The sequence below is a fragment of the Thermogemmatispora aurantia genome, from assembly GCF_008974285.1.
Lineage (GTDB): Bacteria > Chloroflexota > Ktedonobacteria > Ktedonobacterales > Ktedonobacteraceae > Thermogemmatispora > Thermogemmatispora aurantia.
The window spans coordinates 173,015-230,685 of sequence record NZ_BKZV01000002.1 but is presented as its reverse complement, the minus strand read 5'-3'; the positions used below and the strand labels follow the sequence as shown (position 1 = coordinate 230,685).

The following is a 57,671-nucleotide window of genomic DNA, read 5'->3' as shown; positions in this document are numbered from 1 at the left end:
ACATCGATACTCACTCTCTGCGTGAGCTGCTCGTTACCAGCGATGTGCGTCTGGTAGTGTTGGCAGCCTGCGAAACGGCGCGTTTGGAACGCGAGCACTCCCGTCAGCGGCAGGTGGCCCTGGACAGCTCGCTGGCCACGGCCCTTGTGACGGCCCAGATCCCGGCGGTCGTGGCCATGCCCTTCTCGCTCCAGGACAACCTCAGCCCGGTCTTTATCTACCATTTCTACGAGGCCCTGGCCAGTGGGCGCACCCTTGAGGAAGCCCTTTCCCGCGCCCGCCATGCGTTGCTCTCTCCCCACCACAATGGCTGGTTTATCCCCGTCCTCTATCGGCATGCCAGCCCTGGCTGTGAGGAGCCAGTCCCTCTGCTGGCGCAGGAGGAAGAGACTGAAGAGCATGAGCTAGCCCTGACCAACTTCCCCATCCCGACCTGCTTTGTAGGACGCGAGCGCGAGATTAAAGAGCTGACGCAGCTTATTACCGCAGCTGTCCAGGCCGAAGAGGAACTTCCCAGTCTGCGCAGGCAGCAGCCGCGTTCGAATCTGCGTCAGATTGTGCTGACTGGCCCAGTCGGCATCGGCAAAAGTGCCCTGGCCTTTGAGGTGGCGCGGCGTAACCGCGACAAATTCCCGGGCACGGGGGGCCTTATTGGCATTACACTGCAGGGAGGAAAGACCTTCGCTGAGGCCGTCGTCGAGATGGCTCATGCCTTCCCCGGTCTGGCCAATCGCTTAATGTTGACCCCAGATCTGCGTCAGCGAGCGCGCCATCTGCTCAATGCCTTACATGCGCGCACCGATCGTGAACTGCCCTGCCTGCTGCTCATCGATGGCTTTGAGGAAGTGACCGATCCGACTGAGTCAAAGCTCTGGCTGCGCTTCCTTGGTGAGCTGCCTGAGCGGGTTGTGGTGCTTTTGACCTCGCGCTCTCATCCGGCCACGCTTGGTCTGCAGGAAGGAGCGGCCTGGCGCTGGTATGAGTATCCTATTGGCAAGATGACCGACCAGGACCTGCTCTGCCTCTTTAGTGAGCTGGCGGCCCAGAGCGGTTTAGACAAGCGCATTCACCTGGACGATCCAGTCCAACAAGAGATTCTGCGCGACATCTGTACGCTCCTGGATGGCTATCCTCTGGGGGCGGAGCTGATCTTCGGCGCTGCCCGCTCCATCGGCGGCAAAGTCTTTACGCCTGAAGCTGCCACCCGCTCGCTCGAAGAGATCCGTGATGAGCTGCGTGAGACACCGCTGGCGGGGATCTGGGCCGCCCTGGAGGTCGCCTATCTGCGTCTCTCGCCTGCGGCGCGGCTGCTCCTCTCGTATCTCTCGGCCTTTCGCCTTCCCTTCAGCACCAATCAGATCATGATGCTTGTGGCCCCCCATAGCTCGGAGAGAGCGGAGTTCAATCCCTCCTTGGCCCTCCAGGTCCCGCCTGCCGAGTCGTTAGAAGAGCAGGGGAGGGGTGTGGCCGAAGGAGAGTCTGGCAGCCCGGGCACTATTGTTCCCAGGGAGCTAGCCGCCAACTGGCGATCGGCTCGCGATGAGTTGGTGCGCGCCTCATTTATGGGTTTCGATGGACGTGTTTACAGCATTCACCCGCAGGTACGCAACTTTGCCCTCTCCTACCTGCCAGCCGAGGAACGCCGCCGCGTGCATCGGGTAGTGGCAGCCTATTACCTGGGGTTGCCCCATCTCAGTCCCGAGGAGTGGTTTGCCGCCTTTGAGCACCTGGTAGGGGCTGAGGAGCTGGGGGAAGCGGTGCGCACAGCTGTGCGGGCCTCCTGGGCCTTGTGTGGACGTGGCTACGCTTTCCAGTTGCTGGCTATCCTGCGTCGCGCGGGCTCCTATGCCGTGCGCCTCGAAGATAAAACGGGCGAGGGCCAGATTCAGTGTTGCCTGGGGGCTATTCTCCGTCAGCTCGGCAACTATACTGAAGCCGTGGCCTGTCTGAAGCGCAGCCTGCAGCTGTATCAGGAGCAAAATCAGCAGGAAGAGGCCGCCTGGTCCTTCTACGAGCTGGCCATGCTGGCCTGCGACGAAGGCAACCTTAGCCAGGCAGCCGATTATGCGGAGCAAGCGCTGGCGAGCTTCGAGCAAGGAGGCAATTCTAGAGGGCGGGCCTGGGCCGCCCTGGTTCAAAGTGTAATCCTACGCCGCTCCGGTCGCTACCGGGAAGCTCTTTCTCGCTCTCGCCTGGCCCTGACAGAGCTGAGAATCAATGGCGACCAGGAGGGAGTCGCCTGGGCCTCGCTAGAGTGCAGTCGCATCTGGCAGGCCCTCGCCAACTATGGCGAGGCTCTGACTGCCTGTGAGGAAGCCCAACGCCTCTTCACCTCTCTGGGACTGCGGACAGGGAACGCCTGGACGCTGGTGCAGCAGGCCCAGCTCGCTCTGGAGCATGCGCGTCTCGATGAAGCCGAGCAGGCCAGCGCACTGGCCCTGGAGATCTTCCAGGAGCAAAGTATGCGTCCTGGGGAAGGATTGGTCCTCTGCGTCCGGGGGGAAGTACGCCGCGCTCTCGGCGATTGGGGAGCGGCTCGCAGCTGCTACGAGAAAGCGCTGACCATCTTCACCAGCCTGGGCAATCGTGTCGACCAGGCGCAGGTTCTCACCGCTCTGGGTAGCCTGGTTCTTGCCGAGGGTGCTCTTCACGAAGCCGGCGAATATTTCGAGCAAGCCCTCTCCCTGGCTCAGGAACAAGAGGCGCGTCCGCTGACGGCCCAGGCGTTGCGCGGCCTGGGTGATACGGCGCGCCTGCTAAGGGCTTTCAGCGAGGCCCGAGCCCGCTACGAGGAGGCGCTGGCACTGGCGACCGAGCTAGGAACCCCGCTGGAAATCAGCGCTATTCACGTGGGACTGGGTGAGCTGGCCTGGGCCCAGGATCAGCGCGCCCAGGCGCAGAAGCACTGGGCTCAGGCGCTGCTGCTGGATCAACGCCTTGAGCATCCGGCCCGGCGTGCCCTTCAGCAGCGCCTTGAAAGCCTCCTCTCTGAGGACAGCGATCAGACAAAAGCGCTGACTGGTACAGCAACAGCAACCTTGATCACCCTCGAGGAGCGAACTGACGCCGCCTCGGAGGCCTCCTGAGCGAAAGAAGTCGGAACCAGCACATCAAGGGGCGCTCGAACAGCCCATCGCCGAGATCCAGCAGGAACCTGGACGCCGTACCGTACCTCGGCGATGGGTAGAGCCAGCCTGAATGAGCACGGCAGAACCAGACTGCTTCAGTCTGGTTCTGCTAGAGCTGTTGCTGCGAGGGATGACTAGAGCGTGCTCCGCGATGCAAGAAACGCTGTAGCCAGCTCAAGGGAGAGTGCGAGCGTCCCTGTGTTCTCGCAGCCTGGCTGCTCCCTGTTGATGTCGGTTCCCGCTCTCCCATGCCTGTCGTCGCGGCTAAGTGTCGTGCATCTGGAGCGCTGTGGCCATTGTGGATGGCTTCCAGGCGAGTGTCGCGCGGGAGTGCTTCTGGCGGCAGCCTGTCACTACCCGAGGTCGACTGGCGCTCTGCGGTCTCCTCAACGGTCTTAGTCACTGGCAAAGGCCAGGACTCCTGCACTGCCTCCGCCTCCGTCCCGCTCACCGGCTCGTGTGGATTGGGGACATCCGCCGGGCCAAGGTTCCCCGTAATCAGCGGTGGCTCCTGATGTCTGAGCAGATCCTCCCGCTTAATCGGCTGCGTCTCCTGCTTCTCCAGGGCCAGGCGACTATCCAGCTCCTCCAGCAGGCGAGCAATAGCCGGGCGCAAAGCCCGGTTGCCAGCTGGAATCCTGGTCCATTGTGCCAGGGCCGCTGGATAATAGCCGGCGCGGTAGCAATAGAGACCAAGCATAGCCCGAGCATCGAAGATGGTCATTCGTTGCCAGAGTGCCAACTCCTCAGCCGGTGTCTCGATGACATCCTCACTGGCCTCGATCACCTCCACCAGGTGATAGAGCGGAATACCCATAATGCGATAGGGGAAGCCATAGTAGAGCGCCAGACGTCGACGGCGCGAACGCTCGGGGGGGTGCTTCCCAACAAAGTAGCGCCGAGTCCAGGAGCCGCTGGACCAGACGATCCAGGCCAGGAGCAGAACCAGAATACGGCCCAGATAGCGCTGCCAGGTTTCAGGTGCTAGACCAACCATCACCCCGAGGACCGCAAAGCAAGCGCCCAAGGCCCAGGCGCCATAGACCAGGCGGCGCCGATCCCAGCCCAGCAGATCAAAATGGTGGTGCAGCGGCGTCGCCAGGAAAGGCCGGGGGAATTCTGTATGGGGAATGAACTCGCGTGTACTTGCGAAGCGCAGGATATGCAACTGTCGGCGGTAAAAGCGCGTAATCAGGCGTGCCGAAAGAGCTGACAGGCCCTCCAGAACGAAAGCGGCGCCTACCAGGAAGAGCAGCGTCTCCTGGCGATCGAAAATGGCGATCATCGCCAGTAAGCCGCCCAGAGCCAGCGCTCCGCTATCGCCCATATAGATCTGAGCCAGACGTTTAGCGCTGCTACGCCGTCCGCGCGCGGCCCAGGCTGATGGCCAGTTCCAGGGGAGATAGCCGAGCGTACTGCCGGCGCAGAGCAGCGAAAGCACCTCGACCACCTGGCCCTCGGGACGGTCAATAATACCGGTGGTCACAATGCCAAAAGCCAGCGCCGCGCTAAAGACCAGGCCGCCGGCCAGCCCATCGAGTCCATCGCTAAAATCCACGGCCAGCGAAGTCACACTGCCAGTCACGCCCGTCATTAGCACCAGAAACACCAGCCAGGCATAGTAAGCCAGCTCGCCCGGATGCAGAGGGCAGGCGCTCATCTCGGGGCTGGCGTTTGGACAGATCAAATGGCCGATGATAGGGAGTCCAATATACGGACTGTAGGACTCAGGCCCCTTCGGCGTCAGGAAGAAATAGCAAGCTCCTGCGGCCACCGACAGCACAAACAAGCTACTGAACTTCGCGCGTTCCGACAGACCCTCCTTGCTATAGACCTTGTGCCAGTCATCGACCAGGCCGATCAGCATAAAACCGAGCGTTGCGCCCAGGCCGATCAGCAGGAGCGTCCATTGCTCGCCAGTATGGAAGAGCAGGTAGCCAGCAACCAGCCCCGTGATCAACATGGCCAGCGTAAACGAAGGCCCGCCGACCAGGGGCAGCTCAATCGTTTTAATCTCGCGTCCGCTGGCGGGCAGGTCCGAGCGCAGATCGGAACGGTGGTGGCCAGGTTTATGCTCGCCGCTGCGGAACTTTGGAAAGAGCAGTCTGGCGATACCGCAGAAAATCAGGCTGAGCAGTGCCGAGACCACGAACGTCAAAATCAGAATAACCGGCACCAGATAGGCATCAGGAATAGCTGGTAGTCCCATACGATTTACTCCCCCGGGGCGAAAAGAGGCCCGGACACCATGCTGGCTAGTCTTGGCTCAAGCGAGGCCTGCTGATCTCTCTCCACCCGCATGATTTTTCTGCAGTAATTAGCTCTCTCTACCTGATAAAAGAAGTAGAAAGCAAAAACATACCATATTCACTGGACTAGCGCATTGATAGCAGACACAAATGCTCTTCGCGGCTGGAAAATGCGAAAAGCCGCTAGAGAGTCGAGGTACTGCTGTCATAGCCAAGCCGTTGCAGCTCTTCGAGAGCCACCTGGCGTTCATTCCAGGGCAACTTCTCGCGGCCAACGATAATGCTCTGTTCATGGCCCTTACCGGCCAGCAGTACCGTATCGCCGGGGCGAGCGGCGGCCAGCGCTGTGGCGATCGCCGTGCGGCGGTCGGCGATGCACAGAAAATCGCGGCCCTCCTGCTTTCCCGCCGCTATTGCTCCTTTGGCGATCTCTCGCAGGATTTTCAGGCGATCTTCTTCCCGTGGATCTTCATCAGTAATAACGAAGAAATCTGTCATTTGGGCGGCCACGGCGCCCATCGTTGGGCGCTTTTGGACATCGCGCTCGCCGGCGGAGCCGAAGACCAGCAGCAAGCGGCCTGGAGTCAGGGGGCGGAGCGTTGTCAGGACCTTCTGCAGGCTATCGGGCGTATGGGCGTAGTCCACGATCACAGAGAAGGGCTGGCCAGCGATTACATGCTCCATGCGCCCGTTCACGCTACGAGCGCGGGCCAGGCCCTCGGCGATCTGCGTCGGGCTCAGCCCCAGATGGTAGGCCACCGTGATAGCGGCCAGGCAATTGCTCACATTAAAGCGGCCCACCAGGCGCGTTGCCATAGGAACGGGCTGGGACTCGTGTGGAAAGCGCACAGCAAAGCGTGTACCGGCAGCCCCCAGCTCCAGCTCCGTCACCTGGAAACTAGCGGGCGTATCGATGCCGTAGTCCAGGATTGGGGCGCGGCAGAAGGACCGCAAGAAAGCAAAGCTACTATCATCGCGGTTGAGCACTGCTGCCGGGCGGGTTGGCAGCGCCTTCCGGCGATCTGGATCGAGCATCTCGAAGAGGCGCGCCTTGGCCCGGCGATAGTTCTCGACGGTGCCGTGGAAATCCAAATGCTCCGAAGTAATATTGGTCACCACACCCACATCGAACTCGCAGCCGCGTACGCGAGCCAGCTCCAGCCCATGAGAAGTTGCCTCGATCACGGCGTGGGTGACACCGGCATCGAGCATGCGTCGGAGCAGAGCCTGAATCTCCAGGGCCTCCAGCGTACTCTGGCGAGTGGTATTCTCCCACTCTTCTCCCTTGATTTTAAAATTGGCCGTTGTCATCAGGCCGGTGGCCAGGCCGGCGGTCTCCAGAATTGTACAGATGAGATTACAGGTTGTTGTTTTGCCATCGGTGCCAGTGACGCCGATTGTCCAGAGCTGGCGAGCCGGATAACCATAGAAGGCGGCGGCCAAATCGGCGAGAGCGCTGCGCACCTCGGCGACCTCGATATAGGGCAAGGGCAGGGGAGAGGAAGCGAAGCCCTCCAGGGACTCGCCGAGAGCGGCCACAGCACCGCGAGCGGCGGCCTCGGTCAGAAAGCGGCGGCCATCGGTATGCACACCGGGCACAGCGATAAAGAGCATGCCTGGCTCAACGCGGCGCGAGTCATAGGCCAGCTGAGAGATCGTGAGTTGCTCCACGGCAGCTGTCTCAGTTAGAGAGCCACCGGGGTAGATAGCCCGCGGTGGCGATGGCAGGGCGGCCAACAGCGTCTTCAGAATCATCTTACTCCAGGGATAAACAGACTCTATGCAGACCTGTAATTAACGGTTCTTCTAGTAATAGATAGTACGAGTCCGGTGATAAGGTCGCATATCGGGTATGCGCTGACTGAGCAGCCAGAGCTGCTGATCGATCTCGATCGCCTTCATGGGCAGACCGCGGGCGGCCAACGCCCGGCGAAGCAGCTCGCAGGCCCAGACCGTGGCTGCCCGGATTTCGATCTCTTCCTCGCTACCGGCAGGGAGAGGCTCCTGCTGGTCGATCCGATTGGCCAGGGTGGGATGATACTCCAGCACCCCGAAATGGCGCAGCACCTGGGGTAGCTTGTAGTCAGCGAAGATCGTCAGCTGGTCGAGATCGTAGAAGGCGCCCCAGCTCTGGCCGCGGAAGAGCGCATGAAGATCGGCAACACAGATCTGGGCACGCTTAAAGAAGCGCACCTCGCGCTGACGATAGCGGGCTACATCGCGGAAGGATGGGAAAGCCTCGACGAGCAGCTGCACCAGACGCACAGCACTGCCCGCAGCCTGAGCAACAGCCTGAGAGAATTGCCCATCGAAGCGCTCCAAAAGAACGCGCCCGACTTCGTGAACGTGGGTCAGGCGCTCCTCAAAAAGTGGGATCTGCTGCTCCTGCTCGCTGCGAAAGATCAGAGCCAGCTCCTCGCGGCTCATATCACGTAAGTAAGCGGCATCCCATATGGGGCGACCCTCTTCTATCGCGCGTGTCAGGGCGGCGGCCTCTGCCCAGTAGCCGCTGAGAAACTCCCCCTGGTAGGTGATACCCCAGCGCGGCTGACCTTTCTCGGGCCAGAAGCAGAAGTTGAGCGCATCAAGCAAGAGAATCCAGTTAACGCTGCGCTCACTACCGTCGAAGAAATGGTAGCGGTCATAGCCGGCTGCTAGCCCGGAGGCGTTGACTCCTGCCGGGCCGATCAGCGCCGACCAGCGCTCGCTCAGAGCCTGGATCTGCTCGCTGTTCATCCAGACGTGCTCACCTTCCTCTACCACGCCGCGGGTGCTGCTGAGCACCCCTAGTGAGTCCGCCTCGACAGCCGGGAGCATTTCCTCTTGGTCCCTGCTTTGGTTCCAACTGTGCATCTTCTTTCGGTTCGGGTTGTGGTGCCCTCGCTCAAGCGTCAGATTCTGGGTGCGATCTCTTCCCGATTCTAGCGGCAAGGCCCCCGTTCGTCAATTGCGTTGGGACCTTATACTGCCGCTTCGCGCCTGCCCTCCCTCCTCGCCCAGTTAATAGATACATCTAAATATATATATTCTATGCTCTTGCATTTCTTTTAGATATGTGGTATGCTCTCACCCAGAGCATGCAAAGGCATGCTCTCATGGGAAGTCTCTCTAAAGTGAAGAGAGGGAAGGAGTGTACTGTGGAAGAACAGCAGCTATGTAAGCTCGTCCATCGCCTCTATCACGACGAAAGTTTCCGCCAGGCGTGTTTCAACGATCTGGAGAGCGTAGCCGCCTCCGAGCGTATGGAGCCTCTGGTGCTTGATGTGCTCAAGAAGCTGATTCCGCATCTTGCTCTTGGTACGTCGCTGGGTCCTCCCATGTGGTGGTGGCATCCGTGATGGGTGAGCGAGTGACGGGAGGAGGATGTGGAGGGAGGCGGACAGAGCTGTGAGGGAGCGAGGTGAGTCGGGCAGCATGAGCGAAGACGGGGAGGCGAGGGCCAGGGAAGAGGTCTTTGGAGAGGCGCTGGCTTCCCTCTGTGAGCGGCTGGAGCGTCTGCTGGCTGAGGTACCTGCGCCGTTGCGCGAGGATGTAGCTCTGGCTTTGCGTCAGGAGGGTAAGCTGCTCGCCTGGCGGGCGGTGTCAAGGGCTGAAGCTCAGGTGGGGAGACTGAGCGAGCCGCAGGCGGGAAGGTGGCCCTTACTGACTTTCTTGATTGCGCGTTCTCTGAGTCCTGCCGTGGCCCTGGATTATGCCGCCGGGGCAGCTTTGGCGGTGGAGTGTTTGGTCTGCGCCATTGATATCTTGGACGATCTGGTCGATGATGATCAGACACCGTTGCTGCAGGCTGTGGGCGAGGCACGTGCCATCAATGCAGCTGCCGCCTTGTTGGCTCTGGCTCAGCAAGCCATTCTGACGGTCGCTCCTGGGGCTAGGGCACCTGCCGCCGAGCCGCTGGCGCTCTTGGGAGAGCTGCAGGCGGCGAGCCTGGCCTGCCTTGCTGGTCAGCAGAGCGACCTGCTCGCTGAGGCGCAGCCGCTCAGTGCCTATGGTCGTGAGGACTGTCTGGCGCTGGCCGCGGCGAAGGCCGGCTCTCTCATGCGCCTGGCCTGCCGTCTCGGGGCCCTGGTCGCTGGCGCCTCTCCTCCCCTCTGCGAACTGTTCTCCCGTCTGGGAGAGCTGCTGGGGATCGCCGGCCAGCTCGACAACGATTGCCACGATCTGCATGCCTCGCTGGCTCCCCCCCCGGCGCTCTCCCAGCCAAAATCCGATCTCCGTCGCGGGAAAAAGACGCTCCCGCTGGTGCTTGCTGCCTCCACTGGCTGCTCTCCCGAAGAGCTGTTCGCCCTGCAGCACGGTGCTCCTGTAAGTAGCGCTCTCTCCGCTCGCCTCGCTGAGGCGATCACCGCCGCCTGGAGCATCTGCCTGCTCTATCGCGAACGCGCTCGCCTCTGCCTGCAGGCTATTGAGGCGTGCCAGCCTCTTCCGCCCGAATTGCATCAGCTACTCGGATTATGATTGAGAGGATCTCAGGTGTTCAAGAGGGAGTGTATGACGAGGACGACGCGCTCGTTTCCGAGGGTCGGGCGTCTGTTGGCGATTCTGGTGCTGGCTCTAGCCTATGTTGTGCTCCTGGGGGGTGACGCCTGGATCTTTTTCCCGCACAGTGTCTATCTACCTTACGCTTTGCTTCAGTTCGGTGTCTCAGCTCTCGCTGCCCTCCTCTTTCTAGCGGTTGGGACCCTGGTCTGGCTCTATGCTTATCGCCGTGGGGTGGCGCTGCTCTTGCTCTGCTTCTGCGCCTGCATGATGGTGACTTTCCTGGTGCAGACCGGCGCTGCCGTGGGTGATCTACTGCTCTCGGTCATGGGAGGGGTCAGCAGCGCCCTCTCGCTACTCCTCTTCACTACTCTGCTTCTCCTCTTCCCGCAGAATATGCTGGCTCCTCCGCCTTTGGCGGCCTCCTCTGTCCAGGCCTGTCGCTCCTTCGGGCGTCTGTTACGTTTGCTTCTGCTCTCGTTGCTGGCCCCTGCCTACCTTGGTCTGGTGGTCCTCTTGAGCTTGCTCGTCACCTGTCATCTGGCTTTCTATGATTGGGGGACCAGTCCACGCCTGGCCTGGCTCAATTTTGTTGACTACACTTACTACCTCTTGACCCTGACTGGCATTCTGACCTCGATCGCCAATCTCTATCGGCGCACGGCCACCCTGCGTGAGCAGCAGCAGCGCCGTCTCTTTATGGGGGCTGTGATCCTTGCTTTTGCTCCTTTTCTGCTCCTGAATGTTCTGCCCTGGTGGTTGCATATCCCCCTCCGTGTCGATCCTCGCTTTAGCACCCTCCCCCTGGCTCTCCTGCCGCCGCTACTGGGCTATTCGATCTTACGCTATCAGATCCTGGTGCTGGATCGCTATATTCGCCGCGTCGTGGCCTGGATTGTGGGCCTGGTCTGCCTGGTGATGCTGGCCTATGCGGTGGCGGTTTTGGCTTTGATTCTCCCCCTGCCGGATCTGCCTGCGCGCACGCTGTTGACGGTGGCACTGATGGCCGTCCTGGCACCGCTCGTCTGGTGGCTGGCCCGTATCCTGACGGAGCGGCTCTTCTTTAGCGAGTTGTGCCACTATCGACGCTTGCTGGAGACCCCTCACCCTTTGGAGAGCGAAGGTGCGACCCTCGATGAGGTGGCGCAGTTAATGAGCGCGGCGGTGGTCAATGTCTTTGAGACCCGTGAGGTCTGTCTCTTTGTGCTCGACGATGAGAGCGGCTATTATCGCCTCTGCCCTGCCCTTTCCTACGCCGAGCCGGGCGATGAGGCGCGCCTGCGCCTGCTCCGCTGGCTGTTGCCAATGGAGCCGGAGGAGGCCCTCGGCGATGATGGCTGGCTGACCCTGACTCCGCCGCTGGTCGGGCGCTTGACTCAAGCTCGCTTCCCGCTGCGCCTCAGCGAGCTGCAGCAGTCCTTTGGACGTAGTCCTATTGGTCTGGCCCGCTACCTTCAAGTCACTGTTGCTGGTCAGGAGCTGGACCCCTTGCTGGTTCCTGTGCGGGCCCAGGGGCGCCTGATCGGTGTCCTGGTGCTGGGCGAGCGTGGCGATCATCAGCCCTATGCCGGTCCCGATTTCGAAGCCATTGAGCTGATGCTGGCTCGCTTTACGCCACTGTTGGAGACAGCCCGCCTCTCGGCACGCGCCAGCCGCCATGCGGCTATGCTCAATGCGCTCTATAGTGTCAATGCCTTGCCAGTGAGCGCCATCGAGACGATCGAGGATGTGGCAGTCAACTATGCAGAAGTGGCCGCGCGCGCTGGCTCGGCGGGAGCTGAGGTCTGGCTCTACGATGAGCAGGGGGCCTGTCTGCGCCGTGTCGCCTACCTGCCCGGGGGGCCACCGCTCTCAGCCGCCCAGCAGCTTAGCTCACTTCAAGAGGATGACTGGCGCCCCTGGTTCTATGAGGGGAGCGATATGGGACCAGGGCCAGCCCGCGACCACGCGCTCTCTCCTCATATTCCTCCCTGCCTGCCTCAAACGCCCTCCTTCCCTTTCGCCTGGCTCCCTCTCAGACGCGCTCATCACCGTCTCGGTGTTCTGGTACTGACCTATGCCCGCGCTCATGTCTTCTCCTGCGAGGAGAAACATATGCTGGAGATGTTCTCTTCGCAATGCGCGACAATGCTGGAAAATGCCAAGATCACTTTGGAGCTGCGCGCCGCTTATGAGCAGCAGAAGGAACTCGATCGCCTCAAGGACCAGTTCATTATGACGGCCTCCCATGAGCTGCGCACTCCTCTGACGGCTGTGCTCGGTTATATCGAATTGCTGAAAGAGTATCATATGCATCTTTCACCCGAGGTGCGAGAGGACTTCATCGCCCGTGCTCATCGTGGCTGTGATGAACTGGTGCTGTTGGTCAGCAACATTATGGATGCGAGCCGCGTGCATATGGATGCGGAGCGCCTGAAGCTAGAGGCCGTCGAGCTGCGCAAATCTGTCCAGCATGTCGTTGATATTCTGGATGCCCTCAGCACGCGTGAGCGGCATTCCTTGCGTGTCCATGTGCCAGTAGGGGTCTATGTGCTGGCCGATGAGCTGCGGCTGCGCCAGGTTCTCCTCAATCTACTCAGTAATGCCCTCAAGTATTCTCCGCCCGGCACAGCTGTCGATATCTTTTGTCGGATCGAAGAGCGCTGGGTAACTATTTCGGTGCGCGACTATGGGCTGGGGGTACCGCGCGAGGCGCAAAAGCATCTTTTTGAGCGCTTTGTGCGCCTTGATCGCGATATGAACAGTCCCGTGCGTGGCGCCGGGCTGGGACTCTACATCAGCGAACAGCTTGTGCAGGCGATGGGCGGGCGGATTTGGGTGGAGAGTAGCGGTGTGCCTGGCGAGGGGAGTACCTTTTCTTTCACTCTGCAGCATGTCACTGCGCCACGGCCCAGGCGTGAGGCACCGCGCAGCGTACGTCGCGAGATGGCCTGTTGAGCTACCACGCTGCACTGAGCGAAGGAAAAGCAGGCTCGGGTCAAGAGGCCAGCAGCCAGAGAACAGCAGAGCAGGCGGCAGCGGGGGCAGTGACTGGATTGAGGGGGAGAGAGGGGCAGCGTGCTAACTAAAAGCTGTACCTGAATAGCTCCGCCGCCGCGTCTCTTATGAGGAAAGAGCTTGTGGGTATTCCCCACTCGCCTGTTGCCCTAACGTGGAGTCTTACTTCTACTCGTAGAGGGAGCGCTATCCTCATGAACGCACTACGGCGAGCAGCTGCTAGCACCATCACCGCGCGTCAGCGAGAGGTGCTGACCTATCTGGCTCAGCGGGATCACTGGTCAGTAGGAGAGGTAGCTGCCCTACTGGGGGTCAGTTCGGCAGCGGCCACCAAAGTCCTGGCCCGTCTGGAGCGCAAGGGCCTGATCAAGCGCAGCTTGAATGCTCTCGACCGGCGCTGCGCAGACATCACGGTTACTCGCGCGGCGCTCGCGCTATTGCAGGCGAAGGCTACGGATGAGAATCCGTAGCCTGGTCTGCTTGGGCTGACTCTGGACTTGACTGAGGAGCTGACGCTGGGTCGGACGCTGCCGCTGCGGCGTCCGTAGCGTTGGGCGTCCTGGCCGCTTTGAGATAGCCGCGCTCCTGGGCATAGCGCCAGAGCGATTTCTGCAGCTGGCGACGTGCCCGTGAGATGCGGCTCATTACCGTACCGATAGGGATCTGCAGCGCCTCGGCGATCTCCTTGTAGGAGAGTCCCTCGATGTCTGCCAGAATGACCGGCATGCGGAAATTCGGTGGCAGCTCCATCAGAGCATTGTAGACGTCCTCATCAAGATAGCGCTGAAGTACCTCCTCCTCAGCCCCGGCAGTGACTTCGTTGCCGGCCAGATCCTTGATACGGTTGTACAGGTAAAACTCTTCTCCCTCGGGCAGCGAGGTGGTCGCCGGATGGGTTGACTGGCGGCGGTAGTGGTTGATGGCCGTGGTGTTCAAAATGCGAAACAGCCAGGCCCGCAGGTTGGTGCCGGGATGGTAGGTGTGAGCAAAGCGGAAAGCTTTAAGCATGGTCTCCTGTACCAGATCCTCGGCCTCCTGGGGATTGTTGGTCATCCGTAGCGCCGTGCGATAGAGGCTGTCAAGCTGGGCCAGGACCCCTGCCGTGAAGTCCTCTCGCGGGAGGGCTGGCCTCTTCCCAGCTGCATCGCTTCCGGTAGTCACTGGAGTATTGACAGAAGTGATAGGCTGTTCAGACATGCAAATCTCCCTCTATCCTCTCTCAACCGGACGACCACTGTTGCGTTGTCTCGCGGCTGCGATGGAGTCTGCAATAGGAACAGGAGCAAGATCAGTCCGTACCAGCCGGGCCGATCGCTGCTGTGGCTGTCTCCTGCGAGTCTAGGAGGCTGCTCCGTGCAGCGGTAGGGCGTATCATCGGTGACTGTATTCATTGTGGTCTCAGCTCTGCAGAGGCTCTTTTCCGAGCAGAACCTGCCTTTCGCTCACATTCTCCTGCACGGAACCGCAGTATGCGGTACCTCACTAGACAATAGGCTGTTTCTAGTATAGCTGATAGATCGCTGCTCAAACTAGTCCCTTCTGATGGCGCAAGATGGTGGGAGCGAGTCGGCTCATGGCTGACTGCGGGCTACCGATTTTTCTTTACTCGAGACACAGCTCAGGTCCTCTTTTTCGTTCTCTGACCCGCTTGGCCTGGCTCTTCCTTGTTCAGCGGCTGGACGCTACGATAGCAGCCAGCTCCCTGTCCTCAACCCAGCATTTTTCTCGGCTTCCTGGGAACAACATACCAGAAAAGAAAAGGCTGGTCAACCAGGTAGCTGCTGGTTGCAAGGTGGAACAGTCTGATACACTGAGCGAGCCTGTGCTCAAGTGGGACCTGCTGGGGGAAAAGCGAGGGCACACTTCCCCGGGGAATGAAAATCACCTCGCCCTCTGTTAAAATGAACAGATAAGAAAACCAGCCTCGATACTTGAGGAGAGAGAGCGAGTGAACAACCATGAATTGCGTTGAAGCGATAGCTCGTCTCCATCTGTATATCGACCGGGAACTCAGCGCCGAGGAAGTTATCACGGTCCAGCAGCATCTGGCTCGCTGCTCGCAGTGTGAGAGCCGTTTTCGCTTTGATGAGCGTCTTAGAAGGCTGATTCATGAACGCTGTACGATTGAGCGCGCCCCTGCTCATCTACGCGAGGCAGTGATGCGCATTGCTCAGACGCCCCCCGGTGAGCCACTGGAGCTTGATCCCGAGCTTGAGATGGAGCTGAGAGCGGATATCGCTTTGGAAGAGTTTGTCGAGTGAGCTGGCTGGCTGGTTGATTCGGTTCACTGGCGCACTGGCGAGCCAGACCATGATCCTCACAGACAGTGGCAGTGTCCTATTCCCTTGTCTTTCCTGCTGACTCTGGTCTGCCTGCCTGCCTGTCAGTGTTTCGATCTTAGGTGTTCTCCTCGTGTGTGACCAGCGTTCGCAGTAAGGGGCCTGGCCCTGACGCAGGAAAGCAAGCCGGCGCGGAGACATCCCCGGTCTCTGTTTCTGTCCCGAGTGCCCAGAAGGAGGCAGTTGTCTCCTCACCGGCTTCGTTTCTTCCTCAGCAAGGAATGTGGAGCGAGCCGAGCAGCTCCTGTGAGCCTTGATGGGAATGACCTTGCTGTTCCCAGATGCGATTGGCGTTCTCCCACTCAGGCATGGCTCAGAGGCTTAGGCCCCAATTGAAATAGTGGTTGAGCGCAGGCAGCAAGTTGAAAAAGATCGCCAACCCGGCCAGGGCCATAACAATTCCTGTGGCCACCTCGATCTTCCCCAGGTGTGGCTTGAGGAGTTTGAGGGCTGCACTGACCTGGTTGAGGCCCAAGCCGAGCAGGAGGAAGGGTAGGCCCAGGCCCAGCGAGTAGCTGAGCAACAACAGAACGCCTTCGCGCAGCGTGGCGGCGTTGGCAGCCAGGCCGAGAATGCTGCCGAGAATCAGCCCGACGCAGGGAGTCCAGCCGATAGCGAAGACCAGCCCAATCACGAACGAGGCCAGCGGGCCAGGGCGAGCTGGGCGGAACTCAAAGCGTTTCTGGCGCGAGAGCAGCGGAATCTGAAGCAGACCCGTAAGATGAAGACCGATGATAACGAGTAGAACGCCGCCGATCTCGCGCAGCAGGAGCTGATTGGCTCGCAAGAAGGAGCCGAGCGCGCTGGCCGTGGCTCCAAGAGCGACAAAGGCACAGGTGAAGCCCAGCACGAAGAGTGCGGCATGCAGGAAGGTCGTCAAACGTGCTGTTAGGCTACCACCTCCGCGGGTCGATTGATAGACACTCTCGCCCACCAACTGCGCCAGGTAGATTGGAACCAGGGGCAGGACGCAAGGCGAGAGAAAGGATGCAAGCCCCGCCAGAAAAGCGATGCCCACGCTCACTTGCGATCCCATACCCATAGATGCGTCTTCTCCTCAAGCAACAAAGCGCTGGATTCGGACAGGGTCCGGTGGGTGATCGTTTAACGATCGCTCGTAGTATAGCGAAGATTGGCCAACCCTGCAAGATGACCTCTGCCTGGTGGCGGGAAGGCAAGCCTGCTGGTGCAGGCAGCCCATCTAGCCGCTGTGGGCATAGCCATCGCCGGAGGGCATAGCCGGACCTGGCTCCTGATCTCCTTTGCCTGAGCGCCCGAGCAAACGCTGAAGGTGCTGCCAGAGACCGGCCTTTTCTGACGGATCGTCTGGGGGTACCAACTCCGTCTCACTCGCTCCTCTGCCTGGTGCAGGTCCCTGCTGGGGGGGCTGTTCCAACAGAGAGGCATAGCCAGGACTACTATGCCATTCTCCCAGCCCGGCTGGCTCCGCCGAACCTGGCCGACCATGAGGAGGCTCGGGCGGAAACTGCGTTGCTGAGCGCTGGGCCCGCCACTCGGCGAACGAGGGTCGCTGCTCGGCCAGGCGCGGTCGACGCGGCGGCTGCACGGCGAAGGCCCGTGGATTGGTCGGAGGTAAAGGGGAGAGTGGTCCCCCGCTTGTGGGCGCACGAGGCTCCTCGACTCTCAGATTCAGGGCGCGCAGCTCCTCGGCCATCTGCCGTGCCTGCTCGTAGCGCAGCGTCCGATCGCGGGCCAGCGCCTTCAGAATAATCTGCTCCAGGCCCGGGGCCAGCTGAGGATTCAGCCAGGACGGCGGACGCAGCTGGCCGCTTGTGATGGCCTGAGTCACCTCTGGCAGGGTGCGCCCGTTGAACGGACGTTGCCCGGTCACCATCTCGTAGAGAACCACGCCGAGGGCATAAATATCGCTGCGGTTGTCGAGCGGCTGGCCCCAGATCTGCTCTGGGGAGGCGTAGTAGATGCTGCCGACCAGCGTCCGGGCCACCGTAATGCGTTGCAGCCCCGGCGCGCGCGCCAGCCCGAAATCCATCACCTTGATCTTCCCCCAGCGGTCCAGCATCAAGTTTTCTGGCTTGATGTCGCGATGGATCACATTGCGCTCGCTGTAGGCGCAATCGAGCGCGTCGGCAATCTGGGCCGCGTACTCGGCGGCCAGATGCTGGGGGATTTGACCATCCAGGCGCAGCAGGCTACCCAGCGTCGGCCCCTGGACATACTCCATCACAAAGTAGAGCACGCCTTTTTGCTCACCGGCATCGTAGATCTGAACGATGTTGGGGTGGTTCAGCCCGGCAATGATGCGGGCCTCGCGGATAAAGCGCGCAACGTAAGATGTGTCTTTGGCCAGGGCATGAGGCAGAATCTTAATGGCGACATCACGGCCAAGCGCGAATTGTTTGCCGCGGTACACCATCCCCATCGAACCACGCCCTATTTCTTCTTCCAACAGGTAGCCACCCAGACTCTGTCCTGCCAATTCATTCATGTGCGTGAACGCACTGGCTCCCCCCTTGTGCGACGCCGTGCAAAGTAGGGAGCCCAGTGCCCCCTCCATTTCTGCGTTCCTGCAATGGCCCGTCATCCTCTCGCTGATTGCCTGCCTGGTGACCCCAGCTTGCAAGGACTGATCTGGCCTGCTGCCAGGCTGCCAGGTGCTCTGTCACGAGAGAAAGGGCCTGTCTCATCAGCCCAGCGAGAGAAAAGCGCTCGTCAGCTAGCTGACCTGACCAGCTGGGCGCTCTCCCCTGCTTTCTCCATAATAACATGGCAGCGGTACCGACGTAATTATTTACGTTCTTCGACGGGGAGCATCTACAGAGAGGCGGGGATGTGCCCCAAAAGTCATGTCCTCACTGTTTGGTTGTGTAACATAAGAATTGTTTCTATTCACCTATCTTTCTTCTTGTCTCAGGGGAGGCTTGGCGACGAGGATGCGAGAGCGCAGTGGGGAAGGCGCGGAGGCAGGACAGGCAGCCATCGTACTCATGCAGTAGGGGCGGTTGACCCCCTCCTGTCCTGCCCTGGCCTGTTCTGCTCGCGGTTCGCTTCGCGGGGAGAAGGGGGCGAGGCTGGCCGCTGGCGGTCGGCGAGGAGCCGATCTGTCTGTCGGAGACTGGCCTCGCTGCGAACCTTGTCCTGACCTGGGGCCTGTGGCGATCCAGCCAGCGCCGTCGCGTTCAGTCAAGGTAGTCCTTCAAGTAACGACTGGCCTGGGGGTGGCGCAGCTTGCGGATCGCTCGCTCCTCAATCTGGCGCACGCGCTCGCGAGTGACTTTCAGCTTGCGACCCACCTCTTCAAGCGTGTGGTCGTGGTCGTCAATGAGGCCAAAGCGGAGCTCGATCACCTGGCGCTCGCGGGTCGTGAGCTGGTTCAGCACCTTCCGAATCTCTTCACGCAGCAGCTGCTGGTTGGTGACCTCCATAGGCCCTCGCTCGCGAGCATCCTCGATGATATCGCCCAGCGTGTTCTCCTCCTCGTCGGAGAGAGGCGCATCCAGCGAGAAGACCTTTTCTGCCCAGATCAGAAGCTCGTTGACGCGCTCTGGACTCATGCCGAGCCGCTCCCCGATACTCTCGGGTGAAGGCTCCCTTCCCATCTCCTGGTAGAGCTGGCGCATGATGCGCTTGACGCGCATGACCTCCTCCATGATGTAGACTGGAAGGCGAACCACGCGCGTCCCCTCCAGAATCGCTCGCGTAATCGCCTGCTTAATCCACCAGGTAGCGTACGTTGAAAAGCGGAAGCCCTTCTTGTAGTCGAACTTGGTGACAGCGCGAATAAGGCCGATATTGCCCTCGCCGATCAGGTCCTCCAGGGAGAGCCCCTGGCCTACGTACTTCTTAGCGATGCTGACCACCAGGCGGAGGTTGGCCATGATGAGCTGGTTGCGCGCATCGCTATCTCCCTGTTCAGCCCGCTCGGCCAGTTCGGCCTCGCGCGCTGGGGTCAGCAGGGGGATGCGAGAGATCTCACGGAGGTAGAGGCGCAGGCTATCGCTCTGCGCTAGCGAGGTCAGGTCCGCATCCTCATCCTGCTCTGGCTCCGGCTCCGGTTCCGGCTCCGGCTCTGGTATGAGTTCGCGTTCTGGCTCGGTCGGCTTATCGGCGTCGAACATCACTTTTCGTTCCAAGTACCTGCTCTTGTCTCCCCACCCGGGGCAGGGAGCAATATAATCCTCTCTTGTGGTCGGCCTGCTGGATCGCCGCAAGAGTGACAGACAGTCCCTTCCTCCAGGAAAGGAAGTAAACGTGCTGCAACTCTATCTACTCTGTTCTTATTGTACGAACCCTCACCGCATCTGGTGAACCGTCTGCCTGCTCCGTCTTCTTTCCCAGGCTACCGCCTTGCTCACTCGCTCCTGGAGCCACGTGCCGGCTCTCTTGCCCCCTCAGCCCGGCCCCGGAGCAGGCTCCCTTTCTTGCCAGATCGGTTGAGCATGGCCTCATTGTACCATACTGGCACACGATTGCAAGCCGGACCCTTGCTTGCGATCTCTGTCTATTTATAACATCGCTCCATGGAGCGTTATTCTCTCCAGTATAGCACGAGGGCCACGCAGATGAAATGCCCTTGAGGAGATAATGAACAGGGGAGAACTTTGACCGCTGTTCTGTGGAGGGGGAGGAAGGCCCGAGGACGGTGGAGGAACCTCGCCGTCCCGGCATTCCTTCCTGCTTATCTCTACGGGTGGGTGGCCCTTGCTCTGCGGCTGCTGGTGTACAATAAGATGGGGAATCTGAAGTTACTAGCTAGCCGGTGCGGCTCGTTCCGAGCTGCTACCGGCGCTGGGTGGGGCAGCACACAACGGAATGGAACGGGAAGCTGGCCCGCTGCCAGAGCTGATCCTGTCAAACATCTGCTGCCGAGTGTTGCCCGGGAGAAGGACTACGAGATGACTTTCCCCCTGCCTTTGAAATCTGGGACGGTCGTCGGAGGCCACTATATTATCGACGGTCTCATCAACCGCGGCGGCTTTGGCTCGGTCTACCGCGGCATTGATACCAGCGAGGGCGATCGTCCTTGTGCTATCAAGGAGACCTACGATGTAACCCCGGCAGCGCGACGCCAGGCGCTGATGGAGGCGGGCATTCTTTTTACGATTAAGAGCAAACATCTCCCGCAGGTCTACGATGCCTTCGAGGAGGGTGGCCGCTTCTACCTGGTGATGCAGCTGATCGAGGGCCAGAACCTGCTCCAGCTGATGCAGGCGCGCGGGGCCCCGTGCTCTGAGCCGGAGGTGCTGGCCTGGTTTCTGCCCATTATGCAAGTACTGCAGGAGCTGCATAGTCGCACACCGGCGGTGGTCCATCGTGATATCAAGCCAGCTAATATTATTCTGACGCTCCAGGGCTATGCTGTTCTGGTCGATTTCGGCGTAACCAAGCTCTATGATCCTGCCAGCGCCAGCCAGACCATGATCAAAGCGGTGACGGAGGGTTTCAGTCCGCTAGAGCAGTATACGGGTACGACGACGCCCCAGTCGGATATCTATGCCCTGGCGGCGACGATGTATTATCTGCTGACGGCAACGAAGCCTCCTTCGGCTATCAGTCGCAGTTTGCGAGAAACGCTGCAGCCGCCGCGCCTACTGAATCCGCAGATCTCGCCTCATGTTGAGCAGGCGTTGTTGAAGGGTCTGGCTCTCAATCCAGAGGGACGTTTTCATTCTATGCGCGAGTTCGCCGAAGCTCTTCAAGGAAGAAACGTCTTTCTGGGCCATGCTGACCCAACGGTGCGCGTGCTCGGTGGGCCGCTGGCCGGGTCTGGGCGGGGAGCGCGATCGGGAGCAGGCCCGGCAGTGGTGGTCAAGGGAGCACCTGTACCGCGATCCTCGTCTTATCCTCTCTCGCCGGCTTCTCCAGCTGGACCGGGACGGCAGTCGGTGCCTGGGCCTGCTGGCCAGGGGAGACAGGCGGTCATGGTGGCCCCGCAGCCGCTGCGCCCATTGCCCAGTCCATTAGGGCAGGGCTGCCTCTGGGGACTGTTGCAGGGCATTGGTTCGGCGCTTCTGGTGCTGCTGCTGCGTACGCAAGAGGCCCTCTTCTTGTCACTGGTTCTGGGCTGGTTGTGCTATCTACTGGCTGGCTTTATGAGCACTCGTCGCGGCGGCAGTTCACTGCGCGGGGCCCGGGCCGGCTTCTGGGCGGGAATCTGCAGTACGGTAATGTTCTGGCTCGTCTTCAGCTGTGGGCTGCTGGTCATCGTTACTCAGCGCCTCCGGGGAGAGCTGCAGCTGCAGCACGCTAATCAGACGGGGCTTCCTCTTCAGATTGGGCGCGAGCTGACGCGCATTATCCACCAGGTAGCGCCCTGGCTCTTCTCGCTCCCTTCGGCGGGGACCAGCTCTAATGTTCCTGCCCCTCTTCTCTATCTTGGTGGCGGTCTGCTGCTGGCGATGACGCTCGGCTGGCTGGGTGGTCTGCTCGGGAGACGCGCTTTCCTCAGTCGTCGCTGGGCAAGCGGAGGTGTGTAATGACTGCCAGGCCAGATACCAGCAGCCTCTAGGGAACCGGACAAAGGGCCTGGAAAGGCTGGCCTGGTGCGGTGGCTATGGTATCATAGGCGCGGGTTGCTCCTGCCCGAGCTGGCCAACCCATCCTGATTAGACCAACACGAGCACAGACAGAAGGTGGCACGTATTCTGGTGAATGTGAATGATGCAACAAGCATGACACAGAGCACAGCCGAGGAGATCCTCCCCGTTTCCGAGTTAGCGCGCCTGCTGAGCAGCGAGCTGCAGCTGTCCAGTGAGCAGGTTGCGCGCACTCTCACCTTGCTGGATGAAGGCAACACCATCCCTTTTATTGCCCGCTATCGCAAAGAGGTGACGGGCAGCCTCGATGAGGTTCAGATTCAGGCCATTGCCGACCGTGCCGCGGCCCTACGCGCCCTTTTTGAGCGCAAGGCTGATGTGCGCCGTTTGATCGCCGCCCAGGGTAAGCTCACGCCAGAGCTGGAAGCGGCCATCATGGCGGCCCGCACCCTGCAGGAGGTCGAGGATCTCTATCTTCCCTACCGGCCTAAGCGCAAAACCCGGGCCAGTGTGGCGCGCGAGAAGGGGCTGCTCCCGCTAGCGGAGCTGATTCTACAGCAACCCGAGCTACCGGGTGATCCGGCTACGGTGCTAGAGGAGCAGGCGCGCCCCGTGCTTGATCCCGAGAAGGGCGTCGAGACGGCCCTGGAGGCCTATGCGGGAGCGCGCGATATTGTCGCCGAGATCGTCGCCGAAGATGCCAGTGTGCGCGGTGCTGTGCGCGCTCTCTTCTTCCAGCAGGCCACGGTCAGCGCCCGTCCCGTCGATCCCGAAGCCCTGGCTGAGAAAGATCCCAAAGGTACTTACCGTATCTACTATGACTTTCACGAGAGCGTCGAACGTATGGTCCCCCATCGCGTTCTTGCTCTCAACCGCGCCGAGCGCGAAGAGGTGCTGCGCGTCAGCGTGACGCTCGACTACGAGCAGGCGCGGCCTGCTATCACGGCCCACTACCCCATCAAGGAGACCTCGCCTTTTGCCGCTCAGCTCGCCCAGGCCATTGAAGACGGTTACAAGCGTCTACTGGCCCCGGCGATGGAGCGCGAGGTGCGTGTTGAGCTGACACGCAAAGCTGAAGAGCACGCCATCGGGATCTTCGCGGCCAACCTGCGCCATCTGCTGCTACAGCCGCCACTGCGCGGCTACAAGGTGCTGGGTATCGACCCTGGCTATCGCACTGGCTGCAAGCTGGCCGTCGTCGACGAGACCGGCAAATACCTGACCTCGGATACCATCTACCTCCATCAGGAGGAGAAAGCCAGGCAGACGCTGCGCCGCCTGATTGGCGAGTACGACCTGAAGGTTATCGCCATAGGCAATGGCACAGCCTCGCGTGAGACGGAGCAGCTGGTGGCGGCATTGATACGCGAGCTGGAGGAAGAGACAGGTCGCCGCGGCGAGATCGGCTATGTGATCGTCAATGAGGCTGGAGCCTCGGTCTATTCGGCCTCGGAGATTGCCCGCCAGGAATTCCCAACGCTGGACGCCACGCAACGCGGTACCATTTCGATCGCTCGTCGCCTCCAGGACCCTCTGGCGGAGCTGGTCAAGATCGATCCACGCGCGCTGGGCGTTGGTCTCTATCAACACGATGTTGACCAAAAAGCCCTGGCCGAGATGCTGGAGCGGGTGGTTGTCTCCTGCGTCAACTTTGCGGGCGTCGAGCTGAATTCGGCTTCGGCTGCTCTGCTCAGACATGTTGCTGGCATTAACAGCCGTGTCGCCACTGCGATTGTCAAATACCGCGAGGAGCACGGCCCATTCCGCTCGCGTGAGGAGTTACTGAAGGTTCCTGGCCTGGGACCGGCTACCTTTACCCAGGCCGCCGGTTTCCTGAAGATCGCTAATGGCGTCGAGATGCTTGACAATACCTTTATCCATCCCGAGAGCTATGCGGCGGCCCGCGCTTTGCTGGCGATGCTCCCCGACGGCGCCGATGGGGCACTCAAGCCGGCGGAGCGCGTTGCCCAATTCCGGCGCCTGGTCAAGCTACAAAGCACGCTGGGCCGCGGGCGGCGTCGGCAGAGTCTGGATGGCGCCGCAATCGATGGCGAGCAAGCCGCCTGGGCCGACATTGCGCGCAAAATCGGCGTAGGGCTGCCGACGCTGCTTGATATCTTGGAGAATCTAGAGAAACCGGGCCTTGATCCGCGCGATGAGCTACCCCCGCCTATTCTGCGCCATGATGTCCTGAAGCTAGAGGACCTCAAGCCTGGCATGGTGCTCCAGGGGACAGTGCGCAATGTGGTCGACTTCGGCGCCTTTGTGGATATCGGGGTCAAGCGCGATGGGCTGGTCCATATTTCGGAGCTGGCCGACCACTATGTGCGCGATCCCCTGGCCGTGGTGGCTGTCGGGCAGGTGGTCCAGGTGCGTGTCCTGGCCGTCGACCTGCAGCGCGAGCAGATCCAGCTCAGCATGCGCGGCCTGCGTGCGACTGCGCGCTAGCTGGCCCTCTGGCGAGCCACTGCTGCTGCCGATCAGCGGCAGCTAGCCTGGCTACGGGAGAGTGCTCTTCCGCGCTATGGCCCAGCTTCACCGAAGGGCCTGTGGAGCGGGCGGAGCTGATCGGCGGGGCGGTGAAATTACGCGCTCTTTCCGCGTTCGTGAGTGGCATTTCTGCTGCAGACTGTACCTGCATCGCCTATAGTAGAACCTGGAGTCGGCTGCTGAGGAGCGCAACCCTTCGTCGGCACCAGCGAGGGCCATGCTCCTTAGCAGCCGACTGCGTTTTTGGTCTCTGTCCAGGTCTCGTCTGACTTTAGTCGCCCTGTTGGAGCGGGCGCGTTGGTCTGGTGGCCAGCCGTGGTTCGTCGCCAGTGAGGCGTTGGAGAAGAGTCAGGCCCTTCTGGTGAAGGAAGCTGGCTCCGAGGCGATCAGCCTCGCGAATGGCGCGTAGGGCATAGAGATGGGCCAGCTCCCAGGCTCCTTGCCGCCAGGCAAAGTCAGCCTCGTCGAGGACCAGCGCCGGAACGAAGTAAGGATCAAGATAGTCGCTGGCCAGAGCGATCAGCTGCTCAAGCGTGGCCCGCGCCTCAACCTGATCGTCGCGCGTGTGGCAGAGCAACAGCTGAATCTCCAGGCGCAGCGCTCGGTCGTAGGGGAGGGTAAGCTGCCGCTCCTGGGAGATCAGGAGATGCTCGGCGTGGCGCAGAGCCTGCCTGGCCTCTTCCTGACGGTACTGGCGATAAGCGTAGCGTCCCTGTAGCTTCAGAGCTTCGATGGTGCCGCGCACATCGCCACACTCCTGGCAGATGCGGAGAAAAATATTGATATAGCGCTGCGCCAGCGCCAGATCGCCTTGGCTGCTGGCCAGCGCGGCCTGATAAAATCGGGAGCGTGCGAGATAGCTGCGGGGATGGCTGCCCTGATTGAGTGCGGGTAGTGGCTGCCCCGGCTGCAGCGCTTGCTGGGCCGCCTGGAGGCTCTCCTCGAAGCGCTGATGGGCCTGCTGGAAATGGCCGTGGTAGAAGTAGAGCGCGCCAAGACGTTGGAGAAAGCAGGCGAGGAAGAACGGGGCTCCTGTGCGCTGGCTCACCTCAAGACCACGCAGCAAGAGTGGCTCACTCTCGCTGAAGGGCAGATGAGCTAACAGTCCGAGCAGGGACTGCAGAAGCTGGAGAAAAACTGCGTCCTGACCGCTCTGGTAAGCCTGAGCAAGGGTGAGCAATAGCTCTGCCTGGCGGCTCTTCAGGGCCGGAATGTCGTGTTGCTGCTCGGTGGCGAAGGCCAGCAGGGCGGCCTGCCGACGCTGCCATTCCTCCTGGACGTAGGCGCGCAGCAGTGGATGAACCTGATAGCGTCGTTCTTGGGCGCTGCCACCGCCACCTGCCGCGCCATCCATCTCTGGATGGAGATCCAGCAGGGAGCTGCGTACCAGGCGCGCCAGGTGGGCGGCGGTGCTGGCCAGCGTGCGTTGTGGGGAACTGGAAGACTCGGCGATGAATGCCTGGCCAGACTGAGGTCCAGCAGGGCCTATGCCAGTGCAACGCTGTTGCCAGTCAGCCGCCTCAGCCAGGCTAAAGGGCCTGGCCATCAGGGGGGCGAGCTGCAGCAGTAGCTCTCTCGTCTCCGGGGGAAGCGTGGTCAGCGCCTCGGCGAGCAGGCGGCGTAGCTCGCCCTCACTATCCAGCAAGGCATCGAGTGGATGGAGCGAGAGGCGCTCCGCCAGCAGCTCGCAGGAGATACCGGCGCCGACCGCCGTAGCGGCCAGCTCGATGGCTCGCGGGAGGCCGCCGACGGCGCTGCAAATACGCTCTGCTGCCTGCAGCTCACTGGCGCTCAAGGTTGGGGCGCTACGACCCAGGAGGGTCAGGAAGAGCGCGAGAGCGTCCGCAGGAGCCAGCGGCTCTAGATGATAGTGATGGGTGGGCAGGGCAGTAGCGGATGGCACGATACGACTGATCACCAGCATACTGCTACCGGTAAGATACTCGCAGCTCTCACTCAGGCGCTCCCCCTGGTGGCTGCCGCAGGTCAGCAGGACCTCGGCGGCCTGGCGCAATGGGAAAGGTGATTCCAGATCGTCCAACAGCAGCAAAGCGCGTTTCCCAGCGAGCCGTGTGCGCACCTGGTCGAGCAAGGTGGTCATCTCGGCCTCAGAACAGCTGGTCTGGCCTGACACCAGCATCGGGGAGAGCATAAGTGTCCCCTTGGTCTGCTCAGACTGATGCTGACCCACGCTGAGTAGAGCAAGCAAGCGCTGAAGCAGGGTGCAAAGACCAGGCAGCCCCTGACAGCCTCGCGCGCTGAGGGCCACGATGCCGTCGGGGAAACAGCGCCGGTAACGGTTGCCATCGGTGGCCAATAAATGGACCAGCTCGGCGGCGAGGGCGCTTTTCCCAACGCCGGGCATGCCGCTGATAATATAGATGCCTGGACCCTCTTCGCGCAGGGCATGGAGAAGGTGCTGAAGCTCGCGATTGCGACCGATCAGATGGGTGGGGCGGGGAGGGAGCAAAACAGGACTTGGTGAGGAAGGTCCTCCCAGCTGCTCGGTGAGGGTGGCGAGCAGCTCCGTTTCCTGGGGACTGAGATCGTGCAGGCCGGCGGCCCGCTGATAGAGCTGCACATCGCGCGGCGTGCGGCAGAGCAGGGCAGCCAGAGCGAGAACGCGCTGCCGGGTTTTCCCGCGGAAAGGGTAGTGCAGATGGCCGGCTTCCAGCCGCGCCAGGAAGTCTTCAGAGATACCGAGGGCGCGCAGCGCCGGGTCCTTGCGGATTGTCTCGATCAGAGCCCGCTGGCTGTGCCAGCCGTAAATGCGCCGTCGTTTGCTGAACCATTGGCCGAACTGGAAGGCGTCCATCCTCTAGACCTCTGTTCCTGCTTCCGAGTGATGAAGTGGATGGCAAGCCTGGTTAGGGCCTCCAGCTGCCACCGTCGCCTGGAGAGGGAGCGGGCCTGTCTCCTTGCCGGTTAATCTAGTCTGGCCGAGTCCTACTGGCGTGGCGGCAGCCGGGAGCCGGGTTGCTTGCTGGGCGAGAGCCAGCGCTCAGCGCGAGCTGCTCAGGCTACCATTAGTAGAAACGGCTGGCAGGCTCCAGTGTTGCAAAGACTGGCCCGAGCGGCCCTGGTGGCAAACGGGAAAGAAGATCTCCAAAGCCAGGGCCGCAGCTCTTCAAGTAGAAAGTGTTCCTCCGTAGGGAGGATTCGCTGAAGGGTTACAGAGGTTCTACTGTCAGGACAACTTTCCCAGTGGTACGGCGCTCCGCAATGGCCCGATGAGCGTTAGCCGCCTCTACGAGAGGGAATGTCTGCCCGACAAAGATGGTCAACTGGCCGGCGGCCAGATAACGAGTCAGCTCCTGCATAGCGAAAGCAACCTGCTGCGGGCGACTGAGCCAGGCGCTGAGCCAGTAGCCGATGATGGCCTGGTTTTTATACATCAGCTGGATGCCGCTGAACTGAACGATCTGTCCACTGGCGGCTCCATAGACGACCATCCGGCCAAAGGGAGCCAGACAGCGCAGGCTCTGCTCGGCAATGGTGCCGCCGACCATCTCAAGCAGCACATCGGTCCCTCGCCCGCTGGTGGCCTGCTTGACCTGCTCCGTCCAGTCCTCCTGGCTGTAGTTGATGGCCCAATCGGCTCCCAGTCGCCGGATATACTCCAGTTTAGCCTCGCTGCTTGCCGTGCCGATGACCTGGCCGGCTCCCAGCAGGCGGGCAAGCTGCACTGCGAAGCTGCCCACGCCTCCGGCGGCGGCATGCACCAGCACACTTTCACCCGCTTGCAGACGAGCTGAATCGTGCAGGAGCTGATAGGCAGTCACTCCCTGGACTGGCAGAGCGGCGGCCCGCACGAAGTCGAGGGTTTCCGGGATAGGGAAGGCCGTCTCGGCCCTGGCAGTGGCGTATTCAGCATAGCCGCCAGTGGCAAAGGCGGCCACGCGCGTACCCGGGGTGAGGTTGTTGACACCCTCACCCAGCGCTACAATCGTTCCGGCAACCTCGAAGCCGAGCGTCGTCGGCGTACGCGTGCGCGTCAGATAGGTGCCCTGGCGCTGGGCTAGGTCGGCATAATTCACCCCGGCAGCCGCCACCTTGATCAACACTTCACCCTGCCGCGGCTGCGGCGTCTCAATCTCTTCCAGGCGCATGACCTCCGGTCCGCCAGTTTCGTAGATGCGGATCGCTTTCATGGTCCAGATATCTCCTTCTCTTTGCTGGTCGATCGAATGCCTGTCATCGCCAGGCAGGATGCCAGTTCTCTTGTGCGTCTGCGCTCCTGGTCGCTGTGGCCGCTGTGGCTGACCCGACCGACCGGACAGACAGATCAATCCGGCTCGCACAAGGGAACGGCGCTTCTGATTCTATCCTATGCAAGGAGGCGCCGTGCCAGGGAGCACCAAAGCACAGGAGGGCGGCCTGGAGTGAGTGGGACTATGCTCCTCGCTGGACGGACCGCGGGGAAGGAGCAGCCTGGGCCAGAAAAGAATCTTGTCTGCTCGTTTATTCAACTGGCCTGGCTACCACATTCTGGCGGGGAGAGTGGGGACGTTCCTTGATGAAGGTTGCTCATCTTCTTGGCTCAGACATTGGCGGCTTCCAGGGGGAATGGCGCTGCGAAGAGATCTCCTGGTACGTAATAGCAAGGTGAGAAACGATTTGCTATAATATTCACTAAGAAGAAAGTACTAAAGATCCACCACCTCTCTGAGGAAGGCGGGGAGAAGCAGTACAATCTTCACGTGTCCGACATAGGGCGAGTGCACTCATACGGTCTTCATCTCCTGGACGGTTTGGCCTCTTCCCTGCGTTATACTCATGGCAGGAAAGAAAAGGCATAGCATAGCGATTGAAACATTGACAGACATGCAATGAACTATGAAGGACACGGAAGGCTGCGAGCATCTTCGGCAAAAGATCCTCTTGTGATTGCTTGCGGGCCTTTCTCAGGTGAGGTGAAGGAATGGAAGAAAAGGGTGGTCGCCATGCCCGCTGGTGGCAACGGGCATGGCGGCGCAATGGTGTGAGGAGTAGGAGAAGCAATCGGCTGAAATGGCTGTCATGGATACAGGCGCGGCGCAGCGGGCTGTTGACGGGCGCCCTTTTGCTGGCTTTAGTCCTGCTGCTCTTTGGTATATTCAGCCAGCTCCAGCCGCCGCTCACTGGCACGGCACCGAGCGGCGTGACAGCGCTGAGCTATAGCGCTTTTGTGGATCAGGTGAAGGCGGGCAAGGTCCTGGCGGTGGTGTTACAGGATCGCTCGATGTATGGTCTGCTGACCTCTTCTTCGACGCCTGCCGGGCAGCCACCTTCCGCGCAGGCGCTGACCACTGAGATTAGGACCTGGAGCCGCTCGATTAGCGCTAATGCTAATTATTCGGGCTGGGCCAGCGCACAGCCGCAGGGGCAGACCTTCGATCCTGCCCGGCAGATCTATACGCGCCTGCCTGCTGAGGGAGATCCACAGCTAATGCCTCTTTTGAGTGAAAAGCATGTGTTTGTGACGATATTGCCCCCGACCTCTAATCCTTTGTGGCTGCAGTTGCTCTGGCGCCTGCTTCCCGTCGTGGTGATTGGCCTAATTGTCACTCTGATGGCCTTCTCGCTGCGCAATCCACGCCCGCTGCGTGCCCTGGATGAGCGCATCGCGCGCATGAGTCGGAGCCGGGCTCGTCGCTTTGAGAAGCAGTCGGGTGCGACGGAACGCAAGGCGGGGGGGTCAGCCCGGGGTAACAATGGCGGCTCGCTGGCTGAGGTCAGCGGTGGAGGGAGCAATGGTCTGGCGGGGCGCATGGGACAGGCGCGAGTGAAAACGGCTCCGCCGGTGACCTTTGCCGATGTGGCTGGCATCGATGAGGTGCGTGCCGAGCTGGAAGAGATTGTCGAGTTCCTGCGCTCACCGGAGCGTTTCAAGCGTCTGGGGGCGCGTATCCCGCGGGGCGCCCTCCTGGTTGGACCACCAGGGACGGGCAAAACGCTGCTGGCGAAAGCGGTCGCTGGCGAGGCCGGTGTTCCTTTCTTCAGCATCAGCGCCTCGGAATTTGTGGAGATGTTTGTCGGTGTCGGCGCCAGTCGCGTGCGCGATCTCTTTGCCGAGGCCCGCAAGTCGGCTCCTTGTGTCATCTTCATCGATGAGATCGATGCTGTCGGTCGCAAGCGTGGGGCACGTGTCTTCAGCAATGAGGAGCGTGATCAGACCCTCAATCAGCTACTGGTCGAGCTGGACGGTTTTAACGAGCGCGAAGCGGTAATTGTACTGGCGGCTACCAATCGCGTCGATATCCTGGATCGGGCCTTGCTGCGTCCGGGTCGCTTCGACCGTACAATTACGGTTTCCCTGCCCGATCGGGCGGGCCGGCAGGCCATTCTGGCGGTCCACACCCGCCAGACGCCGCTGCATGAAGATGTCGATCTGGAGCGCCTGGCGCGCCTGACGACGGGCATGAGTGGGGCTGATCTGGCTAACCTGGTCAACGAGGCGGCGCTGATCGCGGCGCGTCGCGACCTGGAGACGGTGACACAGGCCTGCTTTGAAGAAGCGCTGGCGCGGGTACAGCTCGGGGTTCTGCGCCCGCTGGTGATGAGCGAGCAGGAACGGCGCGTAATCGCCTACCACGAAGGGGGCCATGCCCTGGTAGCCTACCACTTGCCGGAGGCGGACCGCGTGAATTGCGTGACGATTCTGCCGCGAGGCCAGAGTCTTGGCGTGACTCAGTTTGTCTCCGAGGAGGATCGCTATAACTATAGCCGTGAACGGCTGATGGCGCGCATTGCCGTTGGCCTGGGTGGACGGGTTGCTGAGGAGCTGATCTTTGGCCCCGAACGGGTGACAACGGGGGCCGAGAACGATCTGCAGGTGGTGACGAATCTGGCGCGCCGCATGGTGACTCGTTGGGGCATGAGTGAACAGGTTGGGGTGATTTTCGCCGATTACGGCGCCGAGGAGGCCAGCCCCGCCCTGTCTGCGGCCTCCTCGCGGGCAACAGGGGCGGCGCTGGCGCTGGGGGCGTCGTCCCTGGGACCGACTTCGGCAAGCGCTCGCTTATTGCCGACCCAGGCGGCAACGGCGACCCTGGAGCGCATGCAAGCCTCTGCAACCGGCCTGAGTCGCAACTTCGGCGTGATCAGTACCTCGCTGGCGGCTCTCATCGATGCCGAGGTGCAGCGGATTCTGAGCGAGGGCCGCGAGCTGGCTCGCTCGATCTTGAGCACGCATTGTGATCAGCTGCATCGGCTGGCTGCGGCGCTGCTGGAGCGAGAACATCTCAATCGCGCTGAGTTTGAGGCCCTCCTGCAGGAGGCAGAAGCCTAGTTGCAGGACCCCTTTCTCTCTCGTGCTGACAAGCCCAGGGCTGGCTGGCTGGCTGGTCGGAGGCGAGGCAAGGGAAAGGCTGTGCCATTCGGCAGCTCGCACAGGGTCTCGACAAGTGACAAGGCAAGGCAAGGGAGTCAGGAAGAGCTAAGCTGGATGAGGCGTCCCTCTCCCCAGCGTCCTTCCCACTCCCAGTGCGCGGTGGGACCGTTCCGCTCGCTTGCTGTCAAGTGAAAATGGTACTGGTCGCCAGCCTCTACCGTGCAGGTGGCCTGCAGCGCGAAGGTGCCCCACTGGATCGGACCTGCGTGGTAGCGACTGCCGGGTCGCCGCAGGGCGCGGGAGAGCATGGGTTTCACCGTGAGCTTGCCAGCTTCTTCTTCGCGCAGGCCGAGCAGGTAGCGTAGTAAGAGATGAAGACCCAAGGCACCCCAGCCGTAGCCTTCAATACCAGCGGTGACGTATTCCGGTACGGCACCGTGCCAGCGCGCCTGGCGATATTCGCGGGTCACGCCGGGTAAACCTTCTTCGGCGGTGAAGGAGCGCCGGTCGAGATGGCGGTAGCCATCGCTGATGAACTGAGCGGCGAGTTCAGCGGCCACCTCTGGCTGACCGGCAGCGTCGGCGGCTCCGATGACGGTCAAGGCCACTGGAGGCCAGCAGAGCGGAGCCCAGCCTCCGCTATGGGAGGGAGGGTGGCGCAGCGCTTCCTGAAGCTGTTCGCTCTGGCCCCAGCCGGCCACTCCACAAAAGAGAGGGGCCAGGTGCATGGCATCCCGTTCGCTCGACCATTGCTGGCGCTGAGAATCGTAGTCTCGAAACCAACCACGCTGCCACATGCGCCGCGTCCTGACCGTGAATTCGTCGGCAATACCTTGCCACCAGGTGGCCTCAGCCAGCCAGTCCTCGCGGCTGGGAACCAGGTCAGCGGAGGTTCGGCCCGGCTCTCCCACCACCCCCTCCTCTTGGGCCAGAATGGTCGCCCAGCGTGCCACAATAGCCGCTCCCTGAGCCATGCTGGCCTGCAGATCCACCGGGCGCACATGCTGGATGAGTGTCCCTCCGGTTTGCTGCGGCCCAAAGCGGCTTGATACATCCTGGCCGCTCTCCCATGAGCAGGCATAGACCAGCCAGCCCTCGCCATCGCGGCGGTGCTCCAGCCACCAGCGCAGATAGGCGGCGGCAGCTGGATAGAGGCGCCGGAGCCAGGCGCGGTTACCGCTGCGCCGGAAGAGCAGATCGCAGCAATAGAGGGGATAACCCCACTCCGGGGCAGTGCCGCAGATCTGCCCATCGTCGGCTACCATATTGTAGCTGCCATCCTCGCGCATACAGGGGAGATTGGCGTGAGGCGCTTCCGTAAAATGGGTCAAAAGCACCTCCTCAGCCAACTCGGGCGCCGCATAGCTAAGGAACAGCGCATCCAGGGCTGCCTCCGCCAGCACCAGGCGCGGAGCCTGGATCTGCATGCCGTCCCAGGCTCCCTTAAGCAGACCGCAAGGAGGGCGAATCACCATGCGCAAGGTTTCCTGATCATAGACGAAGCCGCGGCGCCAGGTCGCTGGCCAGTCGCCCGACAGCTGGGGCGCTCGTTCCCAGAAGACCTCATCCTCTTGCTCACGCTGGTGCAAGGCCGCCTGAAAGCCTGGCTGGGCCTCGCGCCAGCGGCGATAGCTCTGGTCAAGCGAGACCCCGCGCGCCAGCAAGAGCAGCAGGCGGCGCTCCTCGCCATCCGCCAGCAGCTCCACGGTGCAAGGCAGCGTCAGCGTACGCACCTGCCAGCCGGTCTCGGGGTCCGCCTGCGTCACCGTTGGTGAGGCCACGGCGGCCCCGCGTAGTCGGGCAGCCAGCTCGGCCTGCGAGACGGTATAGATCACCTCCCCTGGCTGCGGTGCGGGACCATCATCGACAGCTACCCAGCCGTGAATGAAGACGTCGCCCTCGCTGGCGATGCCGAGCATGGCCAGGTTGCCCGTGGGTAGAGCACGTCCATAGAGACCATGCTCCCACAGGCGGCTCGTGAAGGGATTGTGGGTGTGCTCGTGCTGAATGTAGCAGGTCACGCGCAGCCCGGATTCGCGCGTAGACGTCAGCGAGAGCAGGCAGCCCAGCACGTGCTCCTCAACCAGAAAGTACACGGCGCGCACCAGCAAATTGTGTGAGGGGACAATACAATTGTAAGCGAAACGATTCTTGGTATGGAGAGGACTGTTGAGAGCGCAGCCCCGGCGCTGGAAATCTTCCGGCGTAATCAGCAGGAGATCATCGTCGAGGCGTAGCCCGATATTCAGATGGGCACTGTATTGAAACTGGTTGCGCACATAGCTGCCCAGGTTAGGCACATGCCAGCCCATGCCAAGCGGCGGACGACTGCGAAGCACACCGCTTGGATTCAGCTTCCAGCTATGGAAGGGGTTGTCTAGATAACCATGCGGCGTAAAATCATCGCGGGGAACCATCGGCGTCCAGCCCTTTCCTTCTCATGCTCGCCGGCTGAAGACTCAGCCTGCTCTATCTGTCCTGCTCCCCAATGATAGCTTGCCAACAGCTGCCCCGCAAGCCCTGGCCTGCGGCTTCTTTTCTCTTGCCAGCTCTTACCATCCACCCGTCACGGCAGCTTGCCTTGACAAATACCGCCCTCCGTTCTATACTTTCTTTCGTTACTATATTAATATTAGTAACTATTGTTCAGCTGCTAGCTATTCTTCTTTCAGAAGGGGAGGCCAACCATGTCCTGGCGCTTCGACCCGGCGCACAGCAGCATCGAATTCAGCGCCAAGCACATGATGATCACCACCGTGCGGGGGCGCTTCAAGCAGTGGTCGGGAACCATCGAGTTCGACGAGGCCCATCCTGAAGCAACGCGGGTCGCCGTCGAAATTGATGCTGCCAGTCTTGATAGTGGCCAGCCGCAACGCGACGCCCATCTCAAATCTGCCGATTTCCTCGATATTGAGCATTACCCCACCATCACCTTTAGCAGCACGCGCGCTGAACCGCTCAGTGACACCACGGGCAAGCTCTACGGAGACCTCACTATTCGCGGAGTCACCCGGCCTGTGGTCCTCGACGTCTCCCTGGAAGGCCGCTCGCGTGACTGGCAAGGCAAAAGGCGCCTGGGCTTCACTGCCACCACCTCGCTCAACCGCAAAGACTGGGGACTGAACTGGAATGTGGCCCTCGAAGCTGGTGGCTGGTTGGTCAGCGAACGCATCGACGTCCATATAGAGGCCCAACTGATCGAAGAAGAGAGCGCGGCCAGTCAGGAGAGCCAGACTCAGGCTGCTGGCACGCAGGAATAGAAGCGCGCGCCTCAAAGAGCGGGCAGCAAAGCGTGCCCTCAAGGGCGCAATAGCCAGCGACCAGCAAGAGGCCGCTCCTCAGCCTGCTTCTCCTCAGTCATTGGAGGCAGAAGTGAGAAGGAGAGAGACCGCGGCTCCGGGGCGGTTCGCTCAGTCCTACGCAACGCTGGCTGCCAGCTCTGCAGAGCTAGCCCGGGCAGGCCTAGCTGATAAAATCCTCCGTGAACCAGACCCAACCTGAAGGATCGACATAGACCCCGATGCCCACGCGGTGCAGCGTTGTACTGAAGAGATGGATATGGTGCCAGCCTGTTGCCGGCTCATTGGCCATGCTTTCCTGGACCTGATAGACATTGGTCCAGGCGGGATTGGAGGGGCCAGCCAGACCAATATTCTCACCGCAATCGCTGAAGCTGAAGCCCTCATTGGCGATGCGCGTGCACTGGGGCAGGCCATCGGGGCAGGTATGGCTAAAGCCGCAATGGTACATATTCCAGCTATGCAAGCGAGCACCGGCGGCTAAGGTAGCGTTCCAGACATAGGGATAGAGGCCCTGAGCTGCTCGATCGCTGTTGATCTGCTCAAAGAGCTTCTGGGCCAGGTATTGCTCCAGGGCTGTCATCGGGGGAGGAGGGCCATAAGGGGCGGCGGCATTCGCCGTAGGGGTTGCCTGAGCGCCGCTCGTCGCCTTGGCCTGGGGGGAAGGCGTGGGAGTGGTATGCTGGCTGGGGATCAGCACCGTAGGAGTAGGCGTTGCCAGCCGCTCCAGGTTGGTTAAGGCCCCGCTGCCGAGGGGGGCGTGGACCGCATCGCGTCCTGGCTGAGAGCGACCGCTGCCGCTCCCTCCGCTTGCGCAGGCGGGCAGCAACAACAGCAGCACAAAGAGGCTGATCACCGTCAAAGCCAGCCGATCTCTTCTCATGCTGAGCAGCAGCTCTCTACCTTACTGGAAAGCCTTTAAGCAGGAAACAGTGTAACATACCGTCACGGGCCATAGACATATCGACAACTGTGTCTGGTACTTTTGGGGGAAGGCTACGCGTGCACAGCGAGAGCAGAGATGGCTGTCCTTCCAGGAGAAGATTTAGAAGCGGCAGGTCACAACGACGGCGGTGATATCATCGGGCTTGGCGCGAATCGTCATATGGCGCTCCTCGCGCGAGCGCTGTAGAGAACGTTCAACCAGGAGGCGGGCCACCGAAGAGCGCGGGCCAGCCTTCAGCAAAGCCGCGATCTCCTCATCGGTCAAATTATCGTGGATGCCGTCGGTGCAAAAGAGCACGCGGTCGCCAGGGGCGATCGTTGTCTGGTCCACATGAATCGTCGGGGGCAAAGGGCCACCGAGAGCCTGGGTAATGCCGCCGCGCCAGCGGAAGTAGTTCAGCTCCAGGTCCGAGAGGTCCTCGAAACGCATGGCCTGATCGATGCGGAGGGCATCGCTATCCTTGAGCACTTTATTTTCCACCAGCTTTCCCAGCAAGCCATCGTCGGTGGTCAGGCGGCGCAACGGCTCGCCGGGTCGGAGCAAATAGATGCGGCTATCGCCGACGTGGGCATAGAGGAGCAAGGCCCCGGGAGCGTTAGAGAGAGGGCAGAGGACGCCGAGTGCCACCGTAGTGGCCAGATCGTCGGTCCCGGCTAGCTGTGCGCCTTCTGTGCGGATCAACTCGTCGGCCTCCTCCAGCACCTCGCGCAAGTAGCGGCCAAGTTCCTGATGATGGTCTCCCTGCTGATCCAGCAAGAGGCCGCTGGGATAGTGCTGCTGCAGGCGGCGCATTACTGTTTTCCAGCCCTGGTGTGTGCAGCGAGCGGCAATGCGAGCGGCAATTTCTCCGGCAGCGCTGCCGCCGACGCCATCGAAGACAGCGGCCAGGCCGGTGGAGGCATCAGAGATAAAACTGTCCTCGTTGTGTTCGGGGTGCCTCTCACAGGGGATGCTACAAGCAGAGAAAACAAAGCGAGACGACTCAGAGGCGGCGCTGGCCTGACGCCGGCGGCCTCTTGCATGCGGCATCGTAATCAATGACTCCTTCAGCTCCACTCCACGGCTTGGTCTCGACATAGCGATATAGATCAGGACAAGACGAGTCTGGTGCAGGTATGGTAGCGTGTTTGGCTGTGCGCTTGCATCGCCGCCTGGCACATACTCTGGACCTGGAGCGCCGTGCCGATAGACGGCGACCGATCCCTCGCAGTGGGCGAGGAAAGCGTTAAGACCCCGCCAGGCGAGGGATAGCGAGGGAAATTGTCCCTTGATCGCGCTTACGCTAATTATAGTATGCCATCCCTGTCTGGTCAACTGCTTACGCAAATACGAGACAGAAGCGTGGTGGAGACACGGTCACCAGCGCGTGCCAGGCGACGACTCCCCAACCTGCTCACAGACATGCCAGCAGGAGAGCAATGAGAAAACCCGGCTTGTGCGGTTGCTGCCAGACCAGCCAGGCCCACGGCTGGGATCACTCTGCCAGGAGTCCGGCCAGGCGCAGGAAGTTTTCAAAAACCAGGCGCGCGTGCTGGCGATAGAGCGGATAGAAGCGGGCCCGTTCCTCTTCCAGGCGCCCGATGGCGTCAGGTCCCAGAAGCGAGATAATTTCCTCGCGGTAGTCGGGAGTATAGAGCCACATGTCCAGCATAGCGGGCGTCAGCTCGATGTGATATTGCAGTCCATAGGCACAGCGCCCATAGCGGAAAGCCTGATGAGGTGTGCTTGGGCTGGTGGCCAGCAGAACGGCACCGGCGGGCAGCCCGAAGACATCCTCATGCCAGTGGATTACCTGCTGATAGCCCGGCAACCCCTCAAAGAGCGGGTCGTGCTGCCCGGCCTCAGTCAATTGTACCTGGTAGAAACCCAGTTCCACAAAATCGTGTCGCTTGACATCCGCTCCAAGAACATTAGCAAGCAATTGTCCCCCCAGGCAAATACCGAGGTACGGAATGTCCTGCTCGACGGCCTGACGAATCAGGGCCTGCTCCTGACGGAGATAGGGATAGCGCTCCTCCTCGCCCACGTGCTGGGGGCCGCCCAACACCAGCAAAGCGCCGTAGTTGTCCAGGTGATCCGGCAGGGGTCTCTGCTCGGCTTGCACAGTATCGCAGGCGATGCCGTGCTCTGCGAGGATCTCACCAAGGTAGCCGGGGGGATCATCCGAGATCTGTTGAATAGCTAAAATGCGCCGTGGTCGGCGCCGCTGCTGGTCTGTCTGTGCTGTCTGCTCCATACCCGCTTTACCTGCCTCATTACCTCAAGCTCTCCCGATCGACCGGGGAAGAAAAACAGAGCGACCGTCTGTCTGGCTCCGACCCAGTTGGGCCTCGCCGTAACCAGTCGGTTGCTTCTCTGAAGACTATAGCTGAGAAGGAGGCCTGGGGTCAAGGCTTGACCGGGTCGCCTATGCCTCACCCCCCGGCTGTCGCCGTCGCTGCCTGCGAGGGGGCAAACGGTCGTTTTGCTATGTAATGTATTGTATTATTTTGTTTCAGAATGTATACTATGTAACAGGGGTGTGTACTTTTCCTCACTGCTTGCTGCAACGTTAGCCCTGACACCAAAGGGGGTCATGTATGGGTAAACGCATACCTTCCTGCTGTCGCCTGGTGCTACCCTTCGTCCTGACTTTGCTACTCCTCCTTGTTCTTGCCCCTGATGTGCGTGCAGCTCATGCCCAGGGCTTGAAGCTGGTTGGTCCAAAGAAGTACTACCTTGTCCTGGGAAACTCCCTCGCTTTTGGCTTCCAGCCCGACCTTGACTTCACGCACGGCTACAGCGACTACTTTTTCCAGGACCTGAAGGCTCACGGCACTACCAACATGGTCAACCTGGCCTGTCCGGGCGAGACCAGCGTAACCTTCCTCAACGGCAAGTGTCCCTACCCCTTCCTGCGCAAGTATCCTTACCTTGGTTCGCAGCTGAACGCCGCGCTCAATTTCCTGCGCGCCCATCCTGGCCAGGTCAGTCCTGTGACTCTTGATATCGGGGCTAATGATGTCCTGCCCTATCTCAACTCTCAGACCTGTGCCATCGATACTGCTGGCAGCACCAGTGCCCTGCAGACGCTGGACTACAATCTGCGCCAGGTGATTCTGCCCCAGTTGCGGGCGGCCCTTACTGTGAACGGGCAGGTGACGGGCGACCTGCTCGTGATGAACTATTATGATCCCTACCAGAACATCTGCCCCAATACGGTGCCCTATAGCCAGCAGATCAATGAACATCTGGCGAGCGATGTTCAGGGATTTGGGCTGCTCGTCGATGTTTTTTCTGCCTTTGGAGGGGCTGCCGTTCCCAATAACAACATTTGCAGCTATACCTGGATGTGTAGCGTGTTCCACGATATCCATGCCACGGACAAGGGCTACCAGGTGATTGCCCAGGCCTTTGAGCAGACCGCTGGCTACTAGGGCTGACTAGGCGCTCGCTGGTCAGTCAAGTGAGCCAATCGGTGAGGCGATGTGACCGCCTCCATTCAGCGCTGTTCTCTCTGCCTCCGTTGGCTTCTCCGCTGTTGATCTGCTGAGGAGAAGCCTGGCGGCATAGCGGTAGAGTTTACGCTCTCCGCGCCTCGCTGGCGAGTGGGTCGGCAGCCTGTTGACGTACCCTGCGAGGAAAGGCACCCCCTGTCGGCCCACCCGTTTTCTCGTCCACTGGCGCTTACCTCTTTCCCTCTCCTCTCCCTCTCCTCTCATGCCTCCCGGGATTGAGGCACTCTCGGGCCGGGCCGGGCGAGGTCTGGCCTGGTCTAAACCCTGGCCCATCCTCTTGGGCTGGCAGCGATGTATAATAAAGGCGCGCACTGTTCCCTGGCGTCGCACAGGGACGTTCTAGTCTGCAGGAAGGCTGTCAAGACGCTGCCCTTACCTGGCGCCTGAGCTGATCTGCGAGGTGTTGTTGCTCTGGCGTTCCCAACGGATCGGATCAAAAGGAGGGCTGTTCCCGTTCCAGCTATGGATGCTCCGATGAAATTGCTGCTGGTCGATGATCACGGCCCCTTGCGCAAGGCCCTGCGTGAGGGCCTGGAGGCAACGGGCACTGTCCAGGTGGTTGGCGAGGCAGCCACGGGACGTGAGGCCGTGGCGCGCGCCTGCGAGCTGGATATGGATGTGATCCTCATGGACGTGCAGCTGCGCGATCCTGCCCTGGGACGCAAGGCGATGAGCGGCGTGGCTGCGGCGGTCGCTATTCGCCGTGAGCGCCCCCGTATGCCGGTGGTCTTCTATTCGATTCAGGATGACGACGAGTATTATCGCGAGTTCCGCGCTTCAGGCATTCTGACGCACTACGCTTATGTCCGCAAAAGTAACTATCTGTTGCCAAGTATGCTGATACCGTTGTTGCGTGATGCTATCAGTGGCCGCAGCTTTGTTGACCCCGAGATTGAGGATCGCGTGCAGGAGGTGCGCAGTCTGGATGAGCAGTCCCCTCGCGCCTTGCTGGAGCCGAACGAGTTGCGTGTTGCCGAGCTGCTGGCCCAGGGCATGACCAATGAGCAGATTGCGGCCCGTCTGAATCTGCACGATAAGCGCGCGGTGAGCCGCACGAATGGTCGCATTTATGCCGCCTGGGGCTTGAGCGAATCGGCGGTCGATGAGAAGGTGGCGCGCGCACGGGCGACGCTGATCTATACGCTCAATCGCATGATTGTCTGGGATGAGCAAGGGGTGGCCTACGTGCAGAATCGCAAGGGCGAGTGGGTGCCCTTCTATACCAGTGAGGGCGAGGCAGCCTCTTCTTAGCCGGGCTGGCCGGCCTGTCTGCCTGTATTGAGGGAAATGATGGCTCTTGAGACACTGCTTGCTCCGGTCACCTTGCTACGCACGCTGACGCTGGCGGTCTCGATCTTTAACCTGGTGACCTTTCTCTGGTTGGCGAGTACGGTCTGGCTGAACGGCGACCACCGGGTGCGCATCACGCTCTGGGGTGTAGTGGGTCTGGCGCTGAGTGCCCTCTTTTTCTTTGTGCATGCGCTGCTGATTACGCTGCCGCTGGATCAGCCGGCTCTGCGTCCTCTGCTCAACATTCTCTGGCAGGCGGCCTGGTTTCCAGCGCTCTGGGTTCCCTACATCTGGTTCGCCATCGGCCTGCACTATGCCTCGCTGATCAACGCCGGCTGGCGGCGGCGCATTCCCTGGCTGCTGGCTCTGGGGGCCGTGCTCGGTACGGCGCTGCTTTTGTTGCTGTTGCTCAATCGCCGGACCTTCACCTTTGTTGAGACGTTGCAGCTGCTGGCCTATAGCACGCCACCGCCCAGCGCAGGCCGCGCCTGGATTTCTCCCCTCTTCCTGTTGCCACTGCTTTTCCTGGTCTATGTAGCCTTCTGTGCCATCGGTCCCTGGTTTACTTCCAGTCGCATTCAGCAGGTGGTGGTGGCCGGCTGGCGGGCTTTGGGGATGAGCCTGCAGGCAAGGAGCAGAGGGGGGACCCGGCCTGCGTTGCGACGGGCGCTGTTGGAAGCCTTCTGGGATGATCCCACGGAGGTAGAATTGCTAGAGGAGCCGCAGCTCTCCTGGCACCTGGCGCGCCCGGCCTTGCTGCTGGCTGCCCTCTTGATGGTGGCCCTGACCATTGGCCTGGGCCTGGCCGGGCTGTGGTCAATGCTGCGCTGGCTTGAACGTGGGGCGCCGCTGCTACCCCTGCCGCCTTTAGACAGTATTCCCGCGGGCTTGCTCGTGCTTGATCTGATTGCCAATCTGGTAGTAGCCTTGATTATTCTGGTCATCGGCTACTCGATTGTCCGTCATGGCATCCTGATTGAGCGCCCACTGGCGCGGCGGGGCTTCTTTGAGCAGTGGCGTGGCATCGTCATTGTGGCGACGGCGGTGGCGCTCTTCATTGCCCTCCTGGTCTCGCTGACACATAGTAGTCTGGGTGGGCTGCTCTGCATTACCTGCCTGGCGACGGTGGCCTATGCTCTCTTTACCTGGAGCAGCTATCGGGCCCATGATCGCTACATTGCCTTGCTGGGCCGCTTTTTGAGTAGTACCAGTCTGCGCCACTGGCTGAATACGAGCGCGGAGAAGAGCGAGCGCGAGCTGGAGGATCTCTTTTTCTCCCTCTGCCAGAGTGTCCTGGCGGTACGCTGTGCTCGCCTGGTGATCCTGGCCGGCCCGATGCGGCGCACTTTTAGCTATCGTTGGCCAGCTGACGCCCGCTTCAATGGGACAGAGCTACCGCGCCGCGGCGAAGGGATGGTCTCCGGTGAGACAGATGCCCTGGTGAGATTGGTGCCGCGGCGCCCGCCTGGTGGACGCGGCGCCGGGACGCCGCTGGCCTATCGCTTGCGCCTGCGCTTGGCGAGCGGTGAGCCGCTGGTCTGCTGGGTGATGCCTCTCTACGACGAGCGCGGACTGGTGGCAACCCTCTTTCTGGGGCCGCGTGAGGATGGTGGGACCTTCACGAAGGAGGATATGAATCTGGCCCAGGCCTGTGGGCAGCGCATTCTCGATACCATCGGCGATCATGAGGCAATGCAGGCCGTCGCCGCTTTGCTACGCCGCCGCATCATCGATGTCAAGTTGCTGGGCGCTCAGCAGCGGCGGATTTTGCACGATGAGATTCTGCCCCAGATGCATCTGGCGCTGCTGCATCTGGAGACGCTGCGTACGGTGACGCGCCAGGAGGGCCAGGAAGCGGCTCGTACGGCGCTTGAGGAGGCGGTCGGACTGGTGAGCGCCGCCCATCGTCAGTTAGCGGCCCTGATGCGCGCGACGACGCCCGGAGCGCCCTATCGCCTGGAGCGCGAGGGGCTGGTGCAGGCCATTCGGACGATGCTGGAGCAGGATTTTCATGATGCCTTCGATGAGGTCTGCTGGCAGGTGGATGATGAGACTGCCGCTCATATCGATGAGGTAACCCCACCGGCAATTGCTGAGCTGATCTTTGCCGCTGTGCAGGAGGCATTGCGCAATGCGGCTCGCCATGCCCGCGGCAGCGATGTCCATCGCCGTCTGCGCCTGACGCTGCAGGCGCGCTGTGACCCCGATCTGGAGGTAGTGGTGGCCGATGATGGCGTGGGAATCGCGGCTGCCGACGCAGCTACGAGTGGTACTGGCGGCGGCCTGCTGACCCACAGTGCCCTCCTGGCTATTGCCGGCGGCAGCTTGACGATTAAGAGCGCCCCAGATGAGGGCGTGACGGTGCGCATCTATCTGCCGGCTGAGGCCCTGCTCTAATGGCCTTCACTTAACGGTGGCCCACCCTGGCCTCCCCTGGAGGCCGTTCTTGCCCGCGAACCCGCTGCTGCTCTCCTTTTTATGGCTGTGCTTATGTTCACCGGCATTGTTCTTATTCGCCCAGGCTTTCCTCTTCTACCTTCCTCTAAATCTTCAGGCCAGGCGGTTCTATATAATGTGAAGACAAGCTTTCCTTTTGCTGCCAAAAGATATCCATAATGGAATCTCTCTCTGCATCTCTTTATTGACTTTCTCCAGAAAATATGTTATCCGTGTTATATACTATAATTACAATATTGCTCTATAAAGAGAGCGAAGGAGAGAGTGAGATGCCAACACTGGACGACCTGATCGCTGAAGCAGCCCTCCGCAAGACGGAGCTGGCCCGTGAAACAGGCATTGCGCCAGCCACAATCACCCGCATTAGCCACGGTGGCCCGACAACGCGCGTCACTGTGAATAAGATTCTCAAAGTCCTGGAACGTCATTTGGGCCGGCGCATCGAGATCGAACATGTGGACGGTCTCAATATCACGAAATAGCGGCCAGGCTTGTCCAAGGAGAGGTGTACCTGATGTTGTACCGGCTGTCATGGGTAGCGTTACCTGTCGATAGATGGCTGTTCTCGGGACCTGAGTGGTGGGAGCCGGGTTAGGGAGGGAGCGGGTAATTGACTTCTCTCCCTGGTCGGGGCGGCTGTCCTGGTCAGGCCGCACTGGGAGTGAGCCGGGACGGGCCAGCCAACCGACGGATGGGTAAGCTATTTCACCTCGCCTGTCCCTGGCAGGCGAGGTTTGTTCTGGCTCTCTATCCCTCCCGGCTTGCTCCAGGTTGGTTCCCCACAGCTTTGCCTGCTGGTTCAGCACTGGCCTGCTGCTCTCCTGCTTTGCGTTTGGGAGCCAGCAAGCTCGGTTCCGCTCGGGCGGGAGAAGGTGGTCTCTGTTAAAGGCTCCTGTGACGTCTTCTTCTCTGAGGGATCTCGCCACCGCTGGCGAAGAAAGCATGTCTGCCACACAGCGCCGGCTGGCAGCCAGCTGACGGCAGCTGAAAGAGCGCAGGAGTGGCAGCAGTGAGGAGAGAAGCTATGATCCTGATTACGGGTGCAACTGGTTTTATCGGAAGACACCTGGTGCAGCGGCTTGTCGAGCGCGGCGAGCGACCGCGCTGCCTGGTACGCGACCGCCATCGCGCCGCTCAGCTCCTGCCAGTGGAGCATGTCGAGCTGGTAGAAGGGGCGACAACGCGCCCGGTCTCGCTGGAGCCGGCCCTGCGCGGTGTCGACACGGTCATCCATGCGGCCTTTATGACTGCCGATCGCAAGCAGTCGGCGGGCAATACCTATGAGGGGACCAATGTTGCCGGCACCACCAATCTGGTGAATGCGGCGCTGGTCGCCGGCGTCCGGCGCATGATCGAGATCAGCGGCCTGGGAACCAGGCCAGACCGGCCCGGCAGCTACATGCAAGGGCGCTACCTGGCCGAGGAGGTCCTTAAAAAGAGCGCCCTTGAGTGGAGCATTGTGCAGCCCTCCGTCCTCTTTGGGAGAGGTGCCCCTTTCTTCAAAGGGCTGGCGGATCTGATCCGCAGCGCGCCGGTCGTGCCGCTGATTGGTGGTGGCTCGCTGCGCTTCCAGCCGATCTATGTTGAGGATGTGGTCAGCGTCGTTCTGCACCTGCTAGACGATCCAGCGGGCAGCCGCAACCGCACCTTTGTGATCGGCGGCCCAGAGTATTATACGTTTGCCCAAATTATCAACCTGCTGATGGAGACGCTGCACGTGCGACGCCCTGCCCTACCTCTGCCTCTCTTCCTGGCGCGGATCGGGGCCACGGCTATGGAGCTGGTCCTGCCCAAGCCGCCGATTACGCGGGCGGCCCTGACTCTCTTTACCTTCGACAACATCACCGCTCTCGATGCCGTCGAGCGCCAGTTTGGTTTTCAGCCCCTCTCGCTGCGCAGCTACCTGGCTCAAAAGGGCAAGGACGGCCTCTAGCCATGACTGATGGCCCGTTGAGGAAGCGCACAGGTGATCTGCCTGTACTCGCGCCCCGGCTGGGCGGTCTCGGGGTCTGGAGCGAGGCTTAGCGGCACTGTTGCCGTGCTGGGTCTCGCTCTGACTGGTCTATCCCGTCTACCCTCTATCTCGCGCGCAGCAAGTTGATAGTCTCTCTGTGTCTGCTCTGCCCCTGTGCTATAATAAAGCAGCGTTGCGAAGAGAGGCATCTTCATCTTCATCATCTTCTGGCTGCTTCGGAGGGAGGGACGCACAGTGTTGACGGACCTGGGGGAGTTGCACTCGCTGAGCGAGGCCCTGAAGCGTATTTCTGGCCAGTTACACGAGCACACGCGTGAGCTGGAGCGCGCTGTTGAGGGGACCTATGCCAGTCATCTAAGTGATCCGCGTGTCCAGCTCCTCAGTAAGACGCTGGCGGTCAGTCGCCGTGCCGATCTGGAACTATCGCGCCTGAGCCAGCTCATCCTGAATCTGCAGCGGCGCCTGGAGCACCACGAGACGGCGGCGCTGGAGCGCGAGCAGGAGAAGCTGCGCAGTAGTATCACGGCCCTCAAACGCGAGCGACATGAGCTGGAAACGCTCTATGAGATTGCGCGTACCTTGAACTCGACGCTGGAGTTCAACGAAGTGTTGCGCCTGGTCATGGATCAGGTGATCAGCTTTGTCGGAGCCGAACGCGGCTTTCTGGTCTTGCTCAACGAGCAGGGCGAGCTGGAGTTTAAGATTGCGCGCACCAAGGACGCCCGCAGCCTGGAGCGCGATGCCTTTAATTTGGGCATCAGCCAGAGCACGGTCAATCGCGTCATTCAGACGCGTCAGCCGATCCTGACCAGCAATGCTCAGGAAGATCAGAATCTCAAAGATCAGCGCAGTATCATTGAAAACCGCATTCGCTCTATTATGTGTGCACCGCTCATGGTGCGCGACCGCTGCATAGGGGCTGTCTATGTAGACAGCCGCATCAATGCCAATCTTTTTGGCCCGCAGCAGCGTGACCTCCTCTTTGCCTTCTGCCATCAGGCGGCCATTGCTATTGACAACGCCCGCCTCTTCGCTGATCTGCAGCGCACCCTGCGTCAGGTCAACGAAGATAAGCAGTACATGGACAACATCTTTGCCTCGATTGCCAACGGCGTGATCACGACCGACCCTCAAGGAGTGATCACCACCTTCAATCGGGCAGCGGGCACGATCCTGAAGCTGGATCAGCGCGCGGTGTTGGGCAGGCACTATCACGAGGTGCTGGGGGCGCTCCCGGAGCTGGGCCTGGTCGATCTGCTACAGGAGGCGTTACTGCATCATGAACATGGCACACGTGTGCCGGTAGCCTTCGAAGGCGAGGTCGCGGGGCTGGGCTGGGTCAATATGAATTTCTATGTGACCGCCCTACGCGATGAGCATGGTCAGCATATTGGCACGGCCCTCGTCATCGACGATCGCACCGATCTGAAGCGTGCGCAGGCCGAGGCGCGTGAGATCAAATCACTCTTCGGGCGCTATGTTCATCCCAGCGTGGTCAAGCGTCTGATTGAAGATCCCCGCTCACTCAAGCTTGGTGGCGAGACGCGCGAAATCTCGGTCATTTCCGCCGATCTCCGAGGGTATACCAGCCTGGCTGAGCGTCTTCCGCCAGAGCAGATGATGAATCTGCTCAATAACTATCTGGATCTGATGGTAGAAGCCATCTGGGACGAGGGAGGGACGCTAACGGCCTTCTGGGGGGATGAGCTCATGGCTATTTTCAATGCCCCCTTGGAGCAGGATGACCATCCCTTGCGGGCGGTGCGGGCGGCCTGGAAGATGCGTCAGGCAATTCTCGACTACGGTCGTCGCCATCCCGACGAAGTGCCAGTCAAGTTCGGCATCGGGGTCAACACTGGCCTGGCGATCGTAGGCAATATCGGCTCACGCGGTCGCATCCAGAATTATACGGCCATTGGCGATACCGTCAACGTCGCGGCCCGTCTCCAGTCCAGGGCCGACGATAATAATATCTACCTGAATGCCCCGACCTTCTACCGCGTGCGCCAGCATGTCCAGATCGACCATGTTGGGACGGTCTCCGTCAAGAATCGCTCCGAGCCGCTGGAGGTGATGCGCCTGACGGGGATCTATAGCCTCTAACCAACTGAACTGACCAGGCTGGTCAGGTTCGGGCCATTCCTTCCTTGCTGGCCTGGCACGCGAGAGAGGAAGCCAGTGCCTGCCTCATGCCCTACTGGCGTGCCGCTGACTTCCTCTCCTTCCGCTTCCGCTCCTTCGCTCCTCCTCGCTTGAGGGGCGAGGGATCAGGATGTGTTCACGGTAGGCAGCTCCTTGCGTAAGATGAAGCCGCGCTGAGGCATCCGAACGAAGCCGAACCACTCGTAGAGGCGGTGGGCCCGCTGGTTATCCTCCTGGGTATTAAGCATGATGCGGCGCACGCCCGCACGAGCAAAGAAGCTGATGGCCTCGGCCATCAGACGGGCGCCGATTCCCTGCCCGCTGAAGGCCGGATGGACGGCGATGCGGATCAAGTAGCCGTAGCCCTCATCGACGGTGTTGAACTGGTAGCCGACGAGCTGTCCCGCCAGCTCCGCCACCACAAAGTAGGGATGAGTGGCGGCAATGTCAGCGAAAGCCAAAGCATCGTAGCGCCACAGCGGCGCGAAGCAGAGCCGCTCGATCTCGCAGAGAGCCTCGAAGTCGCTGTTGCGCACGCTGCGTACGCTGACCTCCTGGTTGCCGTGCGTGGGGACGCGATAGTCGAACTTGTCGTAGGCGTAGAGAAGAGCGTGCGGCTCAAAGCCGCGCCTGAGCAGTGGAGTGCGCAGCCAGTCTTGTTCCAGGTCGTTGCCCGAGTAATAGAGTTGAGTAACGCCGCGCGCCTGCAGGCTGGGTTGCAGATAATCCAGCAGGCGATCGAGATGTTCAAAAGCGCGTCGATGCTCGCTCCAGCCCACGCCGAAGCCGCCGATCCAGGCCACTGGTGGATTGATGGCCTGGGAGAGCAAAAAGCTCTGCAGCTGCTCAGCGTGGAAGAGACCGCAGGCGGGATAGTGCTCCAGGAGGCGCGACAGCTCCTGGGCAGTGAAGCGCTGGTAAACGTAATCTGAGAACAGCAGGAGCTTCTGAACGTGGGCGAGATCACAGGAGGTCAGAGGACGCACGAGCTGCGAACCTGTCTGCATGGGGCCTCCTTGGTAGTAGGGGCATCATTGCCCTGGCTCGCTCCTTCTGGTTTTTTAGCCTCGTCTCGTTTGGGTGGCTCTGGCTGTAGCTACCTGGCCACCCTTGTCTCAGCGGTCCGCTTGACCGATAACAGTGCACCTTGGGGGCCTTTCTTGCTTCCTGTTTCCTTCCTACTATTGACGGCCTTCTCTTTGAGAGCACGTATGCAGTGACGAACCGGAGGCAGCCCGGCCCAGTCGGGCGAGGCCTGCGTCTGGCGCTGTCAGGGGCTGCCATCCGTTCCCTGGCCGTTGCTGTTGGCGGGATCGCTGCTGGAGATCTCCGTTTCCGGTCCTTTGACCTCGCGACGCAGCTTCGCGATATCTGGCCGCGGGGCATTGCGCATACGGTAGCCTGTCAGCTTATGGATGCGCCGCAGCTCAGCAATGAGCACGTCCGTATTGATGCGAAAAGACTTCTCCGGTGGCGGCCCAAGGCTATCGACAGCGGCGTCGTCGCCCAGCAGCAAGTTGATGCTGGTGGCAACGCAGGCCGCGTTAGCCTGCAGATCGTAGCCACCCTCCTGGACCATGATCAGCCGACCGTCGCAGAGGTCTTTCGCCAGCTTGATAATGATCATGATCAGCTGGGCGAAGCCGGCGGTCGAGAGATACATGTTGGCCAGCGGATCTTTCCAGTGAGCGTCGAAGCCCGCCGATACCAGAATCAGCTGCGGCTGAAAGCGGTCAGCGGCGGGGGCCATCACCTGGCGAAAGACCGGCTCGTAGGTCTCGAAGCCGGTTGTGGCTGGCAGTGGCACATTGATCGTTGTGCCCAGACCTTCCCCCTCGCCGCGCTCGTCCGAGCGTCCTGTGCCGGGATAGAACGGAGCCTGATGGGTTGAGAAGTAAAGGACGTGCGGATCGCGATAAAAGATGTTCTGGGTCCCATTGCCGTGATGCACATCGAAATCGATGATCATCACTCGTTCGAGGCCGTAGCGCTCGATGGCATAGCGGGCGGCGATGGCCACGTTATTGAAGAGGCAGAAGCCCAGGGCCTCGTCGTACTCGGCGTGGTGGCCGGGTGGGCGGACCAGGCAGTAGGCGTTATCGATTTCGCCTTTGAACAAGGCGTCGATGGCAGTTAGCCCGGCGCCGGCGGCCTTAGCCGCGGCCTCATAAGAGCGACCGGAGATGAAGGTCTCTGGCGCAAAGAAATGGGAGACCCGTCCGCCGGCGGCAGCCTCGCGGGCGGCGCGCTCTGCCGCGGCCCGCACCGAGCGGATATAGAAGCGGTCATGAGCCAGGGCCAGCTCGTCCTCGCTGGCCTCGCGTGGGGAAAGCAGAACCAGCCCCTCGCGCTGGAGCCAGCCGAGGGCCTCCAGCACGGCCATCGCCCGCTGCAGACGTTCGGGACGCTCGGGATGCCGTCGTGGTGTAATATGCTCTAAAAAGATCGGATCGTAGACGAGTGCTGTTGTCATCTCTCCTCTTCGCCAGGCGGGGACTGGCCCCGGCTCCCTCGCTCTGGGTGATGGGACTGTTTGGGAGCCGGAGCCACTCCTCGCATCAGCGCCTTTGTCTCTGGGCTTGGCTTCTTCTGGATGGATCGGATCGCTCATAGCGCAAGCAGGGCCGCGAAGCGTGGTCTGGGATAGGTGCGGTGTTACTTGCGGACCCAGGGCTGGTTAGGAGCGATCCATCCAGTCCCCCCTGGACAATGCAGAACCTGGCTCAGCCGGGACGGGACTAGACCCGCCTGGCCAGGGCCGCCTTGACCAGGTCAGGAATATCGAAGATAGTCTCGGCCACTGGTACGCCAGCAGCCTGCAGAGCGGCCACCTTGCCCTGAGCGGTCCCCGTATTGCCCGAGATAATGGCGCCCGCGTGGCCCATGCGCTTGCCCGGCGGAGCGGTACGGCCCGAGATAAAGGCCACCACCGGTTTCTTCATCGTCTTGATAAACTCGGCAGCATCCTCTTCGTCGCTGCCCCCGATCTCACCGCAGAGCACCACGGCCTGTGTTTGCGGGTCCTGCTCGAACAGCTTCAGATGATCGACAAAGGTCGAGCCGATGATCGGATCGCCGCCGATACCGATGCAGGTTGACTGGCCGATGCCGGCCTCGGTGAGCAGCGCCACGACCTCGTAGGTCAGTGTTCCTGAACGTGAAATGAAGCCGACGGGGCCGGGGGTAAAGATCTGATAGGGCATGATCCCAATTTTCCCCTGGCCGGGAGTGCACAGGCCGGGGCAATTCGGGCCGATGAGGGTCGCCCCGTGCTCGCGCACCACCAGCATGGCGCGGGCGGTGTCCAGTACTGGAATAAACTCCGTAATGCAGACGATCAGCTTGATGCCGGCGCTGGCGGCCTCCATGATGGCATCGGCGGCCCCGGCGGGCGGGACAAAGATACAGCTGGCGTTGGCATCGGTGGCCGCCTTGGCCTCGGCCACCGTATCGAAGACTGGCAGGCCGCAGGCGCTCTGACCGCCCTTACCGGGTGTCACGCCGGCCACCACCTTCGTGCCGGCCTCCAGCATGCGAGTCGTGTGATAGCTCCCCTCGCGCCCGGTAATGCCCTGGACAATGACACGGGTATGCTCATCGAGTAGAATGCTCATGCCTGCTGTCCCTTCTCCTTTGCCTGGATGGCGGCGACGATCTTCTGCGCCGCATCGCGCATATCCTTGCCCCAATCGAGGCCCGCATCCTTCAGCATGGCGCGACCCTCCTCGGCGCCAGTACCCGACAGGCGTACCACAATCGGCAGGCCCGCGGGCAGCTGCTGCTGTGCCATAATGACACCCCTGGCGACCTCCTCGCCGCGCGTGATGCCGCCGAAGATATTGACCAGGATGCCTTTGACATCGGGGTCACGGGCGACGAAGGTCAGGGCCTTGGCCATCACCTCGGCGCGGGCCCCGCCGCCGATATCGAGGAAATTGGCGGGCTTGCCACCGCAGGCGGCGACCATGTCCAGGGTTGTCATGACCAGGCCTGCTCCATTGCCGATGATGCCCACGTTGCCGTTGAGCTTGACATAGGTCAGGCCCTCCTTGTGGGCCTCGAATTCCAGTGGGTTGGCCTCCTCTGGCTCCTCCCAGGCAGCGTAGTCGCGGTGACGGTAGAGGGCGTTATCGTCGAGCACAATCTTGGCGTCGGCGGCCTGCACCTGGCCATCGCGGGTCAGGACCAGCGGATTGATTTCGGCCAGGTTAGCATCGCTCTCAATGAAGGCCCGTGCCAGCGCGGTCAAGATCGACCCGCCGCGGGCAATGACCGCTGAAGGGAAACCGGCGCGCGCCAGGATATTGCGCGCCTCAAAGGGGCGCAGCCCCCAGCGCAGGTCGATGGGTTGCTTGATAATCTTCTCGGGCGTGGTGGCGGCGACCTCCTCGATATCGACGCCGCCGGCGGTCGAGACCATCACGACCGGGGCCTGGGTCTTGCGGTCCAGGACGATGCCAAGATAGTACTCCTCTTGAATCTCTAGCTTGGAGACCACCAGCACTTTCTGAACCGTCAGCCCCTTGATGTTCATGCCCAGGACCCGGGCAGCGGCGGCGCGCGCCTCTTCAGGCGTGTTGCCAAACTGAATGCCTCCTGCCTTGCCGCGTCCGCCGACATAGACCTGAGCCTTGATGACCACTGGTCCGCCAAGGTCGCGGGCAATCGCTTCCGCTTCTTCTGGCGTATAGGCTACGCGCCCCGGCTGGATGGGGATGCCGTAGCGCGCCAGGATCTCTTTGGCCTGATACTCGTGGATCTTCAAATACGTACTCCTTTGTCTGTCTGTCCTTTGCGTCGTGCGCGCGGTGTCCCTCTGCCTTCTTGCTCTCTCCCTCTTCTAAGTAAGCAGGCGCTCTGGATGGTATAATCGCGCTACGCGGAGTGGTGGCCGCAGCAACCGTACTGGTCAGTCGCGCCCGACCTGGCTCGGACCCTGCCCGGACCCGCCGCTGGCGACTGCCAGCCTGGAGACGGATGCCTGTGGAAGCCGCGCCGCGCGGACGGAGCGCGCCGGCAGGGCAGAGCGGATCAGATGGCTGGGCACCGCGCTCGAAGATGTCTTGACGTGACAGAAGGCCAGCCTCTCTTGCGCGCGGTGCGCTTGGCTCGCTCTCTTCACTGTGGGCTAGCTGGCATGGCAGTGAGGAGAGGAGCAACTCCAATGCTATCACCGCCCGAAAAAGCTGTCAACGCTGAGGAAACCTGCTACAATGCCAGTGGTTGGGTTCCTTTTCTATAGTAGAAATACCTGAAAGGCTCTCCCAGGAGCCAAAAAAAGCGAGGAAGAACGTTCTCTAAAGGGAGCAAAAGAGGGGGCAAAACAGTTCTTATGTCTGATCTCTATTCTCTGGCTTCTCCGAGTGGGCGCTCTGGCCCGTGGCCAGCGCCGGAGCGTCCTCCACGCCTGGAGGCTGGCCCGGGCAGCAAACGGCGTCCGGGACCTGGTGAAGAAAAACCGTCGTGGCAGCGTCTCTGGCTGGTGTTGGTCTTAATTGTGGCTCTGCTCGCCCTGGGGGGCACGGGACTCTTCGTCTGGGGCTGGCTGCAGAGTCTCGAGCTTACCCCAGAGACCACGACGTCGGTCCCGGCCATTACCACTCTGCGTGTGGCCCGAACGGCGCCCTACGCCGGGCTGACCTTCCAGGTGATTGACGCCCAATATGCCAGCGCCTTTAGCGACGACCTGATTCGTCCCGGGCCGGCCCAGGTGCGTCTCCATCTGCATGTAGTGAATGAGGGAAGTGCCCAAATCTCAGTCATCTACTATGATGCCGCTCGTCTCCTGGTCCCGGGTCAGAAGCCGATCGCGCCGAGCAACGTCAAGCTGGCGGTGGCGCTGGCGCCCGGCAAGAGCGCCGATGGCTGGCTAGATTTCCCCGTTCCCCGGGGAACCCGGCTGGAGCAGCTCAAGCTCCAACTTGGCTCGACCACGCTCAACGAGTCGCTGGTCGTCATCCCTTTCAGCGGCCCCTTTGATGCGGCTAGCTATAGCGGCAAAGTCTATCCTCAGAACCTCTCCATCTTCTACACCTACAATGCGCAACCGGGTCTCTATCTGACCTATCACCTGGTCAGTGTGGAGCGCCAGTTTGCTTATAGTGGCTGGGGCCAGGTCAAAGCTGGTCAGCAGTACTACATCTTCAACTTCCGCGTCGACAACCCCAATGGGGTGGCTGTCAATCCGGGGCCGGGCTTCGACTACTTGCGCCTGGTCCTTGCCGGGAATGTGCGGGCCCCGCTTGATAGCACCTTGCCCACAGGCTTCAAGCCGGGCGCGCATCAGGTAGGGGGCCGGGTAATGTTCAGTGCCCCGGCGGGCCTGCCCAGCCTCACCTTGCGTTTTCTCTACCAGTACGGCCAGGGCGGCAACGATTACACCGTGCAGCTCTGACAGGGACTGCTCAACGGGAGTCGTTGCCCGCCTCCGCCCGGCCCAGCCCGAGTTTGTAGCGAAAGTGCAAGCCGCCCTATCAAGCGGGGGCGGCTTGCCTGGGCTGGCTGGCGCTTCGCTCTAGCCGGAAAGGAGCGGTTCACGCCGGCCTCTTTGTTACTGTTCTGTCAGGCTGGCCCTGGCTCGTCAGCGGCCTTTAGGAACGGATAAAGGCCAGCAGCTCATCGCGCTTGGCTTCCATCAGCTCGCGCGTGTTGGCCTCCACATTCAAGCGCAGGAGCGGCTCCGTATTCGAAGGACGCACATTGAACCACCAGTCGCCGAAATCGAGGGTGATGCCGTCGAGCCGATCGACCGAGCGCGCTTGTGGGCCATAGCGCTCGACCAGGGCCTCTAGTTTCCCCTGGACATCGCTGACGCGGCTGTTGATCTCCCCGCTGCGCACGCGCGTATTGAGTGGCCGGATCAGCTCCGAGAGCGGCTTATTCTCGATGGAGACCAGTTCGAGCAGCAGCAGGAAGGCGATCAAGCCGGAATCGGCGAACCAGTTGTCGCGGAAGTAGAAATGGCCCGAGTGCTCACCGCCGAAGATGGCGTTTAGCTCACGCATCTGGGCCTTGATGTAGGAATGCCCCACGCGCGTGCGCACCGCTTTCCCACCCAGGCGCTCGATCAACTCGGGCACGCTACGCGAGACAATCAGGTTGTAGAGAATGGTCGACCCGGGATGCTTGCGCAGGAGACTTTGAGCTACCAGAGCTGTCACCATTGAGCCGTCGATGACGTTGCCCTGCTCGTCGACGGGGAACATGCGATCGGCATCGCCATCGAAAGCCGCGCCCAGATCGGCCCCTACCTCGCGGACCTTGCGCTGCACATCGATCATGTTTTCCGGCTCAATTGGACTGGCCGGATGGTTTGGGAAGTGGCCATCCAGCTCGAAGTAGAGCGGGATCAGCTCGCAGGGCAGATGCTGGAAGACGCGCGGCATGATCAGGCCGGCCATGCCATTGCCGGCATCGATGACCACCTTCAGGGGCCTGATCTTGCTCACGTCGATGAAAGAGAGGGCATGCGCCACGTAGTCATCGGTCACGTCGCGCTGGATAACCTGGCCCTTGCGCTCCGGCTCGGGGAACTGGCCACGCAGCGCCAGATCGCGGATCTCGGCCAGACCGGTATCCAGGCTGATCGGGGCCGCCTGGGCCCGACAGAATTTCATGCCATTGTACTCGCCTGGGTTATGAGAGGCAGTGATCATCACGCCTGCTGGATAGTTGAACTTGCCCACGGCGAAGTAGAGTTCGTCAGTGGTGGTCAGTCCCAGCTCGATGGCGTTGACGCCCTGGTCGGTAATGCCACGGATCAGGGCCGCGGCCAGAGCCGGCGACGAGAGGCGCATATCACGCCCAACGGCGATCTCCGGCACCGCCAGATAGAGGGCGGCTGCTCGCCCGATGATATAGGCCGCCTCGTCGGTCAGGTCGCGGCCATAGATCCCGCGCACGTCGTAAGCTTTAAAGATGCCTGGATCTATTGGTCTCTGAGAAGTCGGTGTTGTACTCATGAGGCAGCGGTTTCCTCTGTTTTAACAATTTCCAGCAGCACCCAAGGGGCCCCGGTGCTGCGCGGATCGAAGATCTGGCCGACTTCCGTGAAGCCAGCCTTGGCAAAGGCCCGTCTGGCAGGTTGATTGGCCTGGGCTGTTTCGGCGTAGACGCGCACCAGGCCGAGCGTCTCAAAGAGATAGCGAACCAGCGTACGGATGGCCTCCGGACCGTAGCCCTGGCCCCAGCGGCTCTTCTCGCCGAGGCCGAGGCCGACCTCGGCCTGACGCAGGCGATAATCCAGATTGAAGTAGGTGATGGTGCCGATAGGAACGTGATGCTCGTCCTCTATGATAAACCAGAACTGGCGTCCATTGCCTATCACGTAATTGCGCTCGAAGATCGGCAAAAACTCCTCCAGGGTCTCCGAGTAGGGCCGATGGGGGTCATAGCGCCACACCTCGTCATCGCGCTCCCAGGCGAAGACCAGGGGAGCGTCGCTCTGCTGTGGGCGGCGCAGATAGACGCGCTCCCCATGCAGTAGCGGATAGGAATCGTTACGCAGTTGTCGATCGGTCATAGCAGTCCCAGTTCCTGTGCAAAGCTGGTGCCGGCGGCCAGCGGCTCAACGCCGAAGGCCTGAGCGATGGTCTGTCCTACATCGGCGAAGGTGGAGCGCACCCCCAGGTCGAGGCCAGGGCGCACGGCTGGTCCATAGGCCAGCAGCGGTACCTGTTCGCGCGTATGGTCGGTACCGCGATAGGTCGGATCAACGCCGTGGTCACCGGTGAAGAAGAGGGCGTCGCCCGGCTGGAGGCGCTGGCGCACGACGCCGAACCAGCGGTCGACCTCGCGCAGCGCCTGGGCGTAGCCGTGGCTATCGCGCCGGTGGCCCCACAGCTGGTCGAATTCGACCAGGTTGACAAAGAGCAGACCAGTAAAATCGCGCTCTAGCCAGCGCAGCGCGGCCTCCATGCCAGCGCGATTGGTCTCAGTGTGCTCGCTGGCAGTCAGGCCCCGCCCGGCAAAAAGATCCTCGATCTTGCCGAGGCCGATGACAGCGTAGCCGCGGGCCTGCAGATGATCGAGGAGGGTAGGGCCGGTGGGGGGCAGCGAGAAGTCGCGCCGGTGCTCGGTGCGCACGAAGTGGCCGGGCGTACCAGTGAAAGGGCGAGCGATGACGCGCCCCACGGCGTGCTCGCCCACCAGCAACGAGCGGGCGATCTGACAGAGACGATACAGCTCCTCCAGGGGAATCACATCCTGGTGAGCGGCGATCTGGAAGACGCTGTCGGCTGAGGTATAAACGATTGGGTAGCCGGTGCGCAGATGTTCCTCGCCCAGCTCCTTGATGATCTCGGTGCCCGAGGCCGGCTTGTTGCCCAGGACCTTGCGCCCAATAGCTGCCTCGAAGCGAGCGATCAGCTCGGGCGGAAAACCATGTGGATAGGTTGGGAAGGGCTGGCGCAGGATCAGCCCGGCGATTTCCCAGTGGCCGGTTGTGCTGTCCTTGCCGGCTCCCTGCTCGCTCATGCGGCCCCACGAGCCATCGGCGTCGGCCCGTGGCGGCGTGCCCAGGATCGGTGTGATGTTGCCGAGGCCGGCCCGACCCAGGTTGGGTAGCTCCAGCCCGCCGACGGCCTGGGCGCAGTGTTCTAACGAACTGGCGCCTTCATCGCCGTAGGCCGCGGCATCAGGATTGGCTCCAGCTCCAACGCCGTCCAGTACGACCAGAATTGCGCGTTTCAGTGACCCCATTGTCTTTCCTTCACCTGACCTTTATGGGCGCAAGCTGCGCATAGCGCGGTGGAAGCTCACCCAGCAATGGCAGCGCATAGTCGCGAAATGCTTCTGTGATCATCGTACCGCTTTCATCGAGATACTCGGCTGGCAGACAGCGCTTCTCATTGGCGATAGAGGCCAGCGGGGCCAGGCCGGTCGTGCAGCCATAGACAGGTCCCTCCTCGCGCTGCAAGGTTATCATCTGGTCGCTCTCCCCTGCAAGCACGGCCAGGACAGCCTGGCGTCCAACCAGCAGCGCCTCCGCGCGATCGACCGGCGAGACGTAGGCGCTGGCCATGCGCTGCAAATCGCCGGGCTTATCGAAGCGTGCCCGCAGACCGAGCTGGCTTCTGACTGATTCTACCAGATATTGGGCTGCGCCGCTCAGCAAGGGATGGCCAAAGGCGTCGACTCCCAAAGCGCCCAGGCTGCCCAGCGGGCGCCCACTCTCGTCGCGGACCGTTTCGGCCACCACGATGACGACGTAGCCCAGGCGGCGCTGGATGGCCTCGACACGAGCCAGAAACTCGCTCTGGCGGAAAGGACGCTCGGGCACCAGGATCAGGTGCGGCGGATCGCTCTCGTCCTCCTTGAGCAGCGCCGAAGCTGCGGCCAGCCAGCCAGCATCGCGCCCCATTGTCTCGATAATCTTGACAGGATAGTGCCAGGGAATAGAGGACGTGTTAAGGCTTGAATCGAGTGTCGCCAGGGCAATGAAGCGGGCGGCGCTGCCGTAGCCGGGACAGTGATCGGTCAGTGGCAGGTCGTTGTCAATGGTTTTGGGAATGCTGATCGCCTGCAGCTCGTAGCCGCGATCTTGGGCGGCGAGAGCC

General features: G+C 61.3%; 38 protein-coding genes and 1 pseudogene (2 of these 39 running past the window's edge). 18 read left to right on the top strand and 21 right to left on the bottom strand.

What is annotated here, in order from left to right:
• Positions 1–2,084 (top strand): annotated as a pseudogene (locus KTAU_RS07735) (CHAT domain-containing protein) (its annotated part extends 901 nt beyond the left edge of the window); the annotation flags it as partial.
• A gap of 378 nt (positions 2,085–2,462) precedes the next feature.
• A complete protein-coding gene (locus KTAU_RS22490) occupies positions 2,463–3,086 on the top strand; it encodes a tetratricopeptide repeat protein (protein ID WP_443098647.1) in 624 nt (207 codons plus the stop codon).
• Between the two features lie 151 nt (positions 3,087–3,237).
• Here the strand turns inward: KTAU_RS22490 and KTAU_RS07730 are convergent, their stop codons facing one another.
• From KTAU_RS07730 to KTAU_RS07720, 3 genes are all read right to left on the bottom strand, one after another.
• Positions 3,238–5,337, bottom strand: a complete 2,100-nt coding sequence (locus KTAU_RS07730; protein ID WP_151727839.1) for an MraY family glycosyltransferase — start codon at positions 5,335–5,337, stop codon at positions 3,238–3,240.
• Between the two features lie 223 nt (positions 5,338–5,560).
• Positions 5,561–7,132, bottom strand: a complete 1,572-nt coding sequence (locus KTAU_RS07725) for a UDP-N-acetylmuramoyl-L-alanyl-D-glutamate--2,6-diaminopimelate ligase (RefSeq protein WP_151727838.1) — start codon at positions 7,130–7,132, stop codon at positions 5,561–5,563.
• A gap of 51 nt (positions 7,133–7,183) precedes the next feature.
• Entirely contained in the window at positions 7,184–8,194 is a 1,011-nt protein-coding gene (locus KTAU_RS07720; protein WP_151727837.1) for a queuosine 5'-phosphate N-glycosylase/hydrolase, read from the bottom strand.
• A gap of 320 nt (positions 8,195–8,514) precedes the next feature.
• Between KTAU_RS07720 and KTAU_RS07715 the strand changes: the two genes are divergently transcribed.
• From KTAU_RS07715 to KTAU_RS07700, 4 genes are all read left to right on the top strand, one after another.
• Positions 8,515–8,715: a hypothetical protein gene (locus tag KTAU_RS07715; RefSeq protein ID WP_112433383.1), complete on the top strand. Its 201-nt coding sequence runs from the start codon at positions 8,515–8,517 to the stop codon at positions 8,713–8,715.
• A gap of 76 nt (positions 8,716–8,791) precedes the next feature.
• Entirely contained in the window at positions 8,792–9,835 is a 1,044-nt protein-coding gene (locus KTAU_RS07710; protein ID WP_170293143.1) for a polyprenyl synthetase family protein, read from the top strand.
• A gap of 33 nt (positions 9,836–9,868) precedes the next feature.
• Entirely contained in the window at positions 9,869–12,793 is a 2,925-nt protein-coding gene (locus KTAU_RS07705) for a sensor histidine kinase (RefSeq protein WP_151727835.1), read from the top strand.
• 254 nt (positions 12,794–13,047) lie between these two features.
• A complete protein-coding gene (locus tag KTAU_RS07700; RefSeq protein ID WP_170293142.1) occupies positions 13,048–13,323 on the top strand; it encodes a MarR family transcriptional regulator in 276 nt (91 codons plus the stop codon).
• Here KTAU_RS07700 and KTAU_RS07695 read toward each other — a convergent pair.
• Complete coding sequence (locus tag KTAU_RS07695; RefSeq protein ID WP_151727833.1) at positions 13,304–14,050, bottom strand: sigma-70 family RNA polymerase sigma factor; 747 nt, start codon at positions 14,048–14,050, stop codon at positions 13,304–13,306. The genes KTAU_RS07700 and KTAU_RS07695 overlap by 20 nt on opposite strands.
• Positions 14,051–14,811: 761 nt before the next feature.
• On the opposite strand from KTAU_RS07695, the gene rsrA reads away from it, so the two are divergent.
• Complete coding sequence (gene rsrA / locus KTAU_RS07690; protein ID WP_151727832.1) at positions 14,812–15,114, top strand: mycothiol system anti-sigma-R factor; 303 nt, start codon at positions 14,812–14,814, stop codon at positions 15,112–15,114.
• A 391-nt stretch (positions 15,115–15,505) separates the two neighbouring features.
• Here the strand turns inward: rsrA and KTAU_RS07685 are convergent, their stop codons facing one another.
• The 3 genes from KTAU_RS07685 to KTAU_RS07675 form a co-directional block, all read right to left on the bottom strand.
• On the bottom strand, positions 15,506–16,234 hold the full coding sequence (locus KTAU_RS07685; RefSeq protein ID WP_151727831.1) for a cytochrome c biogenesis CcdA family protein: 729 nt from the start codon (positions 16,232–16,234) through the stop codon (positions 15,506–15,508).
• A gap of 159 nt (positions 16,235–16,393) precedes the next feature.
• Positions 16,394–17,659 (bottom strand): serine/threonine-protein kinase, encoded by a 1,266-nt coding sequence (locus tag KTAU_RS07680; protein ID WP_170293141.1) that lies wholly within the window; start codon positions 17,657–17,659, stop codon positions 16,394–16,396.
• A 691-nt stretch (positions 17,660–18,350) separates the two neighbouring features.
• On the bottom strand, positions 18,351–19,304 hold the full coding sequence (locus KTAU_RS07675; protein ID WP_223258449.1) for a sigma-70 family RNA polymerase sigma factor: 954 nt from the start codon (positions 19,302–19,304) through the stop codon (positions 18,351–18,353).
• 762 nt (positions 19,305–20,066) lie between these two features.
• On the opposite strand from KTAU_RS07675, the gene KTAU_RS07670 reads away from it, so the two are divergent.
• Entirely contained in the window at positions 20,067–21,647 is a 1,581-nt protein-coding gene (locus KTAU_RS07670; protein ID WP_170293140.1) for a serine/threonine protein kinase, read from the top strand.
• A 195-nt stretch (positions 21,648–21,842) separates the two neighbouring features.
• Complete coding sequence (locus KTAU_RS07665) at positions 21,843–24,155, top strand: Tex family protein (protein WP_151727828.1); 2,313 nt, start codon at positions 21,843–21,845, stop codon at positions 24,153–24,155.
• A 313-nt stretch (positions 24,156–24,468) separates the two neighbouring features.
• Here KTAU_RS07665 and KTAU_RS07660 read toward each other — a convergent pair whose 3' ends face one another.
• Together KTAU_RS07660 and KTAU_RS07655 are read right to left on the bottom strand one after the other, a co-directional pair.
• Complete coding sequence (locus KTAU_RS07660) at positions 24,469–27,012, bottom strand: AAA family ATPase (RefSeq protein WP_151727827.1); 2,544 nt, start codon at positions 27,010–27,012, stop codon at positions 24,469–24,471.
• A gap of 355 nt (positions 27,013–27,367) precedes the next feature.
• Entirely contained in the window at positions 27,368–28,348 is a 981-nt protein-coding gene (locus tag KTAU_RS07655; protein WP_151727826.1) for a quinone oxidoreductase family protein, read from the bottom strand.
• A gap of 770 nt (positions 28,349–29,118) precedes the next feature.
• Between KTAU_RS07655 and ftsH the strand changes: the two genes are divergently transcribed.
• A complete protein-coding gene (ftsH, locus tag KTAU_RS22260; RefSeq protein WP_308789043.1) occupies positions 29,119–31,467 on the top strand; it encodes an ATP-dependent zinc metalloprotease FtsH in 2,349 nt (782 codons plus the stop codon).
• Positions 31,468–31,604: 137 nt separating this feature from the next.
• Here the strand turns inward: ftsH and KTAU_RS07645 are convergent, their stop codons facing one another.
• Positions 31,605–33,926, bottom strand: a complete 2,322-nt coding sequence (locus tag KTAU_RS07645; protein ID WP_151727825.1) for an MGH1-like glycoside hydrolase domain-containing protein — start codon at positions 33,924–33,926, stop codon at positions 31,605–31,607.
• A 270-nt stretch (positions 33,927–34,196) separates the two neighbouring features.
• Between KTAU_RS07645 and KTAU_RS07640 the strand changes: the two genes are divergently transcribed.
• A complete protein-coding gene (locus tag KTAU_RS07640; protein WP_151727824.1) occupies positions 34,197–34,769 on the top strand; it encodes a YceI family protein in 573 nt (190 codons plus the stop codon).
• A 202-nt stretch (positions 34,770–34,971) separates the two neighbouring features.
• Here the strand turns inward: KTAU_RS07640 and KTAU_RS07635 are convergent, their stop codons facing one another.
• The 3 genes from KTAU_RS07635 to KTAU_RS07625 form a co-directional block, all read right to left on the bottom strand.
• Complete coding sequence (locus KTAU_RS07635; protein WP_151727823.1) at positions 34,972–35,691, bottom strand: CAP domain-containing protein; 720 nt, start codon at positions 35,689–35,691, stop codon at positions 34,972–34,974.
• 162 nt (positions 35,692–35,853) lie between these two features.
• Positions 35,854–36,783, bottom strand: a complete 930-nt coding sequence (locus tag KTAU_RS07630; RefSeq protein ID WP_170293139.1) for a PP2C family protein-serine/threonine phosphatase — start codon at positions 36,781–36,783, stop codon at positions 35,854–35,856.
• A gap of 445 nt (positions 36,784–37,228) precedes the next feature.
• Positions 37,229–37,990: a type 1 glutamine amidotransferase gene (locus KTAU_RS07625; RefSeq protein WP_151727821.1), complete on the bottom strand. Its 762-nt coding sequence runs from the start codon at positions 37,988–37,990 to the stop codon at positions 37,229–37,231.
• Between the two features lie 343 nt (positions 37,991–38,333).
• On the opposite strand from KTAU_RS07625, the gene KTAU_RS07620 reads away from it, so the two are divergent.
• The 6 genes from KTAU_RS07620 (at position 38,334) to KTAU_RS07595 (ending at position 47,076) form a co-directional block, all read left to right on the top strand.
• Positions 38,334–39,170, top strand: coding sequence for an SGNH/GDSL hydrolase family protein (locus KTAU_RS07620; protein ID WP_151727820.1), 837 nt, complete (start codon positions 38,334–38,336; stop codon positions 39,168–39,170).
• Positions 39,171–39,713: 543 nt separating this feature from the next.
• Positions 39,714–40,502, top strand: coding sequence for a response regulator (locus KTAU_RS07615; RefSeq protein ID WP_151727819.1), 789 nt, complete (start codon positions 39,714–39,716; stop codon positions 40,500–40,502).
• A gap of 36 nt (positions 40,503–40,538) precedes the next feature.
• Complete coding sequence (locus KTAU_RS07610) at positions 40,539–42,938, top strand: sensor histidine kinase (RefSeq protein ID WP_151727818.1); 2,400 nt, start codon at positions 40,539–40,541, stop codon at positions 42,936–42,938.
• A 329-nt stretch (positions 42,939–43,267) separates the two neighbouring features.
• Positions 43,268–43,480 carry a helix-turn-helix domain-containing protein gene (locus tag KTAU_RS07605; protein ID WP_170293138.1) on the top strand — a complete coding sequence of 71 codons (213 nt, stop codon included), beginning with the start codon at positions 43,268–43,270 and terminating at the stop codon, positions 43,478–43,480.
• 542 nt (positions 43,481–44,022) lie between these two features.
• Complete coding sequence (locus tag KTAU_RS07600; RefSeq protein ID WP_151727817.1) at positions 44,023–44,931, top strand: NAD(P)H-binding protein; 909 nt, start codon at positions 44,023–44,025, stop codon at positions 44,929–44,931.
• A 276-nt stretch (positions 44,932–45,207) separates the two neighbouring features.
• Entirely contained in the window at positions 45,208–47,076 is a 1,869-nt protein-coding gene (locus tag KTAU_RS07595) for an adenylate/guanylate cyclase domain-containing protein (protein ID WP_151727816.1), read from the top strand.
• Positions 47,077–47,240: 164 nt separating this feature from the next.
• On the opposite strand, the gene KTAU_RS07590 is transcribed toward KTAU_RS07595, so the two are convergent.
• The 4 genes from KTAU_RS07590 to sucC form a co-directional block, all read right to left on the bottom strand.
• The gene (locus KTAU_RS07590) at positions 47,241–48,122 is read right to left on the bottom strand and encodes a GNAT family N-acetyltransferase (protein ID WP_151727815.1); all 882 of its coding nucleotides are present in this window, start codon (positions 48,120–48,122) and stop codon (positions 47,241–47,243) included.
• 263 nt (positions 48,123–48,385) lie between these two features.
• Positions 48,386–49,588: a histone deacetylase family protein gene (locus tag KTAU_RS07585; protein ID WP_151727814.1), complete on the bottom strand. Its 1,203-nt coding sequence runs from the start codon at positions 49,586–49,588 to the stop codon at positions 48,386–48,388.
• Between the two features lie 265 nt (positions 49,589–49,853).
• Positions 49,854–50,729: a succinate--CoA ligase subunit alpha gene (gene sucD / locus KTAU_RS07580; protein ID WP_151727813.1), complete on the bottom strand. Its 876-nt coding sequence runs from the start codon at positions 50,727–50,729 to the stop codon at positions 49,854–49,856.
• Positions 50,726–51,880: an ADP-forming succinate--CoA ligase subunit beta gene (gene sucC, locus KTAU_RS07575; RefSeq protein ID WP_151727812.1), complete on the bottom strand. Its 1,155-nt coding sequence runs from the start codon at positions 51,878–51,880 to the stop codon at positions 50,726–50,728. Before sucC ends, sucD begins: the two co-directional genes overlap by 4 nt.
• A 567-nt stretch (positions 51,881–52,447) precedes the next feature.
• Here sucC and KTAU_RS07570 point away from each other — a divergent pair.
• Positions 52,448–53,509, top strand: a complete 1,062-nt coding sequence (locus KTAU_RS07570) for a hypothetical protein (RefSeq protein ID WP_151727811.1) — start codon at positions 52,448–52,450, stop codon at positions 53,507–53,509.
• A 196-nt stretch (positions 53,510–53,705) separates the two neighbouring features.
• Here the strand turns inward: KTAU_RS07570 and KTAU_RS07565 are convergent, their stop codons facing one another.
• The 4 genes in view from KTAU_RS07565 to KTAU_RS07550 are tightly spaced (at most 10 nt apart) and all read right to left on the bottom strand, a layout consistent with a single transcriptional unit that may run on beyond the window.
• Entirely contained in the window at positions 53,706–55,076 is a 1,371-nt protein-coding gene (locus KTAU_RS07565; protein WP_151727810.1) for a phosphohexomutase domain-containing protein, read from the bottom strand.
• Complete coding sequence (locus KTAU_RS07560; protein ID WP_151727809.1) at positions 55,073–55,636, bottom strand: GNAT family N-acetyltransferase; 564 nt, start codon at positions 55,634–55,636, stop codon at positions 55,073–55,075. Before KTAU_RS07560 ends, KTAU_RS07565 begins: the two co-directional genes overlap by 4 nt.
• Positions 55,633–56,814: a phosphopentomutase gene (locus KTAU_RS07555; protein ID WP_151727808.1), complete on the bottom strand. Its 1,182-nt coding sequence runs from the start codon at positions 56,812–56,814 to the stop codon at positions 55,633–55,635. Before KTAU_RS07555 ends, KTAU_RS07560 begins: the two co-directional genes overlap by 4 nt.
• A gap of 10 nt (positions 56,815–56,824) precedes the next feature.
• Positions 56,825–57,671: the 3' portion of a 6-phosphofructokinase gene (locus KTAU_RS07550; protein WP_151728210.1), read on the bottom strand. 350 nt of this gene lie beyond the right edge of the window; only the last 847 of its 1,197 coding nucleotides appear in the window; the start codon falls outside the window, past its right edge; it ends in the stop codon at positions 56,825–56,827.

Excerpts from the sequence above, each read along its gene's own strand:
- KTAU_RS07695 (WP_151727833.1), bottom strand. The coding sequence starts at position 14,050 with ATGTCTGAACAGCCTATCACTTCTGTCAATACTCCAGTGACTACCGGA.
- KTAU_RS07665 (WP_151727828.1), top strand. The coding sequence starts at position 21,843 with ATGACACAGAGCACAGCCGAGGAGATCCTCCCCGTTTCCGAGTTAGCG.
- KTAU_RS22490 (WP_443098647.1), top strand. The coding sequence starts at position 2,463 with ATGCGTCCTGGGGAAGGATTGGTCCTCTGCGTCCGGGGGGAAGTACGC.
- KTAU_RS07560 (WP_151727809.1), bottom strand. The coding sequence starts at position 55,636 with ATGACCGATCGACAACTGCGTAACGATTCCTATCCGCTACTGCATGGG.
- KTAU_RS07730 (WP_151727839.1), bottom strand. The coding sequence starts at position 5,337 with ATGGGACTACCAGCTATTCCTGATGCCTATCTGGTGCCGGTTATTCTG.
- KTAU_RS07570 (WP_151727811.1), top strand. The coding sequence starts at position 52,448 with ATGTCTGATCTCTATTCTCTGGCTTCTCCGAGTGGGCGCTCTGGCCCG.
- KTAU_RS07585 (WP_151727814.1), bottom strand. The coding sequence starts at position 49,588 with ATGACAACAGCACTCGTCTACGATCCGATCTTTTTAGAGCATATTACA.
- sucD (WP_151727813.1), bottom strand. The coding sequence starts at position 50,729 with ATGAGCATTCTACTCGATGAGCATACCCGTGTCATTGTCCAGGGCATT.
- KTAU_RS07620 (WP_151727820.1), top strand. The coding sequence starts at position 38,334 with ATGGGTAAACGCATACCTTCCTGCTGTCGCCTGGTGCTACCCTTCGTC.
- KTAU_RS07615 (WP_151727819.1), top strand. The coding sequence starts at position 39,714 with ATGGATGCTCCGATGAAATTGCTGCTGGTCGATGATCACGGCCCCTTG.
- KTAU_RS07600 (WP_151727817.1), top strand. The coding sequence starts at position 44,023 with ATGATCCTGATTACGGGTGCAACTGGTTTTATCGGAAGACACCTGGTG.
- KTAU_RS07640 (WP_151727824.1), top strand. The coding sequence starts at position 34,197 with ATGTCCTGGCGCTTCGACCCGGCGCACAGCAGCATCGAATTCAGCGCC.
- KTAU_RS07630 (WP_170293139.1), bottom strand. The coding sequence starts at position 36,783 with ATGCCGCATGCAAGAGGCCGCCGGCGTCAGGCCAGCGCCGCCTCTGAG.
- KTAU_RS07725 (WP_151727838.1), bottom strand. The coding sequence starts at position 7,132 with ATGATTCTGAAGACGCTGTTGGCCGCCCTGCCATCGCCACCGCGGGCT.
- KTAU_RS07710 (WP_170293143.1), top strand. The coding sequence starts at position 8,792 with ATGAGCGAAGACGGGGAGGCGAGGGCCAGGGAAGAGGTCTTTGGAGAG.
- KTAU_RS07660 (WP_151727827.1), bottom strand. The coding sequence starts at position 27,012 with ATGGACGCCTTCCAGTTCGGCCAATGGTTCAGCAAACGACGGCGCATT.
- KTAU_RS07565 (WP_151727810.1), bottom strand. The coding sequence starts at position 55,076 with ATGAGTACAACACCGACTTCTCAGAGACCAATAGATCCAGGCATCTTT.
- KTAU_RS07555 (WP_151727808.1), bottom strand. The coding sequence starts at position 56,814 with ATGGGGTCACTGAAACGCGCAATTCTGGTCGTACTGGACGGCGTTGGA.
- KTAU_RS07590 (WP_151727815.1), bottom strand. The coding sequence starts at position 48,122 with ATGCAGACAGGTTCGCAGCTCGTGCGTCCTCTGACCTCCTGTGATCTC.
- KTAU_RS07705 (WP_151727835.1), top strand. The coding sequence starts at position 9,869 with ATGACGAGGACGACGCGCTCGTTTCCGAGGGTCGGGCGTCTGTTGGCG.
- KTAU_RS07645 (WP_151727825.1), bottom strand. The coding sequence starts at position 33,926 with ATGGTTCCCCGCGATGATTTTACGCCGCATGGTTATCTAGACAACCCC.
- KTAU_RS07680 (WP_170293141.1), bottom strand. The coding sequence starts at position 17,659 with ATGAATGAATTGGCAGGACAGAGTCTGGGTGGCTACCTGTTGGAAGAA.
- KTAU_RS07635 (WP_151727823.1), bottom strand. The coding sequence starts at position 35,691 with ATGAGAAGAGATCGGCTGGCTTTGACGGTGATCAGCCTCTTTGTGCTG.
- rsrA (WP_151727832.1), top strand. The coding sequence starts at position 14,812 with ATGAATTGCGTTGAAGCGATAGCTCGTCTCCATCTGTATATCGACCGG.
- ftsH (WP_308789043.1), top strand. The coding sequence starts at position 29,119 with ATGGAAGAAAAGGGTGGTCGCCATGCCCGCTGGTGGCAACGGGCATGG.
- KTAU_RS07700 (WP_170293142.1), top strand. The coding sequence starts at position 13,048 with ATGAACGCACTACGGCGAGCAGCTGCTAGCACCATCACCGCGCGTCAG.
- KTAU_RS07670 (WP_170293140.1), top strand. The coding sequence starts at position 20,067 with ATGACTTTCCCCCTGCCTTTGAAATCTGGGACGGTCGTCGGAGGCCAC.
- KTAU_RS07655 (WP_151727826.1), bottom strand. The coding sequence starts at position 28,348 with ATGAAAGCGATCCGCATCTACGAAACTGGCGGACCGGAGGTCATGCGC.
- KTAU_RS07605 (WP_170293138.1), top strand. The coding sequence starts at position 43,268 with ATGCCAACACTGGACGACCTGATCGCTGAAGCAGCCCTCCGCAAGACG.
- KTAU_RS07625 (WP_151727821.1), bottom strand. The coding sequence starts at position 37,990 with ATGGAGCAGACAGCACAGACAGACCAGCAGCGGCGCCGACCACGGCGC.
- KTAU_RS07720 (WP_151727837.1), bottom strand. The coding sequence starts at position 8,194 with ATGCTCCCGGCTGTCGAGGCGGACTCACTAGGGGTGCTCAGCAGCACC.
- KTAU_RS07685 (WP_151727831.1), bottom strand. The coding sequence starts at position 16,234 with ATGGGTATGGGATCGCAAGTGAGCGTGGGCATCGCTTTTCTGGCGGGG.
- KTAU_RS07610 (WP_151727818.1), top strand. The coding sequence starts at position 40,539 with ATGATGGCTCTTGAGACACTGCTTGCTCCGGTCACCTTGCTACGCACG.